Origin of the sequence: Paenibacillus jilunlii, assembly GCF_900102965.1 — a bacterium.
GTDB classification, from domain to species: Bacteria; Bacillota; Bacilli; order Paenibacillales; family Paenibacillaceae; genus Paenibacillus_AQ; species Paenibacillus_AQ jilunlii.
Window position 1 is genome coordinate 225,567 of the sequence record NZ_FNGM01000009.1, and the last position, 42,030, is coordinate 267,596.

The window sequence follows — 42,030 nt, forward strand, 5'->3', positions numbered from 1 at the left end:
TACGATAGCGACTCCCGGATTCAGCCCGGCCAAAGCAAGGATTTTATTTATTCCACCAACTATCCGACTTCCATCGCCTATTCCAAGGATGTGAAGTTCACTCTGATTCTCACCGGAACGTCCGGCCAGGCGCTCGCTTCCAGCAGCAACAAGTACCGGACCGGCCTGGAGGTATCGTTCAAGCTTGATCCGGACAGATTCAAAGACCAGGAGGAGCATACGCTGCCTGTGGATCGCACGCTTACGGTGGACGGTCAAAAGATCAAAGTGCGTCAAGTGCAATATACTCCATTGAATACCTATGTCGATCTGGAGTATGACAAGGCGAACACCAAACGGATTTTCAGCCTGCTTAATCCCGTTCTGATCGCAACAACCGGGAGTCAAACCGATAAATTGGTTTATCCGGGCAGAATCACGGCCGATAATTCCGAGGTGTACAAAGACCACTCGCAGGTAACGCTGGTGTTCAGGTATACCGAACTTAACCAGCCGGACTCCACCACGCTGAAGATTGCCGGTATCTCGGCTCTGGAGCCGGACCGCATGAAATTTGTGGTCGATCTGAACATGCAGCAAGTTATTGAAGCGCCGACAAACGATTTTGAAATTGTCACATCCAAGCAAGAACATAATGCAACAGAGGCAGAGATTCTGCTGCGGCGCAAGGTGACCAACCTGTTTTATTATACCGATTCGCAAGGGGCGGTGCAGACGGAGTACATCGGCGCAGGACTGACCGATAAATTTACCGATGCGAACAGCCAGGTGCATGAAAGAACGAATCGAGAAACAGCACTACACAATTTCGGCGGCACGACGATTTCTAGAGATGGTACGGAAATGGATGAGATGAGTTTATATTTTGACAGTCAAGCTGCAGATTACCCGCAGCCGCTTACAATATCGGTTGAACGCATTTGGAATCCAATCTTGGAGACGCAGAGTATCGAGCTGTTCTCCAAGAAATAGAAGCTTACCGCAGATATCGCAAAAGCGTGTATCCCTTAGAATAGATAATCTCCAGATACTCGGACTCGGAGACACACTCTTCCCTCCTCCCCTTTGTCCCGAAAGATGACAAAGGGGCTCTTTGTCTTGTCCTGATGAACTTAGGAATTACCATAAAGGTGTATAGTAACGGAGGGGAAGTTTGGAACTGTAGGAGCGAACGCGTCCGCCTTTATGTTTGGATTTCTACCGCAATCGCGGTATGAATGAGGAAATCCAAACATAACAGCGGCCGGAAGTCCAAACATTCCCTGGAGTTACGACCAGCACCAAGTATGACAGCTCCTATGTTCATCAGGACTTCATCCAAACAGCAAGAAGCCCCGCCAGCCAACAGGCTTTCGGGGCAACTCCTTTACTTAATACCTTTTTCAGCAGTATAAGCGTTCCACTGCTTCGTCCATTCGGCCTGAATCTTGTCCAGACCCGCCTGTTTGGCCTTCTGCATGAAGGTTTCAAGACCTTTGTCCACATCCGCTACCAGTCCCGCTTCCAGCGGAAACAGATACTGCTTCTCTACCTGCTCCAGAGCGGCTTTTTCTGCCTGATAGGAGGTGTAATCCTCAGCGAATCCCAGGAACAGGTCCGGCTTCTGAATCTTGTCCAGCTCCTCAAAAATCGCCTTTACCCCGTCAAAGCCCTTGTCGAACAACATGAATTCCGGATTTCTCCACGCCCAGCCGTTCATGCCCTCACGGGTGAAGCCATTGGATGTGCTGGTGCCGACCAGTTTGTAATAACCGTCCTCCACCGTGTAGTTCTTGCCTTCAATTCCGTATTGCGTCAACTGGTTATACCGTTTGTCCAGAACCAGCTTCTGATAGAAAGCGAGTGCCCGCTCAGGATTTTTGCTGCTCTTCGGAATCGCAAACCCATTGTGTATAGGATGTACGGGTGTTGCATAACCTGTGGTTTTGCCGAACGGATAGTAGGCCAGCTCCCAATCGGGATGTGTAGTGCTGATCTTCATCTTCATGTCATTGTAGCGCGTCGGGTTATCCCCGAACATGCTGGCTGCTTTGCCGGAAGTAATCGGGTCCTGCATCGTATCCTTAATGTTCAGCACATTCTTGGGAATAAAGCCTTTGTCTGCCCAGCGCTTCATGGTTTTCAGCTCTTCTTTTTGCTCATCGGATCCCCAGTAGGAGTACACTGTAGTTGGTGATTCATACTTCACGCCCATGCCGTACGGCAGAGCGCCAACCATTTTGTTCAGCTCGGTATAAATGTAATGAAGATTGTTGCCGACATCACTGTTCAGGGACATTGGCATCAAATCCGGCTCGTTTTTGGCAATGCCGTCCATGTAGGCTTCATAGCTGGCCAGATCCGTTGGGGCCGGAAGATTATATTTCTTGCGCAGATCCTCACGGTATACAAAACCGTTGGTCACATATTCTTTATAGGTCGCTGGTACCGTGTAGATTTTGCCGTCCACCTTCACATCTTCCCACATGGTTTCAGGAACGAACTTTTGCAGCTCCGGTGCAGCCTTGGGCAGCAGATCATCGATAGCCAGGAACGCGCCGCGTTTGGCATAGGATTGATACTGGGTCCAGTCCGCTGTAAAAATCAGATCAATCGCTTGGCCCGAAGACAGCAGCAGCTTGTATTTCTGATCCCAGTCCGTCCAGCTCGTATAATTGAACTTCACGGTAGCATTCAAATCTTCCTGAGCCATTTTATTGATTTCGTCCTGAATCACCGGCAGATCCTTGGGAGCGTCGCCAAGCATGTAGAACTGCAGCTCCACCTTCTTCGAGGTGTCGATTCCGGTGTCCGCTGCAGCTGCGGCGTTGCCGTCTGTTTTCACAGCACTATTGCTCTCGCCCTCTGGCCCCGCGCTGCCTTTGTTCCCGTTGCTGTTATTGCCGCCGCATCCCGCAAGAAGCGAAAGGGCCAGCGCAGTCGTTGTAAGCGTTACCAGAGTTTTGCTGCCTGTTTTCTTTTTCATATGAACCCTCCTAAAAGTTTTGTAAGCATAGCTCCCTGCATTCACTTCGTAACAAAACTGATCTCATCTTGTAACTCTATGTTAGCCGAATAACAGAAGCGCGGTAATGGTGCTTTCTGCCATACGGTTCTAACCTTTTACAGCCCCGATCGTCAGCCCCTTCACAAAATAGCGCTGGATGAACGGGTACAAAAACAGGATGGGTCCGGTAACAATGATAGCCATCGCCATCTTGGTCGATTCGGTAGGCAAATCGCTGCCCAGGCTTACTCCGGTACCTGCGCCCATATTGGCAATGAAAGCCGCCGAATTGATGACATTGTACAGATGGAACTGCAGCTGGTACTTATGGGGGTCATTGATGAACAGTGAAGATGAGAACCAGTCGTTCCAGTAGGCCAGAGCCAAGAACAAGCCGACCGTGGCGATGCCGGGCATCGACAGCTGGAGCACAATCCTCCAATAGATTTTGAAATCACCGGCCCCGTCGATCTTGGCGGATTCGAACAGCTCCTCAGGAACGGCGGAACGGATGAAGTTCTTCATCAGAATAATCAGGAACGGCGTCATCAGCCCCGGAAAGATCAGCGCCCCGTACGAATCGGTGAGATGCAGATATTTAGTCATCATAATGTACCAGGGCACCAGTCCCCCGCCGAACAGGGTGGTGAAGTAGATGTAGAACGAGAAGGTATTGCGGTATTTGAAATCCTTGCGGGCCAGCACATAACCGGCCATCGTCATAAAAAACAGCCCCAGTGTCGTGCCCGTCACCGTTGTGAACAGCGTAACGCCATAGGCCCGCAGCACCTCATCCGGGAAGGTGAACACCGTTTTGTACCCCTCCAGCGAGAATTGCGCCGGTATCAGATGATACCCGTCCTTAATGATCGAATCATTGGCCGTCAAGGAAGCCGAAATAATCAGCAGGAACGGAACCAGGCAGGCCAGCGAGCCGAGAATGATAACCGTATAGGCAAGCCCCTGCAGCAGCCTTGTATAATGATCGTCTTTGATATGCATGCTTTTTTTCTCCTTCCGTATCGTGTCCGGCAGCTCCTAGAACAAAGCGTAATCATCGTTTATTTTGCGGATAATGTAGTTGACCGTCATGATCAGAATGAAACCGAACAGCGATTGATACAACCCGGCTGCCGTGGCCATTCCGATGTCAAAGGTAACCTTAAGCGAGCGGAAGACATACGTATCCAGAATATCCGTGGTATTATAGAGCACCCCGTTGTTGCCAATCAGCTGGTAAAAGAGGTCAAACTGCCCCTTCATGATACTTCCCAGCGAGAAGAGCAGCAGCACAATAAAGGTTGATTTCAGCATCGGCACCGTGATATACCAGATCCGCTGGAAGATATGCGCACCGTCGATTTTAGCCGCTTCATAATATTCGTCGCTGATGCCCGTAATGGAGGCCAGGTAGATGACCATGCTGTACCCGAGATTTTTCCAGAGATAGAATACGATAATCAGGAAGATCCAGACGACCGGTTTGTTGTAGACATCTACAGGACCCGCTCCGAATTGGGCCAGCAGCGTATTTAAGAAACCGTTATCATAATTGAACACATTGTATACGATAACACTCAGAATCACGAAGGAGACGAAATACGGCAGGAACATGATCGACTGGGTCAGCTTTTTGAACCATTTGACACGCAGCTCACTGAGCAGAATCGCACAGACGATAGCCAGCACGTTCCCCAGCAGAATAAACGCCAGGTTGTAGCCGATGGTATTAAGTGTAAGCTTCACCAGTGTGCCGGACTTCCAGAGAAATTCGAAGTTCTTGAGCCCCACAAAGGGTGCATCGAACATTCCGGAATTGAAATCAAATTGGGTAAACGCGTAATACACGCCAACCATCGGGAAATACGAATTGACCAGAAAAAACAGCAATGTAGGCAGCAGCATCAGAAAAAGAACCCGGTTATGGACCAGCTCATGCAGAAAACCCTTTTTCCTCTTCTTCTCTGTCCTTGCCCCCGTCTCTGACGGCAGCTGCCCCGCCCCCTTAATAGGAAGCTCTATGGCGAGCACTGTTCCGGTCTTGCGTTTACGGTGTCTCAAAGCCTTCACCCTCCTGTTACTTTATATCATTCATTGCGGCGGCATACGCCTTCCTGCCACCGCTTGGACGCCTGAAGCTGTACCCGGAAGCTCCGTCCAATGTATGTTCTGAGTATAGAAGACACCTCTGCAGGGTGAACAGTGCAGCTTGGGGGTATTCCTGCATTATGTGGAGTATCGGCTGGTGCACTTTTCTGACTTTTGTGGAGAAAATAAAGAATGAACCGCAAAAAGCCCCGCAAGCGCTCCTTTTCAGGATAGCTCCGGGGCCTTTTCCCACCTATTTAAACCATCACTTCCTTGCCGCCTGCTCTTGGGCCGCCCTCTCCAACGACGCAAAATACGCAATCTTATGCTCAATCTTTTGCGCAAAGCTCTGAAAAAACTTAATCTTCTCATCAATTTGCAGCTTATGGGCCTGAAGCAGCTTCCGCTGGTCCGGCAGCGCTTCCACCCCTTCCCGGGATAATGCAATGAACTGCTTAATCTCAGCAATCGGCATTCCCGTATCCTTCAGGCAGCAGATCAGTGAGATCAGCTCCAAATCCTCATCATGAAAACAACGGTTACCATGTTCATCCCGTGCTACAACAGGCAGAACTCCCTCCCTTTCATAATAACGCAGTGTATATTGGCTAAGTCCGCTCTTTTGTGCTATGGTTTTGATGCTGTAACCCATGTGTCAGCTCCATTCCGCCGCGTAAGCTCCGGCTAATTGATCTACCTTTAAATTAACACCAATACGATCCTATTAAAAGCCCGCCTGGAAATCTATTGACTTACACCTAACTCTAAGGTCTAAAATTTACAGCGTACCTTACATTTAAGGAGTGAATAATTAATGGTAAAAACAATTAACGTGGGTAACGGCACATTAGAGGTTGCCGAGATTTCATTAGGCTGTATGCGGATTGCCGATTTGTCGGCCAAAGAAGCTGACGTTCATATTCACAGTGCTCTGGAAGCAGGCATTGATTTTTTTGACCATGCGGATATCTATGCCGCCGGCAAGGCCGAAGAAGTGTTTGGCGAGGTTGTCGCCAGCAGTCCAGGTATGCGCGATAAGTTGATGATTCAGACGAAATGCGGCATCCGCCAAGGCTTTTTTGACTTCTCCAAAGAGCATATCGTCTCCTCCGTAGAGAACAGCCTGAAACGCCTGAAGACCGGCTACGTGGATGTGCTTCTGCTGCACCGTCCAGACACCTTAATGGAGCCGGAGGAAGTCGCCGAAGCCTTCGATTACCTGGAACAAAAAGGCATGGTCAAGCACTTCGGTGTCAGCAACCAGAACCCGCTGCAAATTGAGCTGCTCAAAAAAAATGTCAAACAAAAGCTGCTCTTCAATCAGCTGCAGCTGAGCATTATGTTTTCGGGCATGATTGACTCCGGCTTCAATGTGAATATGACGAACTCCGCTTCCGTTGTGCATGACGGCGGCATTCTGGAGTACAGCCGTCTGCATGACATGACCATTCAGCCTTGGTCCCCGTTCCAATACGGCTTCTTTGAAGGCGTATTCCTGGGAAATGACAAGTTCCCGGAAGTGAACCAAGTCATTAACCGGTTGGCTGACGAAAAAGGTGTTGCCGACACGGCCATCGCTATCGCCTGGCTCCTAAGACACCCGGCCAAGATGCAGCCGATTGTAGGCACTACCAACACCAAGCGCCTGCTCGACATTGCCAAAGCTTCGGATATCACGCTCTCCCGGGAAGAGTGGTATGAGATCTACCGGGCAGCGGGCAATAAGCTTCCTTAACGGGCTCACACTCATACTGATAACGATCAGACGTTTATCACACACTGCCTTTTCCTCTTGGGAAAGGCATGTTTTGATAAGCCTACTGCCTTTTACAATGCGATTATAGATGATAGTTGGTGAGAAGATGTTCAAAATAGGAGAATTTTCTAAATTAACACAAATTTCAATTCGAATGCTCCGATACTATGATGAAACAGGACTTTTGAAACCAGCAGAAATCGACAAGTGGACAGGATACCGTATGTATTCGGTCGAGCAAATCCCTATTCTTAATAAAATTGTTTATCTCCGGGATAGTGGATTTAATGTTTCGGAAATTGCGGTAGCCCTTGACAAAATGGATGATAAATCGCTTATAGAGCAGCTTGACTCAAAATATGCGGAAATAGAAGAGATAATTCAAATTAACATCGGGAAGTTAAGGAAAATTGAACTCGCTAAAAAGGAACTTTTGGGGCAGAAAAATGAAATTCACTATAACATCTCCATTAAATCCATTCCGGGTTATCAAGTCCTATCCCTGCGCAGAATCATTCGGGACTATTACGCCGAGGGTGAACTATGGCAAGAGTTATCTGCTTTTGCCGCAGAAAATCAGATACATATTTCCAGCAATACTTTTTCTATTTATCATGATATAGAGTACAAAGAAACTCATGTTGATGTTGAGCTATGCCTTCCAGTAAACAAGCACGGGAAAAGTGCAAATGGTTTTACCTATCGAAATACCAAGCCTATACCCACGATGGCTTGCACTATGGTATATGGCGATTTTTCTAATATAGCAGGAGCATATATAGCTTTTGCTGAATGGCTGCAAAAGAATAGCCAATATAAGATGTCGGGGCAAACGCGGCAAATCGTACACCGTGGCCCGTGGAATGAGAATAATCCAGAACAATACTTGATCGAACTTCAAATACCGTTGGAGATTATATAGGAACGTCTTGCATTTTGCAGGACGTTTTTCTTGTCCTCTTGACTCTCACATGGTGTGAGGGCTTACGCTGTACCTACATCGAATTGAGGAGGATATGATATGAGTAATTTAGAAGTACATTCCATTGGTACGGTTCACAACAACCAGAGCGGTACATACATTACGTTGGAAAAAAACTTCATTCCAGCTTTACAAGCATTAGAGGGTTTTAGCCATATCAATGTACTTTGGTGGTTCAGCGATTATGACGACGAGCATTCACGCTCCGTACTGCAAACCGAGTCACCCTATAAAGGCTCTCCCGAAGTCATGGGGATTTTTGCTACAAGGTCACCTATGCGTCCTAATCCGATAGCGCTGACCGCAGTGGAAATTATCCAAACTGACTTTGAAAAAGGTATAATTCAAGTGTCATTTATGGATGCATATGACAATACTCCCGTTCTTGACATCAAGCCCTACACGCCCAGCCTGGACAGGGTTGAAACCCCAGGTGTTCCGGCATGGTGCAGCAATTGGCCAAAAAGCACCGAAGATTCTGGTTCCTTTAATTGGGCAGAAGTTTTTAATTTTTAAGCCAAAGAGCACGCTCCGGCACAGATAGCCGAAATCTTAGCAGATCGAATTATTCAGGCGGTATAGCATATTGTAATGCTATACCGCCATCCCACATCTTACAAAAGATTCCTATGGCAGCCCAGTTAACTCACGGTTTTACGGGTTTTCATTTTCCTACATCCTGTACGTTTGTTTTACTTGAGATAAGTCCCAGTCTCTCCAATACCGCCTTTGCCGTTCAGGACATAAACCCTTGCATTCCCTTTGCCGGAGCATGTCAGGGTAATCGTACCGTTGGTAACGGTTTTGGCATCGCCAGTCACCGCATCCACATAGGTTCCGTTCGGAATCCCGGTAAAGGTAGCATTTCCCGAAATCGTAACCAAGGCAAAACTGTCAATGCCTTTGGCGCTGTCGGTGTATCTTCTCTTAAATGCCAGGTTCCCTGATACATTCTCTGTAGAATACTGTCCTTTCTGTAAGGCTGGAACCGCTCTTCTGATCAAATTCAGCTGTCTGATATGTTTCGCCAATGGATAATTGAGCGATTCTGCAAGTGTGCCGGTTGCATTCGTATATCTGCCGAAATCCTGGACCGTAACACTGCCTTCGATGTGATCGCCAAAGTAAGCACGGCCTGTTGCGCTGAGCGGTGCGTTTGGACCTACATCGAGGGGTACCCCCTTCTTGAATTCGATTTCTGAGCCATAGAAGATGGCGGGAATTCCCCGGAAGGTGAACATCAGCGCAAGATTCTCAGCCCAGGTGTCCTGTGTACCCGCAAAACGTTGATTCTCCGGAGCCTGGTCTGGTGCATAGTCGTGAGAGTCGACATAGGTTACATTCCAGGTTGCATCATTATAGAATTGGTCACCGCTTCTCATACTGAAGGCTTCCTGTGCTGTCTTGAAAGCCCAGTGCATCGGGAAATCAATCACATCCATACCCGATTTCATCGAATAGTCAGGCGCATGATAGGTATTGCCGTTTAGGAAAGCATTGTTTGAAGTAGGCTGGCCTGCTGTAGTAGAGTTGTCTGCCCACTCCTGTTCAACCGATGCCTTGTTGGAAGCGTAATCATTTGTGTTATCGCCCGGATACGGTTTCGAAGCTTTCCAGGTATAAAATGGCGTCGATATTGCCGGAATCCCGCTGTTCCATACATCTCTGTACCGGGTGGCCACTTCACCAAAGATGAAGAAGTCCGAGCCTCCTCGTGCCTTCCAGGCAGGAATAAAGTATTTATTGTAAATATACCGGCTCACATGCTTCACTGTATCAAGACGGAAAGCGTCAACACCCATATCAATATATTGGTTATAGGAGTCTATCAGATATTGGTCAACTACAGGATTCTCTGTGTTGAGGTCAACGCAGTCTCCGGCAATCTGTCCTGTCTGTACGGTGTAAGATTCCCAGGAAAGGCTTTTCTCCGTATGGTAGATGTTATTGTTCGTCTCCGCTGTCTTCATTAAGGCAATTCTTGCCTGATATTGCTGATCGGGTGTCATGGAATCATAGTTGGACGGCAGCTTATCCGTTATTTTGAGCATGTTGCTGACGGTATCCGGCTTGGTCTCATCTTTCTTGAACATGGGCAACAAATTCTCTTCACCGAAATTACCGGTATGATTGACAACGACATCCTGAATAATTTTCAGCCCTTTGGCATGCGCTGCATTGATTAAATCTTGATAGGAAGCACCCGCAGATTCATACCTTGGGTCTACTTTGGCAAAATTGATCGCGTGGTACCCATGATAATCATAACCGCTCGCATTCTGCACAATAGGAGTAATCCAGATGGCACTGAACCCGAGGGCTTTGATGTAATCCAGCTTTTGAATCAGTCCCTTGAAATCCCCTCTCCAAGCCGGGTCGGAGTCCGGATTATTCGCCTTGGCATCATCCCATGCGTGTACGTTGTTACTTGGATCGCCATCATAGAACCGCGAAGTGATCACGAAATAAATGCTGTCTTCCCGGAAATCCCCCGACTTTCCAATGTTGTAGACAAAGCTTTGTGTGGTTTGATTTCCGGCGCCGTCTATTACAAGAAACTTCAAAGTGGTGGTTTTGGAGATAAGTATGGAAGGTCCCGTCAAGCCGGCCAGTGCGTTGCCTGAAATATAGGCTTTAGAACTTGCAGATGGTTCGGTACCATCATCGGTATAATATGCCTTTGTGGTTGCTGCCTTGTTATCTTTTATGTTAAAGGATACGGTAACCGCAGTATCGGAATGCCCCACAGGCAAATTCGCAGTGATGGTTGGAGCTTGTAAATCGGCATTTAAGTCAATCACATAAGCGAAAGAAGCTACATTTCCTGCTTGACCCAATGAATTCACACCAAAAGCCTTGATGGTCATAGAGGAAGCCACCTGAATTGGCGAGGTATACAAGGCCGATGCTGTCGTAGGTGTTGAACCGTTGGTTGTATAGTAAATTTTATCGCCGCTATGGGTACTGGAAAGCTTCACCGTCTGGGCAGAATCGTATGTTTTCGGCGCAGGAGAGACTGAAATCACTGGAATTTTGGGGAGCTCCGGGTTGACTTCATACCACACGTTATCCGTGTAAAACCAGGACTCCTTCACACTGCGGGACAAATCGCCCGTCTGTTTACCGCTGCCGTCATTAAAAATCAGACTGGCACTGGTTGCTCCGGCAATCGTATAGCTGTACCAGTCATTTCCGTCGGAATTCATCAGAATTCCCGGCCATGCCCCGCTTGTCGGAATGGTTGCAGGACTTAGATTCCAGTAATGGATTCGCAATGAATTCCAGCTTGAAGGTTTCTTCACGTGAACCGTTAACCCGGCTGCGGTTGCTGTGGGTGTCGGTGTTACGGTTGCTGTCGGTGTTACAGTAGCTGTCGGTGTTGCAGTTGCAGTTGCTGTAGGTGTTGCGGTAGCTGTCGGTGTTACTGTGGGTGTGGGTGTTGCCGTTGCTGTAGGTGTTACAGTTGGGGTGGGTGTTGCCGTTGCTGTAGGTGTTGGAGTAATTCCAGCGGAAAGTGTCATGTAATCAATATTAATACTTCCGCTGTCAGTGGAATCATATTTGTATGCAATCGTATTATTCCCTGCCAGTAAGGAGAGTGTTTCAGTTTGGTCACCCCAGGTGTTCCAGTTTGTCAGGCTTGCCAAGGTTGTCTGTTTAACTTTGCTTCCGTTGACGTATATGGAAACTGTCTTCGCACTTCCGCTTGCATTAGCGTAATGGAGAGCGGCATTATAAGTGCCTGCTGCTGAAGCCTGAACGGTAAAAGTTGCAGTTGCTCCAGGAACGTTGTATCCGTCCACAAACCCGGTCCCGGAATATCCGGTATGATCGGTATTTACCTTAGCCCCTCCAGACAAAACCGCGCTTTCAGCTTCATGCTTCCCCTCAACCGGTATAACTACCGTCCAGTTCTTCCCGCCATTACTATCCCAATAATCCGTAGGCGCCGTAATGTGATAGCAATAAATTAGTGTAGCACCTTCTGGCACACTAATGTTTGCAGTAAATGTAGTCCCGCTCTTAGTCATAACCGTGTCCGTAGAATCTGTCCAGTTATTCGCAGTCCAATGCACCGTCACGGCAGCTGCCGTAGAATTCGTATAGGTTACTGTATAATCGGTATTGCTTGCAGATGCCCCGCCGGATAGACCAAACAAGCTAAAACAAAGGGCAAAAATGACTAACCATGAAATATAGGACCTGGTTTTTTTTCTCAACACGGATAAACCTCCTATGAATTTAATAGATGCGCAAACGTTTGCATTAAAGTGAAAAAAAATATGCCGCTACATTTTTTCATCAACCGCCCCCTGTTGGACATATAGAAAAGCACTCATGTACGCGCTTACAAATCAGATTGATAAACAAGCCACGAAGAAATTCAAATTCCGCATACAGTGGACTTTTTCCTTTTCTGATTATAATCCCCATCTTTTTCCTGGTCAATGATAATTTGAACGTTTGTGAAAGCGTATGCATCAAATCTTCAGGCAAAACCCAACCTGCACGCGCCGATCGGGTAAGCTATGAATTTCCGCTTGGAGAATCAGACATGAAAAGCTCTTGAAATCCCATTAATAATAAGGAAGACCCCGATGACTCTTAATATGACTCTGGAGGTTCTATCATCTTTTCTGAAAATAGCCTGACCAAGGGTGCCAATAAATACGTTAATGAGAATCCCCACAATAAGCTCTACGATCCCGATTAACTCCACTATACCCAACTTAACCACTTCCCGATTCAAATTTTGAATACCCTTTAGCCCCTCAATGCCTTAAGTTCTCTGTTCATAAATAAGAGGCCGGCTGCGAGGCCTACAACCCCAATCCCTGCGAATACAACCAGCGGAACCCATTCTGAAGTCATGGGCTGATGGTCAAAAATAACAGCTGATAACGATTGGATTGCCCACGATTCTGGCGTGAACTTGGATAGGATCCGCATGAACCCTGGAGCCATTTCCATGGAGAAAAAGGAACCTCCGAGCATTCCGGTTACCGCTATGATTATTGAAGCGGAAGACGTAAACTGCTTCTGATTCCGCATAAATGGTATAACCATCATAGTAATGCTGGTTAGGGCAAATAAATAAGCAGCGAATAGAATGCCGACCGCAAGCGCATTGTCTGCGATACTAATCTTAAGTAAGTACTTACCGGCTACCAAAATGACTAGGACATGAACAGTTCCAAACAGATAGGTCGCCGTCATCTTTGCAAGCAGATATTTCTTGTAATCAACAGGCGTGCTTAACAGCCTGCTTAAGGTATTGTTTTCTCTTTCATCAATTAAGGTCCGTAAACCCTGAATGACGACGAACCAAATGAACATGACCAGAAAACCGATTAACCTCGCTGTGGCATTGTCATGGGTCTTCTCTCCATTACTTAAAGTCTGATCATCTATCGTTAGATTCGAGGCCTCATGGATGCCCTTAAATACGCTGGCTGCAATGCCTGAGCCATCTGCATTCAGTTCCGTAGAGATCACTTGTGAGTCATGAATAACTTTTTGGAGTGTGCTTACTTCACTGGTAATAATCTCTTCCAGAATTGTCCCGTCGCCGTTTTCATAATTTTGCACAAAATAAATAGATAAATCTTCACCGGATGACAGTTGGCTGCCAAACCCCTGCTTCACTACTAAACCAAAGGGAATATCCTGGTCATCAACCTTTTTTTTGATCGTAGCTTCATCGGAATGGACAATCTTTACCTGCTTATGTCCCTGGATCATATCCATAAGTTGATTCGAATACACACTATGGTCGGCATCAGCTACATATAAGCTTTCCTGACTGCTCCCCTGGGAAAAGGAAAACAAGAAGGTCAGGATTAAGGGAACTGCAATTGTTGCAAATACCGCAGTCCTATTTCGAAACATCAGCTTCAGCTGGTTTTTTACCATGACTATAAATTGCACTTTTATTCCACCTTTTTCCGCTGTATACCATAATGTTAAAGATAATAAATATCAGTCCTATACCTATAAGCTCCAACAAATCAATATACATGCCATCCAGACCTACCCCTTGGCATACCTTTAAATATGAATTTATTGCTTTACCATTAGGGATAATCTCCTGAATGACGCGCAGGCTATCCGGCAATCCGCTTTTAGTGATAAAGCTCCCGCCCAAAAAGCTGAAAATGTACAGCACAGGAGAAGCTAAGCTGGAAACAGTCACATGATCTTTCGCGATAAATCCCCATAGCAGAATAATGCTGCCGATGGCAAAAGCATAAACAATGGTAATAACAAGAAGCTCTAAAGGGTTTCCCCATTTCATCTGAAATACAACCCGGCTAATAATGATCACAACGGTCATTTGGATAACAACAGATAAAATAATCCCGAACAGTTTGCCAAGCACATACTGTATATTCAAGGTAGGTGTGGATTTGATTCGAAACAGGGTGTGGTTCTGCTTCTCGTCCACTATGCTGTGAACCAGCACAAATGCCGTCATTATGGAGAACATAACTACCATTGCGATCGAATAATACTGCATAGCATCTATGGGCACGGCTGCTTTATTGGTTGGCACCTCCGGTATTTTAAGACTGAGCTGCTTATTTCCTGAAATTAGGCTCATAACCTTTTCTATTTTGTCTTTAGGCACACTGTCTTTACTGCTTATGGTCTGGAGAATGGTCCTTTGTTCAACATTCATTGTCTTGACGCTTGCATTGAACCGGTCCAGAATAGTCGCAACTACGTCTTTATCCAAAGGCTTATCGTTGTCGCCCATCAGGACGATATTTGTTTTTTCATTATTCATGGCGGTCTTGGTGAAGGTTTCCGGTACGTATACAAATACTGCAGCCTTACCGTCTTGGAGTAATTGCTTGCCTTGCTTATAGCTGGTGGTTTCTTTCAAATTTATGATCTTTTTCAGGTCCTCTTGCTTGAATACGTTATCCCTTAAGACGTTTCCCAAGGATACGAAATGTGCTCCCTCCGAAGAGCCCTTATCAGCATTATAAAAAGCTACATTAAAGCTTTTGATTTGGGAACTAGAATCACTAAATACCGTACCTAAAATGAGTATTAGAATGGATGGAAACAGAATCAGCTTCAAATAAAATGTTTTATTTTTAGTCAGCAGCCGCAGATCCAATAGAAATAAACGTAATAGCTTTTTCACAATACCACCCCCTCACTACCCCCTTAAGGCCTTACCTGTTATCTGCAGAAAAATACTTTCCAGGTTAACTTCCTCATATTTAAAACTGGTAAGTTTAATTCCTAATTTTTTGATCTCATCCACAATCTCAATCACATTCTTGTCATTCGTGGAAACCAGCATGCTGATTTGATTGCCCTCTATATTAACCTTGGATATACCGGGAATCCGGTTTAACTGTTTAAGTGCGCCTTCACTCGCCTCGCTAAAATTCACTGTCAACGTGTCACACGCCGCCAGGCTTTGCTTTAATTCTTCTTTTGTTCCCAGCGCGATTAAGGAACCGTGGTCAATGATGGCAACGTTCTTGCATAAGTACTCCACTTCCTCCATGTAGTGACTTGTATAAATCACCGTCATTCCTCTGTCTTGATTGAGTTTTTTCACAGTCTCCAGGATATGATTCCGGGATTGAGGATCAATGCCTACTGTGGGTTCATCCAGGATCAGCAGCTTGGGATCATTCATAAGCGCAACTCCTATATTGACCCGGCGTTTCATCCCTCCGGAAAACTCAGCCACATCCTGGTTTTTCTTATCCTGTAATTCGATGATCTCCAATACTTCATTGGTTCTGTTTTTTAGCTTTTTCCCGGAAAGTCCATACAAGCTGCCGAAAAACTCCAGATTCTCCTTGGCGCTTAAAGCTTGGTACAGCGCTAAATCCTGCGGCACAATGCCCATAATTTTTTTAATCTCTATTGGTTTTTCCCTAAGGGACTTGTTATCGATGGTTATACTTCCGCTGGTTGGCGTAAGCACTGTACTTATCATGGATACGGTCGTCGACTTTCCGGCTCCGTTAGGACCTAACAAACCAAAAATCTCACCGCGTTTCACATTTAGCGAAATATTATTAACTACAGTGGTATCATTATATTTTTTAGTCAAATTTGTTAATTCAAGCATCTGTAAAGCACCTCTCGTTCATTTCTTGTTCTGTTCTCATTCTACCCCCTTCTCCAAGTTGAAAATATTTACTATAGTACTCAATCTGAGTATTACTTTAGTTACCAGTTAGGTTATTACTTTAGTCATATGGGGAAGGGCAAATAAAAAATACCGTCCCTGCAATAGTCAGTCTGTAGATCAGACAGATTACTGTAAGAACGGCATACCGGAAGCGAGCTGGCAGCAGTTAAATGTACACTATCAACGCACCAGGTTTATAGCGATTTTTGCAGACATAGTGTTAATTCAGTTCTATTCTTCAGCTCAAGCTTCTCCAGCATTCGTGAGACATAATTTTTGACAGTACCCTCAGTAATAAATAAGTCACTGCTGATCTCTTTATTGCTCTTGCCTTCCATAATGCATTTAGCGACCTCAAGCTCACGTGGCGTAAGCAACTGCAGAATCTGCTCATTCCGCAGGTTCTCTGTTCCTGTATTTTTTACAGAATTCAGCGCATTTACTACTTCCCGTGTAATCTTCGGATTCAACAGGATGTTCCCCTCACAAGCGGTCTTAATTGAAGCAATGATTTCCTGAGAGCCCGAATCTTTTAGAATATACCCGTCCGCCCCATTTTTCAGACCTGTAAAAATATACTCACTGTCATTAAACGTGGTAAGAATGATCACCTTGATCCCGGGGTATTTAGCTTTCACCAATTTTGTCGCTTCAATCCCGTTCATTACCGGCATTTTAATATCCATTAGAATAACTTCAGGGGAAGTGTATGTGAGAAGCTCCAAGGCTTCTTCTCCGTTGGATGCTTCACCGATAACATTGATTTCCTCATGCAGGCTAAGAATCATCTTCAAGCCTTCCCGGACAATTTGCTGATCATCCACTATTATAATATTCACCATGAATGTGCCTCCTTGGTAACTTCAAAACCAACAGTAATTTTGGGAATACTGGCCTCAACAGTAAATCCTGAAGACTCACCCGAGTAAAAAACAACTTTTCCACCTAAGGCTGTGATCCTGTTCTCTATCCCTTGAATCCCTTTCGATTTAATGATCTCTTTGCAGTCTGCTCCATTATTATGAACGAGCAGGGAGATATGATCGGAATATTTATGAATGGCAATGGAAAAGTGTGTGGCCTTCCCATGCTTAATGCCATTGGTGATAGACTCCTGTACGGTTTTGTAAATACAATTTTTGATATCAGAATCCACATATTCAATATCTTGATCCATATTCAGTTCAAATTGAATTTTATTCGTTTCGAGAAAATTGTCGAAGATCTCGTGAAGGGACTGCAACAGTTCTTTAGAAGATCTCTCTTCAGCCAGAAGCACCACCGTTTGCCGGAGATTGACGATGCACTCCTTGGAAAGCTGCTGCGACTTGTGAATGGCCAGTTTTGCCTTATCTTTCTCCACATCCACGATTGTACTGGCATATTCAAGATTCATATTTAAGGCTATCAGATAGTGCCCCAGTGAATCATGAAGTTCTTGGGCAATCCTCGTTCTTTCCTGGGAGATGGTCAGCTCTTGAATCTTGTTCGAGTACTCCTGCAGTGTCGTATTGGCAATTTGCAGTTCCTGATTTAGCTCCTGGGTTCTTGCTTTTTCAATTAAAACATTCCTGAACAGGTATACAATGGAAATTATAATTAAATATGAAGATAAAATATCCCTGAGGGTAGTATGATCTGCTATCAACGAGGCTGTAAAAATAGAAAAATGCAGGCATAATATATACACAGGAATTTTGTGTGTGCTCACAATAATTTCGACAAGTAAAATAATAATGTAGATTTGTGTGCCTATACAGTAAACCTTAAACAATAAAAAACCAGCCAATATATTGCTTAGGATAAAAGATACGTACCACAGAGCCTTAGTCTGGACCTGAAACTTGACTCTGGTGAAATCATTCACTAGCAATAGTACAGCAATAAGGGAAAGAAACAGAATGGATTGTGTGTCCGCCGGATACTCTTGAAGGATAGTAGTAATTATCGAAAACAGAGAAAACCCCTTGAACATTTTTTGCACAACCATTCTATTGCCGGCCGTATACAGGTCTTTCATGATCGATACCCTCTTGTAAAGTTGGAATTTTAACCATAACTGGCTTTATCTATCCTACAACAAAAAGGTAAAAAAAACATAAGAAAGCTAAAAAAAAGGCAAGAACTCCGAATTTTTATTCACGACTCCTTCTCCTGCCAATATAATCCCACAAAATATCGCAATACATGATGCCGAAAAACAGTCCCGCTTTTATTCTATAATGAATGCGTAGCGCTACAAAATAAAATGCAAGCGGTTCCAAAAAAATAATTAGACAAGGAGATTACCATGAGGAAAAAAAGTTTATTTATCTTCCCCTTTGCGATATTGCTTTCATTATTGCTGACAGGCATCTCTAGTGCTGAGGTAACCTCTAATTATGTTAACCCGCTTATGGGGGGTGCCGATCCTACTATTGCCAGAGCTGCAGACGGCTATTACTATTCAGCTTTTTCTGGCGATAATAACATCACATTAAAAAGGCATGAAACCATTCTCGGAGTATCCACTGCAAAAAGCAAAATAGTCTGGAAGAAGCCGAGTAATTTTGGGTTTGTGTGGGGTCCATACGTATATAGACTGGATGGCAAATGGTATCTTTATTTCTCTTCAGGTCCAGAGGAGAGCTTCGGATATGGACATCCAAGCTCCTACGTCCTGGAGAACTCATCCCCCGATCCTTTTGAAGGCACCTGGGAGCTCAAGGGGGAATCCGCTAATGCGGACAAAGATGGGCAGGTTACGGTCAAGAAGGGACTTCTGAATACGCAGGGCTATGGTTTGGCCTGCGGCGTTATATCCATTAAAGGCGAAACATACTTCACCTATACAAAATACTACTATTACCCTGATCCTAAAGATCCTGCAAAGACGAAATTTGACGAGAGCCCTACGATTGTCAAAATGAAGAACCCGTGGACATTGGAAGGTACAGAAGCTACTGTGGCAAGGCCGCAATATGACTGGGAAAAGCATCACGACAATATCAATGAAGGTGCTGCTGTAGTTGAAAGAAACGGCAAGATCTATTTTGCCTATTCTGCAAGCAGCTTTATGAATGATAACTATTCTGTAGGTGTATCCGTAGCTGATGCAGCATCTGATGTGATGAAAGCCGAATCATGGAAGAAACATCCTGAGCCTGTAATGAAAAGATCGGATGAAAACAGCTCATATGGCCCGGGATCCCCATTGTTCCTTAAGTCTGAGGATAATTCAGAGGATTGGATCATGTACCATGGAATACCAACCCACGGACAAGGCGGCGGAAACAGAGGAATAAGAGCTCAGCGTATACATTGGGACGATAATGACTTCATCAATCTAGGAATCCCTTCCAATCCCGGCACGGTCCTGAACAGACCCTCAGGAGAGGAAAAAAGCGAAATTTATGAAGCCGAGGATGCCAAGCTGTCAGGAGTTTCCAAAGTCGTTGGGAAAAGTGCTTTTGCTTCGGGCGCCCTATATGAAAAATACAATAACAGCAGCGCCAATGACTATGTGGAGTTTACAGTAAACACGAATGCTGCAGGAACCTACTCACTGGATTTCAGATACAACAACAATACGGCAAATGCTATTAACATGAAATTAGGAGTCAACCAAGAGGCAGCCCGGGATATTTCATTTGCATCCAATGCCGGATTTGATGCAAACTTCGATATTCAATCAGCTTATAATATTAACCTTAATGCCGGAAGCAACAAGATCCGTCTTTCGGGCAAGAGCACTTTGGCCCTGGACGCCATGATTATCAAAAAAAGCACATTGTATGAAGCAGAAAATGCCGAGTTGTCGGGAAATGCAAAGGTAGATACTGACCATCCGGGTTACAGCGGAACCGGTTTTGCCGGAGGATTATGGATTTCAAATTCTGCGGTCACCTTCAAGGTAAATGCTGCCAATGCAGGCAGCTATTCGGTTAATCTGGGCTACAGCCTAGGGTTTAATGATGACAGGACCCTGAGTATGTATGTAAACGGGCAAAAAATGAAGCAGGTAGATTTCTTTAGCTTAAAGAGCTGGAACAGCTGGGCCGACCGCTATGACAATGTTTTCCTTAAACAAGGTGAAAATACCATCATGTATAAATATGATGGTGGCGACACCGGCAACGTCAATCTTGACTATATAACAGTTACTGAAGCAACTACCTGGCATTATGGAGCAGAAGATGCAACAATCACAGGCTTGAATGATGCTGCAGTCGTCTACGCAAAAGACGGCAATATGGGGACCGGTTATGTAACCGGGCTATCCAAAGCGAACTCATCCGTGGAGTTTGCTGTAAATGTTGAGAATGCGGCGTCTTATGATGTGAAGCTGAGATATGCCAAAGAAGCTGCAGGTAAAACCTTAGGTTTATATTTGAATGGCACTAAGATTAAAAACGTCACCCTCCCTCCTACTGGCGGACTTACTGTCTGGAAGGAACAGCTTGAGACGTTAAACCTGAAGGCGGGTAAAAACACGATCACTTATAAAAATGAAACAGACAACTCCGGCATTATAAATATGGACAGTATTCATCTTAATAAGCGGACTCCCTGGAGGTATCAGGCAGAAGATGCAACCAGAGCAGGCAGCCTGAAGATTGCCAGAGATCATTTATGGTATGAAGGCAACGGCTTTATAGGCGGCTTTGAGCAAACAGGCGATGCGCTCAAGTTAGAAGTAAATGTCCCCAATACGGCTGCCTATACATCAACATTGCGGTATTCCGGCGCACAGAGCTCGAATATAACAATGACGATGTATATTAACGGGCAGAGAATCAAACAAGTGTCCTTGCCTCCGACAGCGAACTGGGATACCTGGAATAACAGTACGGAGTCAGTGAACTTGAAAGCCGGAAAAAATGTAATTGAATTCATCCGTGAACAAGGAGATACCGGAAGATTCAATATCGACAGTCTTACCATTGATAAGACCAGCGGCGGATTTATGAGTTCAACTGCCAAGAAAATCATTCCCGAAAAGATGGTCAAAATTCAGCCAAAGCACAGCGGAAAAGCATTGGATGTGGACAGAGTTTCAAGTGATCCGCTGGCGGTAATTAACCAATGGTCCAACGGGGACGGCAATAATCAGCTGTGGAGATTCCTGGATCTCGGTACAGGATATTACCAGATCCAGTCGGTTCAAAGCGGACATGTCCTCGACATTCTTCCCGGTTCAGCCATACAGCAGCTCTGTCAGAATACAAGAGCTTCCGGATCCATACCGGATACTCAGCAGTGGAAGCTGGTAAAAGACGGTGATTACTATAAAATAGTTAACAAAAGTAATAATAAAGTAATCACTGTAGAAGGAGCTTCCAGGAATGACGGTGCAACAGTGAGGTTAGCTGATGACCAGGCGAAAGATAATCAACGCATGAAAATTGAAATCCGCAACCTCAGCAATAGTGAAATCAGCGCATTGACCGAGCTGGGAGGTCGCTATGATATCACTTTTAACGCCGATGGCGGAAGTCCGGCACAGACGGTTGTTCAGGCTGTGTACGGCGAACCGTTGGTTGCTCCGGCTGTAACGAAGGAAGGCTATGAGCTGGAGGGCTGGTACAACGATGCTGCGAAATGGGATTTTGCAGCCCAGACGGTGCCTGGTGCATTGACACTGACTGCGAAGTGGACTCTTAAGGCTCCGGAGGTGAAGATTGTCAGTGAAGGCTCGCTGCGTGCAGGGTCAGCCGGAATACTCCGCGCTGCCGGAACAGGGGCAGGAACACTGTCCTACACCTGGTATGTAGACAAGGGAGAAGGCTTCGGCGAACCAGTCGGATCGGGCGATATGCTGACGCTTCCGGATTTGTCGGAAGCGATGAGCGGCTACCGGTACAAGGCCGTCGTGACTGGAGAAGGCGGCTTAACCGGAGAGCAGGAATACATCCTGAGGGTCCTTCCAGCCGATGCGGAATGGATCGCACCTGCCTTCGCGCTGGATCTGCCGCCTGCGCTGGAAACTGTTGAGGGTGACCCTTTAACGCTTCTGGTTGATACGACAGGAGACATTGAGTCTATCGGGTGGGAAGTGAAGCGGACCGGCGGCAGTGATTGGCTGCCGATCCCAAGTGTTACCGGTGCGGTATACCGCTTCACCCCGGGAATAGAACAGGACGGGACGGAGTACCGCGTGGTGCTGACCGGCAAAGCGGAGGTGAACCCGGTCCGTATCACCGGAACGGAGCTTAGACTCAAGGTGTATCCGGCACATGAACTCCCGTCGGTCCAATCATTCAAGGCGACCGTGAATCCGGTAGTGGAGGGGGATCCCGTTACCTTTACCGTTGTGGCCAACTCGGTTTATGGGGATTTGAGCTATCGCTGGCTGAAGAATGGCCTTGCACTGGACAGTCCACATGGCAGCAGCCTGACTGTTGAAAAGGCCGGAGCTTCTGATGCCGGGGCATATAAGGTAGAGGTGACCAATACCCGTATTATTGGGAACCGTCCTTATGTGGATGCGGTCAATACAGAGACTATTGAGCTGACAGTCAACGGTCAACCGGTAACGCCAACGGATCCTCCGGTAACGCCGACGGATCCTCCGGTGACGCCGACAAGCCCCCCGTTATCAACGGTCAGGCCTACGGCAACACCACAGCCGACCGCAATGCCACTGCCTTCGGCTGCAGTCATTTCAACCGCCCAGCTGAGCAGTCCTGCGGTCAACGGGGTGGTTACAGTGCAGGTAGGGCAAGCCACTGCGATTGAGCTTCCGGTGAAGGCCGGCGAGCTGCTGGGAACAAATTCACTGCGTTTGCAGGGAGACGGAATAGAGCTTGTACTGGCGCCGGAGCTGCTGAAGCAGCTGGCCGGAGCCGTACCTGCTGCAGAGAGCAGCGGTGCAAAAATCCTGCTGAAGGCAAAGCTGAAGGCGCTGGAAGAAGTGAAGCTGAAGACAGAAGCCGGCGTAGCGCTGAAAGGTAAGCTGATAGATTATGATCTGAGTCTGTCCGGGGCAGATGGAACGGTCCATCGGCTTGAGAATTATCCGGTTCCAGCAGGTCTGAGCTGGCCGGCTGAAGGACTCAATCCGAAGCTGCTTGGTCTGTATCGTGTGAAAAGTGACGGTACACTCACATACCTGGGCGGAGCAGCTGAAGACGGCGGGTTGAAGGCGCTTCTTGACGGCAGCGGCATGTACGCGCTGCTGGAGTATTCCAAGCAATTCAGCGATGTTCCAGCCACGCACTGGGCATTTGAAGCCTTGCGTGAGCTGTCTGCAAAGCATCTGATCCAAGGCATATCCGAGCAGGCTTATCAGCCGGGGCGGAATATTACCAGGGCTGAATTCGTGCAGCTGGTGGCGAGCACGCTGCAGTTGAACGGCAGCGGCACCACTTCCTTTGCCGATGTTCCTGAAGGCGCCTGGTATCAGCAGGCACTCTCCGGCATGGTGCAGGCCGGTCTGATTACCGGCCGGACTCCGGAAGCCTTCCAGCCGGCTGCGGAGATCAGCCGTGAAGAGATGACTGTCATTCTGATGCGGGCGTACCGGCTCAAGCATGGTGCAATTCCGGCCGCTCCGGTCAGCCCTTCCCTTAAGGATGCTGTGAGCATCTCCGACTGGGCAGCGGAACAAGTAGCTGCAGCGGCTGCGCTCGGCTTCGTGAAAGGACGGACTGACGGTACCTTCGCTCCCAAAGCCCCCGCCACCCGTGCAGAGGCTGCGCAGATTCTGATGAATTATTTGAGATAAGCATTGCGTAGAAACGGATAATACCGGTTCTGCAAGGCATAAACAAGGCGCTCCCCCCCTGGATTAGTGTAAGGGGGGAGCGCTTTTTCCCCTTACCCCGCCTCTGATTTCCTATGCAGCAATTTCCAAATCAAATATACTTGCGCTCACCGTCAACACTGTTGGCAACTCCATAACTGTCGCACAGCATCGCAGTCCAGTGACTGAAAAAGCAGCCTTTGAGGAAAACCCGGCAGAAAACTAAAAGTGAAATAACCAGTCGCCGGATATCCACCGGTGACTGGTTATTTCTTTTCCTTAAACCTAGTACAGCGTCCTGCCAGTTCTTCCCCCTCCTGTGTTCCACTCCTGATCGGGGGATGGAATGAAGAGGAACTTTTGAGATGTTGTACTTGATGGTGTCTGTGTTTCTGGCATAATTCACTTCGCAGCACTTTGGATCAAGTCCGTAAGGGTGTCAATTTCCTGCCGGTCACGTGTCGCTCCCAAGATGATCCAGCCGGTACAATGGCCACGGGGTCCGACGTAGACCACTTCGCCGTCTATCGTTTTTTGCTTCATGGAATTGGGTCTGGTCTTACATGGCTCCAGAGCATACATGCAGTCCTCAATGGCCCTTTTGGCTATCAGTGAACGGGGATAGCATTGCAGGGAACGAATCACATAGGCTGCGGCATCGTTTCCTGTGTTCACCAGCATCTCGGCCGTCAGTTCCTGGCGGTCGCCTGCGGCAGCGCAATAGTCGCGGACCTGCGGCAGATCGGACAGCCCCTCCACCGGCTCAGGAACGTATTGATAACAGCGGATCGGGTTCAGCCTGGTCTCAGCATCGTAGACAGCAAACGGGTCCGTTTCCGGAGGAGCAGAGTCGCGGAGCAGCAGTTTTTTTGCCGTAACCGGCAGGATATAACTTCCGCCTCCCGACATAAAGGCACCCGACAGCTGGATATGGTAACCGTCATCTACAGGCTGTGCTGTATCTGTTAAATTCCGCACCGTATCTTCCCGGAACAGCACAGCTGCCCCGTAATTCGTTACGATCCGGATTGTTTTTTCATAAACAGGCAACGCTCCATATCCTCTCACTGGAACGTTACCCTCCAAGCAGATCTGCTGCTCATCCCAGACCAGGCGTATCGATTCCAGCAATGCAGGGGAATAAGAACCCGTCCCGTGGACCGTTCTCACCTCATCCGGGGTGCCAAAAATTTCAGGTCCGATAGCAGCCACAGCCGCATAGAAGCCTGAATCCCAGCCTGAATGCTCATTGTCGGACAGGTCCACGTGTTCCGGATGCAGCAGATGCCGCTCATCACGCTCCCAGCTGATCTTTTCAGACTCCAGCCAGATTTCCCCAATGTCCATCCCCCGTTCAAGAATCACAGTAAAGACAAGCCTGCCATTGGATACGGTCAACAGATGCAGCTGTGAGTCCAAGCGGTCTGTAACAAGCTTCAGGGTGACAAAGCCGCCTCCCGGCAGCGCATGCGGAGTATCCTGCATTTGCGTCAGCATCAAAACGTTGATTTGCTTATTGCTCATACCGGCTGTCTCCCCATCCGGTGTGACCGGCTGCGCCGATATGGCTCATCAGAAAAATGGGCTCAAGCTGCTCAAAGCTGGTGATGGCAAGATGGGAGCGGGCAAGCAGTTTCCCATTCCCAATGCCGACAACGCGCATGCCTGCCCGGAGCGCCCCCTCTACACCGGCCGCCGCATCTTCAAATACAAAACATGCCGCCGGTGCTACACCGAGCAGCCTGGCTGCTTGCAGGAACACCTCCGGGTCCGGCTTCGCCCTGACAATGCTGTTCCCGTCTACCACTGCGTCAAACAGCGGCCCGATGTTTACTTTGTCTATAATGAGAGGAGCATTTTGGCTGGCCGATGCAATCCCCGTTTTGATTCCGCGTGAGCGCAATAGGCCAAGAAAGCTTCCCACACCGGGCAATACATCAGCAGGTGTGAGCGTTGCGAGGAGCTCCTTGTACCACTCATTTTTCCGCGAGGCGAGCGCCTCCCTCCGTTCCGGCGATACATCCGTTAACCCTCCGCACCGCAGCAGAAGATCAAGAGACTCCATGCGGCTGACACCCTTCAGCTGCTCATTCTCGCTTTCGCTGAAAGCGAACCCCAACTCCCCGGCAAGGCGTTTCCAGGCTTTGTAGTGGAATTTTGCGGTATCGACAATGACGCCATCCAGATCAAAGATAGCTGCCTCAAATGGTTGTGCCCGCAACCGCTTCCCCCCCGTTCAGCTTCTGTACTTCATAAGCACCTGAATTAACCGTTATCCGGTAGTGCTCCCCCCGCCAAACGATCTGGAAGCTCAGCTCCTCCCAGCCTTCAGGCAGACGGGGCTGCAGCTTTATGGTGCCGCTCCACATCGCACTCGCCAAACCGGCAAATCCGTAAACGATGAGCTGCCACAGACCGCCGCAATTGGCGATGTGAATCCCCTCAGCGGCACCCTTTTTCTCCGGAGAAAAGTCGATAGCCATCACCCGCTGCAGAAAAGCTTCCGCTTCCTCCTTATGGTTCAGCCAGGATGCCACAATGCCGTGAACTGCCACGGACAAGGAGGAATCATGAGTCGTAATCGGCTCATAATACGCATAAGCTGCCTTCAGCTGTTCCCGGGGGAATTCCTGTGGAAACAGCAGCATTAATTCCAGAACATCCGCCTGCTTTAACGCCTTGGAGCGATAATTGCGCTCTTGGGAAATGAAATGTCCAAATGGCCTGGACCGGTCTGTCCAGAGACTTTCGAATTCCACATCGGCATAGTGGGCGAAATCGTCGGACTGCGGAACAATTTCCATCCGGCTGTCGTAAGGCAGCCTCAGCTTCTCCGCCGTGTGCCGGAAGAGCTCCCGTTCATCCGGACGCAGGCCCAGCCGCTCTGCCGCAGCCGCATAGCTATCCGGCTTACCGCTTTGCAGGCTGTCCAGACAAGCAACAGTTTGCTCCAGACTGAATTTGACCATGCGGTTGGTAAAGGCATTGTTGCGGGTGAACGGCAAATATTCATCCGGTCCCATAACGCCGAGCAGCTCGCCATACCCCTCCCGGTTCCAATCCACGCGGTCACACCAATAGCGGGCCGTTTCAACCAGAATATCAATGCCGTAGCGCTCCAGAAATTCTTCGTCACCTGTAGCATTTACGTAGTGGTACAGGGCATAAACTACATCCGCCGTTATATGAATTTCGTGATCAGCGTACTGCCAATTCGCACATTGCTCTTCCCCGCTCAACGAGGACTCCCAGGCATACCGTGCTCCCCGGTATCCATAATTCCGGGCATTGCGTCTGGCTCCTTCAAGCGTATTGTAGCGGAAAAGAAGCAGATTGCGGGCAGCCTGCGGGTTGGTGTGCAGGAAGAAGGGCAGCAGGTTGATCTCCGTATCCCAGAAATACCTGCCAAAATAGGCCTCGCCGGCATAACCCTTGGCGCAGATTGCCACCCTCGCATCCTGTTCCGCATTGGAGCGGATCAGATGGTAGAGGGAAGCGCGGACGTTTACCTGCGCCGCATCATCACCCTTGATGCGGATATCGGCATGCTGCCACTTGCTCTTCCACTTGGCAGCATGCCGGTTATACAGCTGCTCCCAGCCCAAATTGCGGGCGTGGCTGAGATGCGCAAGCGCCCTGTCGCGGACCGTTCCCTCCTCCATGTCCCGATCCGTTGTCACTGTAGTCAGCTTGCTAAGCGTTAACCGGTCCCCGGCCCGCAGTCTGCACTCCCCTCGAAGCGCAGCCATCATCCGGGTATTTTCTGCATGCCAGGTTACCGCTTCAGAGACTTCCAGCGCAGACAGCATGAAGATTTGATTGCCCTCCTCCGTTATAGTCTCAAGTGACAGGCTGCCCTCTGAGTCCGCAGAGGGAACAATCCGGGCATAGTGATTCATTCCGTTGGTGCGCACATCCGCCCGGAGGGTGGCCTTCACCTCCAGGCTGCCTTCGCCTGACAACACCTCAAGCTGTACCTGCTGAATGCAAAGATGGGTATCCGCCATACTGAGGTATCGGATGAATGTACAATGAATTTTCATGCCCTCTGCTGTTTCCCATACAACTGAACGATGAAGACTTCCATCCCGCAGGTCCAGCCAGCGTTGGTAGCCGCTGATCCGGCACAGATCCATATCCAGACGCTCGCCGGCAGACAAAAATTCAACCCCCAGATAATATGGGAGATTGACAATCTCCTCCTTCAGCAGCGGATGCCGGCCGACTATGCCCGGGATGAAGGTTCCCTGCTTGGACTTGGGATGCCGTGGCTTCTCAAGCGTTACATTATCGGGAAAACGCAAATATTCTTCGTCCTGGGGTGCATCGCTGCACCCCTCCTCGAAGCTTCCACGGACATGCATGTAGCCATTTCCTTGGGTAAAGAGTCCTTCATAATGCTTGTGCAGTCCAGGGTCATATCCGTTTTCTTTCAGGCACCACAGGTTTTCCTCTTTCATCTGCAACCCCTCTGTTTCTCCGGTGTTTTTCCCTATTGTCATCTTCCGGCTCATCATCCCTTCACCGCTCCCGCTGCAAGTCCGGATACAACTTGCTTCTGCAGCAGGATATAGACCAGGATACTAGGTATGATAACGACCATCGTAGCAGCAAACATGACGCCGTAATCACTGGCAAACTGGCTTTTGAAATAGTAGAGCGCAAGCGGCAGTGTACGGCTCTGATTGCCTGTCGTCAGAATTATAGCGAATTGAAATTCATTCCAGCAGAGCAGAAACTGCATCACACCCGCCGTGCCGAAACCCGGCTTTGATATGGGCAATATTATTCTGAAGAACGTCTGGATGAAGCTGGCACCGTCCAGATAAGCCGATTCCTCCATTTCCTTGGGAATCGTCAGGAAATAGCTTGATAGAATATAGAGCGAGACCGGCAAGCCAAAGCCGGCATATACGATAATAAGTCCAACCACCTTGTCGTAAAGCCCCAATGTGTTAACCGTCAAATACAGCGGCTGCAGCATGGCGGCGCCCGGAATCAGCAGTGAAAGGGAGAATGCTCCCATCAGCAGGTTCTTGAAGCGGAATTGAAAGCGGGCCAGCACATAACCCGCCATACCGAGCAGCAGTAAATTTAATAATGTTCCGAAGATGCCCACGATCACACTGTTGATGTAAAACCGGGAAAGCGGCGCAATCTTGAAGGCCATGACGTAATTGGAAAAGCGGAAGCTCTTCGGCCAGCCGAGCGAATTGTTCAAAATCTCTGCATTTGTTTTGAATGAAGCCATCAGCACCCACAGAAACGGACCAAGAGACAGCAATATAATCAGGAGCACAAACGCATACTTAAGCACAACCAAACCTTTTCTCAATATTCTCACCCCAGTCGCTCCATTCAGTTTTGGGAGCTGCCTATTCTGAACAGATTTCGGCACAGCAGGACAAAGACCAAGCCAAAGCCGATTAGGAAGACACCCACCGAATTGGAATAACCGAAGTTGTTCTCCATGAGTGCGGTCTTGTAAATATAAATGGGCAGATTCATGGTTTCATTGCCGGGGCCGCCGCCCGTCGTCATCATAATGATATCCATCTTCTGCAGCATACTTGTTCCGGCGAGAATCACGCAGGTCCCGATAATATTGCGCAGCATAGGAAGGATGATATAAAAATTGATCTTCAGCTCGCTGGCCCCATCGATACGCGCCGATTCAAACAGGCTTTCTGGAATCGCCGCAATCTCGGCCAGAATTAGTATAGTGACGACAGCCGCATAGGGCAGCCAGGTCATTGTCACTGAGAAGAAGGCGGTTGTGTAATCCATAAACCAGTTCTGAGCGTAATCCGCATTTCCGAACAAGCGGACAATGCTGTTCACCGCACCAAAATCTGGATTGAGCATGCACAAAAACAACATACCCACGGCTGCGCCCGAGATGATATTGGGAAACATGTAAACCGTCCGCGCAAACTTCCAGTAGAATTCCTTCATATTGAGAATAATTGCGAACACGGTACCGATGGCGACATGGATCGTGGACTGGAGCAAAACCCAGACACCCGTATTCAAAAAACTTTTACGAAAATCGGAATCATCCGTAAACAATTGAATATAGTTGGCCAGTCCGATAAAAACCGGTTTTCGTCCGGACGACCATTCCGTAAAGGATGTACCGAACAGAATGACAATCGATACGGCATAGACAATAATAAATAGTACAACTGTCGGCAACAGAAACAGCGTAATATATCCTTTATTTTTCCTAACCATCCATATGGTCCTCCCTAATCAAATTCTCCCGGAAAGCAGACCTGCCGGAAAATCCGATCATAGCTCATACTCCTGCTTATCAGCTTGCCGATTATTTATGTTTGGCTGCAATTTTTGTCAGCTCTTTGGCAATCTCCTCTGCTGTAGATTGACCGAATACCAGCTTCGGATAAAGGCTTTTCCAGGCGTCGGTTATGTTGGGATAGACAATAGAGTCAAAGGATTGATAATGAACCTGCGTCTGTTGGGCCAATTTTATGGATTCAACAAAAAGCGGATATTTCTGCTTCAGTGCATCCGAAGGCTGAATCTCATTGGATACCGGCATCACATTCCCATATTCAAGGGCAATGGTCTGTCCTTCTATCCCCGTCTTGAAGCGAATAAATTTCTCTGCGGCGTCGCGTGTTTCCGGTGTTTTGGCTCCGATCATATAGCCAACCTCATAGGTGGAGATCAGGCTATTGTTCGGATAAGCTGCGACACCCACCTTTTTATCGAAGTCTGCACTGGATTTGGTCGGGTCGCTAAAGTCTCCAATCATCCAGGGACCGTTGGCGATCATGGCCGCCTTGTTCTGGGAGAAAGCGTTCGCTGCATTGGCGTAACCGGCACCCAGCGCATCCTTGGTCGTGTACTTCTCCAGCATCGTCTTCATCATGTTGAGCGCCTGAATCATTTCGGGCGTATTAAAGTCGGTGGGATGCAGCGTATTCATGAAGGTATTGCCTGCTTCCCCGTTCGTGCCCACAAGGGCAGCCAGAATCAGGTTGGTCGTCCAGGCATTCTCCCCTGTCATCAATGCAAGCGGAACGAAGCCTGCCGCTTTGAGCTTCTCGTTGTTGCTCATGAATTCATCCCAGGTTTGCGCCGGCTGGATTCCCGCCTTTTCAAACATTTCCTTGTTGTAGAAGTAACCGATATTCTGCTTCTGATCGCTTATGGACCACACCTTTCCATCCCGGGTATTGGCAGCGAGCGCCGCTTCTCCAACCGCTGCTTTCCATTCCGGGTCCTTGTCCAGATAGTCATTGAAAGGGGTTACAAGATTGCCTTTAATCAGGATGTCATTAATTCCGTTCTTGCCCATGACGACATCCGGAACATCCCCGGAGACGGCCAGAATCTTTAACTTGTCCTCATAAGCGGAGTCACTAGGAATTTCTTCAACCACAACCTCCACTTCTTTGCCATACTTGGCATTAAACTGCTTGATCTGTTCTTCCTCCAGCTTGGCTGACGCATGAGTACCCACCCGGAAGGTGAGATAGGAAATTTTCACCGGTGCCTTGGCAGCGGGAGTATCGCTTGCCTGACCCGAGGCGGTTGGTGCAACAGTTGCGGCCGCCCCGCTGTTCTCTGAAGAATTCTGTGATCCGCAGGCCGAAATGGACAGGGCCAGAATCAGAGTGCTTGCTAAAGTGAAGCTTGTTTTGAACAATGGCTTTCTCAAGTCAAATCCCCCTTTAAATGATGACAGCCTGCTGCAGAGGCTTAAGCCTTACAGCCTATTGTGGCTTAGGTACAGCCCTAATTGTAGAGCAAGGAATACGGGGAATGAATTCGTATTTCGGCATGATCTTTTCTGATATCTTGAGCAAATAGAGCCAAAGCAACCATACAGATGAAGGGGTGTTAGAATTCTTCCGATTTCTTTAACTCTTTGTTGTTTTCTTTACCACATGGCCGGAAATGGCTGTATTTCGTTCTGTTCAGCTATTCGCCACAAATAAAAGACTGTATAATAACTTTACTATAGTATCATCAACCAAGGAGCAGACAGCATGTCCAGTGAACAGATCATGCGACGACTCAGCCTTCGCCCAATTCGTGGATTACTCTCCCGCATTCCGGTAAGGAACAAAATTGTGATTACAATTCTTCTTCTGATTCTTTTGCCGATGACGTTCGCCGGCTGCTATTTCTATTGGAATATCTCCCAGATTCTGACGAGGAATGCCAACGATAATCTGTCTCTTCTGATCCGCCAGGCCAATGACAATATCGAGAAATCCTTTCAGATTATTGATAATACCTCCCTGCATTTCTTAGCCAATAAAACGATAAGGACCTGGTCAATCGAGGATGTGTCCCTGGGAGACGACTACTACAAAAAGTTTCTCAACAAAAGTGAAATGGAAGAGGACCTGAAATATAGCCTTATGTTCAACAACGCTTGGAATATCAGCCTGCTGTCAACGGCTTATGTTTTTTTTGATTCAGATAACTATATTTCCGTTCTAAAATCACAGTCCAACATTGAACAGATTAACAAGAACAATCTTGCTGTCTATCATTCGGTTAATGGCCTGGTTCGGGGCAAGGAAATTGTCACGCCAAGCTACGAGGACCGTACCCTCTACTTCACACGAATTGTATCCAATATCAACCTTCCCCAGCAGCGACTTGTGCTGATTTTTGGCACGGAGGAGGCAGATTTAGCGGACAAATATTCCGGGCTGCTCACCTTTCCGGGTGCTATGGCCTACATCATTGATAACCGGGGAGCCATCTATTCCAGTACTGATAAGCAAGAGCTGGGTTCTATCGTGTCTCCCGCCGTCTTCGCGCTGAAAGACAATGCCGAAGTAAGCGAAGTCAAGCTAAACCATCAAAGCTACCTGACCGTTTCCCGCAGCATCGGCACAACCGGGCTTACTTTCATTGCAGGCATCCCTAAAAAGCAAGTCCTCTCCAAGTTGTCCGAGAGCATGCGTAATTACATTTGGATCATCGCTCTGATTGCTTTCGTATCCCTCGCAGCAGGCGTTCTGTTATCTCTTCGCTTTACCCGGGTTATCCGTGATCTGCTGCGGAGTATCCATAAGGTAAAGAAAGGTGATTACAACACAAGGATGCCGGCCTACAAAGATGTGGAGCTCAACCAGCTCAGTACCACCTTCAACAGAATGACGGAAGAAATCAATTATCTCATCAAAGAAGTCTATGAGAAGCACCTGCTGATTAAAGAATCGGAGATCAAATTTTTACAAGCCCAGATCAATCCCCATTTTCTGTTCAACACGTTAATTACTATTGGCTACAAAGCCAAATTGTCCAAAGATGAGACCGTTTACAAAATGGTAACGTCCCTTACGGAACTGCTGCAGGCAAGTATTTATTCCAATAGTCTCGCCAAGGTCCCGATTCGCCAGGAACTGGATGTTATCCAATTTTATCTTTATCTGCAGAAAGAAAGGTTTGAGGATAAAATTGAGTATACGATTCATATTGAGGACGAGGCCATACTGGACCTGCTGCTTCCCAGACTGAGTGTAGAGCCTTTGGTGGAAAATGCTGTCGTTCACGGTGTGGAAAAAAAGCTGGGCAAAGGAATCATTCACATCCGAATTTACCGCATAGACGATTCGATCTATTTTGAGATCACGGACAATGGCAATGGATTTGAGGTTGTTCCCCGGAATTGGAGTAATTTCGAAAGCATCACCATGCGCAAGCAAGGCCACAACAATATTGGCCTGATCAACACGCAAAAACGGGTCAAGCTGATCTACGGCGAGCCTTATGGAATTGATGTCGAAAGCGAATTTGGGGCAGGAGCCAAAGTTACCCTTCACATACCTGCAGATCAGGGGGAACTATCGCATGTATAATGTCATGATCGTTGATGATGAGCCTGTTATCAAAAAAGGGCTGCAGTGTTTTATTGATTGGGAGACTCTCCAATGTGAAGTAATTTGTGAAGCATCCAATGGACTGGAAGCCGTGGAGATGCTCGGCCATTATGACATCGATATTATTGTAACCGATATCCGCATGCCGGGGATGGACGGTCTTGCTTTATCGGACTATGTACACCAAAACTTTCCGCAGATCAAGGTCATCATCCTTACAGCCTTCGCTGACTTTTCCTATGCCCAAACAGCCATTCAGTATGAAGTAGTCGATTTTGTGGTCAAAACCAATCCCTCAGAGAAGATTCCCGGGGCCATTATAAAAGCAACGCGGCTGCTGGAAAAGGAATATGAGCAGAAGCAGAAATTGAGACAGCTAGAGAGCAAGATCAATGACAATCTTTCCGAAATCAGTGAAAAATTTCTGAAGGAGGCCGCCCACGGCTTGATCAGCGATGAAGCAAGTTTGTTCAGCCGCTCAAGAGAGCTTGGTTTGCAATTGGAGAACTATTTCGGGGTTTATCTGGAGGTTGAGGAAACGCTGGGCTTCCCTCTAACGAATGAATATCACCGGTTCTTGGCTTCCATTCGCCAATTTCTTGCGCTAGCCTTCGAGAAGCGCCCTACTTATATAATGGCAATGGAAAAAAACACCCTGCTGACCATTGTCTCTATGGGCGACGGCAATGCAGCAGTCTCCACACAAGCCTTGCTCACAATTTGCAATGAAATTCTCGCCATGGCAGAAAACTTTAGACAATACCATCTCAATATCGGCATCAGTCTCATGCACCGGGATGTGCAGACGCTGTCCATGGCTTACCGCGAGGCGAGAGAAGCACTGCAAGGCAGCTTTTATAGCGATAATTATGTGGCCGTTTATATGCCTCATGCCAACCAGACACTCACTCCCGGAGCTCCTCCCCATCATACAGCAGAGAAAATTATTGAATATCTGCAACAAGGACAAAATGATCTGGCACTCAATCAACTGGATCGGTTACTTGAGAGTTACAAGAACATCAAAGAGCCGATTGAGAATGTAAAGGTGGCTAGTCTGCTTATCGGTTCTTACTGTTTCCGTTTCTTGAGCGCCAGCCAACCCTTCGCACCCGAATTGGATGAAAACCAATCCAGGGTTTATAAACAGATCCAGGAGAGCAAAAGCATTCAGCTGTTGGCAGACATCCTAAAGCGTTTGATTGGGAGCTGCTCAAGGGCAGTGGCGTTTAACGACAAACAGACCAATTACATCGTTATAGAATGCCAGAAATATATAAGAGAGCATTACAACCAGAACCTGAGCCTGCAGATTATTGCGGACCATATCCATATCAACAGCAGCTACCTCAGCCGCCTTTACAAAAAAGTAACCAATGAGTCCATCATCGACGCGATCAACAAGTACCGGATTGAAATAGCCAAGAAATTACTCAGGAATCCGGCGAGTAAAGTATTTGAAGTCGCAGAAGCAGTCGGTATTGAGACACCAGCTTATTTCACCCACGTGTTCTCCAAATACACAGGGATGAGTCCGAAGGAATACAAGCTGAATTATTTACAGACTGAATTGGGATAAAAGATTCCTGGTCTGTTTCACTGCGCATTCACCACATTAACGATGTTCATCTTATCCATTTTCCGGGTCGGTGAGATGGCCGCAACAAACGTCGTGAGGACCGCTGCTGCAATCGTGATCGACAAAACCATAATTGGCGGCTGCCAAAGCTCACCCCAGTTGGAGGTAATCATCAGCCCATAGAAGAAGCGATGCAAAAGCAATCCCAAAACACCGCCCATCAAACTGCCTGATATCGCATAAGCGGCGGCTTCGGCCATGACCATCCTTTTTAACTGCTTGCTTGACATGCCTACCGCACGCATCACGCCATAGTTACCCATTCGGCTGGAAACGCTGGCGTTTACCGTATTCAGGATGTTAATCAGCGCGACCAGTGCAATCACCAGCAAGAACCCGTACACAAATACCGCCATGGCGTAATAGGCCGCGCGGGTTTCGCGGTTGCCTTGCTGTTCGTCAAGCAGCCGCATTTGCGGCGTGATTAGGCTTCTGGCCTGCCCGGAAATATCTTCATCGACTTGCATGTCGATAATGGTGTAATCCGAGATACCGGTCAGCGCGGTAAAGGTGGCTTCGGAGCTAATGATGATCCATCCGCCTTTCTTTGCCACAAACGGTGTATCGGAGAGGATCCCGGCAATGTGAACTTCAGAAGATCCCCCGGGCAGTCTAAGGTTAAGGGTATCGCCTACCTTCCATTTCAAATCCTCCGAATACGTGACGAATACCCCGTTGCCGTTCTGCACCTGATCTATTGTTCCGGAAATCAGCTTGTCTGCCGCCCATTTAAATTGCGATTCGTCATATGAAATCAGCGTGGCCGTATTGTCGCCCTGTTGATAAGTTGCCGGAATATCATGGAGAACCATCCGTCCATATATATTCCTGATATGCGGAAGCGCCTTTGCTTCCTCCATTATCGAACGGTCAAGCAAGACGGAATCCTTCACACCCATAATGGAGATATCAGGCGCGTAAGGCTTCAACGGCCTTAAGGCATGGCCCATGAAGGTAATCAGGACCGTGAAGCACAAGAACAGGATGATGCTTAGCGCAAAAGAACCCGATATCAGCACCATGCTCTTTTTATTGGAAAACGCATGCTGGAGCCCCATAGCTTTATCCACGCGAAACCATTTGGTGTTAGCCGCTCTGTTCATGGGTTGATGATTCACATGATTGATATTTCCGGTTACGGCCGCTTGCGGAGATACCTTTGCCGCCTTTTTGGCAGGCGACCTCGAAGCGAGCATGACCACCAAAAACCCGATTACCGTACCGGCAGCGATAGCGGGCCAGCTGATTTGAAACACTGGCATTGCCGGCAAGTACTTAACATTCAAGGAATTCAGGGATAAAACCGCCGCCCACATCATACCGCACCCGGCCAATAGTCCAATCGGAATCCCTTTTAGGCAATACCGCAAACCCTCCCGCCGGATATACCGTTTGATCTGCTTTTTCGTGGCGCCAAGACAGCGCAAAAGGCCGAAGAATTGCGTCCGTTCCAGCACGCTCATGTTAAAACTGCTGGCGATCATAAACGTAGCAGCCATCGTAATCAGGAGAAAAAGAATTCCCGCCGTAAGGTAGAGATCGATCATCGAACTGTCGTTGCTTTGTCCCAGCAAACCAAGCAGGAGAAGGTTCGTGGAGACCTGTTTACCGGTCAGGCCATACTCCGCTTTGATGTTGGATAACGCCCGGTTAATGTTCACGCTGCTTTTAAACTGAATATAATAATATTCTTTTTTTTCGGACGGAAGCGTACGAATTCCCTCCGTTGACAGATACAGGCCGTGGGAGTCCGTGCCTTTCAAACTGGAAAAATCGTTGTACGTCCCGGTAATCTTATATTCCCGCTTCAGCCCATCGCTCAAAGCAATTTCAATGGTATCCCCAATGGACAGACCGAATTGCTCTAGTGCCGGCCGGTCAAGCAAAGCTTCACGTTCGGAAGCCGGATACGTTCCCCCGCTCACGACCAGGTTCATCTGTTCAGCGATATCCTGTTCGCCGCCTTGAATACGTAGTTTTTTCCCTTGAAAAACCGTATCCTCCGCCATCCCGACCCAACCCGCCACTTTCACATCGCTGCGACCTGCGATTTGCCCGGCGGTGCTGTCCGTTATCCCCGCAATCACGGCATGGTAATTCCCTTTTTGCCGGATATTCTCGTTGATTTGGGCTTTCACGCTCATATCGGCCATCCCGAATACGGCCACGACCAGCATCACGGATATGGCAATGCAAACCACAGTGAGCCGGTTTTTCTTGCTATGGACTTTGGCATATTCCGAAACCAGACCCAGATAGCTTTTCATTCGGCGTACACCCCAAGATGAGTAAGCACACCGTCCGACACCTGCAGCACCCGGTCCGCCGTCGAAGCCATACTCCGGTTATGCGTAATCATGATAATCGTCTGCTGGTAGCGTTTGGATGCCGTTTTTAGCAGGGAAATAACCTCGTTGCTGTTTTGGCTGTCCAAATTACCGGTAGGTTCGTCCGCAAGGATAAGCATGGGGCGGGTAATCAAGGCGCGGCCGATCGCCACGCGCTGCTGCTGACCGCCGGATAACTGGCGGGGCAGATGATTGCGCCGGTCCGTCAAGGACAGAACGGCCAGGATTTCTTCCACATACGCTTGATCCGGCTTCTTATAATCGAGCAGCAAAGGGAAAGTGATATTCTGCTCCACATTAAGCTCCGGGATCAGATTGAACGCCTGAAAAATAAAACCGATATTCCTGCGGCGGAATATGGTCAGTTTCTCGTCCTTCATGCGAAAAATATCGTTCCCGTCTATCCATACCTTGCCGGACGTGGGCGTATCCAGGGCCCCTATCATGTTCAGCAGCGTACTTTTTCCGGAACCGGACTCCCCGATAACCGCGGCAAACTCGCCTTTGGGTATGGTAAAACTTACATTTTTCAAGGCGTTAACGGCCGTTTCACCGCTTCCATAGGTTTTACATACGGAATTCACTTCCAACAAATTCAAAGTCCCTCACTCCTTTCTATCACGGAGTTTACTACCTGCGGCTTACGCTCACATGAATTCCGGCTTACAGTTTCGTAAGGTTGAGAAAACTCAGCACAAAGGTGCTGCCATTCTCTAAGGCACTCTCCACCGTGATATTGCCGTCATGCGCTTCAACAATGGCTTTGGTCAGCGGAAGGCCCAGGCCAACGCCTTGCGTATCTTTCGAAAAGCGGCTCCGATAAAACCGCTTGAAAATATGATATATATCTTCCGTATGGATACCGCTTCCATTATCCTTGACCGTGATTTGCGTAACCGCAGGCAACTCGTTCCACTCGATGGCGATATGACCGCCTGCTTCCGTATGGTCCAGCGCGTTTTTCACCACATTGCTTACGGCTTCCACGATCCAGCCCCGGTCACAAACCAGCTCGGCCTGCGGCGGTCCCGACAGGGTCATGCGTTTCCGCTCCAGATTGACGCGCGTTTCAAAATGCAGCCAGAGGTCGTTCATCATATCGGCGATATTTTCGGGTAACTTCTCGATCATGATCGAACCGGCATCCCATTTTGTAATCTTCAGAAGGCTTTGAACCAGCGTTTCGATCCTGTCAATTTCCCGTTCCGACTTGACCGCAAATTCCCGCATGGCGGCTGGGTCCTCGCTATCGTCCTGCAAAAGTCCGTTGTAGATATTGAGGGCGGCAAGAGGCGTTTTTAACTGGTGGGAAATATCCGATATCGTGTCTTTCAGAAACTCCTTCGTTTTCTGTTCCTTGGCAGCATGCGTGTCAAGCGTCGTAGCCAGCGTGTTCACCGCGTGAAATAGCTTATAAAGGCTTCCCTCGCTGTCACATTCGATACGGGCATGGGTATTGCCCGTCATGAAATGGGAAATTTGAGAGATGGCCTCCTTCATTATGCGATCCTGTCTTCTAAAATACAAAAAACAGCTCCCCAATACACCGGCGGCGATCAGAAGCGAGAGCAAGAAAAGGCCCAGACGCAAAGAGCCGCTGGACGGCCAGATCAAAAGCTGGGACAATCCCATAAACGAAACAAAGATACAAGACAGTGAGATAAACAGCTTTTTAATATCCTGGTTGGTAAAAACGTGCATCGTCCCACCTCAATTCGTCACCTTCCACTTATATCCCATGCCTCTGACCGTCAACAAAATTTGCGGATGATTGGGATCTTCTTCGATCTTCATGCGCAGCCTGCGGATATAAACCGCCAGCGTATTGTCGTCCACATAACTTCCCGGCCCATCCCACAGCTTGTCCAAGATCATTTCTTTGGAAAGAACCTGATTCGGATGATTCATCAGCAAGCAAAGCAGCCTATACTCTGCGGTCGTCAACGGTAGGACCTTCTCGTCTTTATAAGCTTCTCCCTGCAACAGCAACACCTTGATACCATTCGACGCCATTTCTGCATCGGCCACGCCAAAATCGTTTGCCCTCCGCAGCACGGCATTGATTCTCGACACAAGCACCCCCAGCTTAAACGGCTTGGTAATATAATCATCGCCGCCCATATCCAGTCCCATGACCATATTCACTTCCTCATCAGAAGCCGTCAGGAAGACGATCGGAACTTTTGAAACCTGCCGCACCTTCCGGCAAACCTCAAAACCGGAGCCATCCGGCAAGGATACATCCAAAATCAGCAAATCATAGATTCCGTCCGTAAAAAGAACTTCCGCTTCCCTTACCGTCCGGGCAATATCCAACTCAAACCCTTGCTTGTTCAGCGAATACGAAAGCCCGTCAATCAGGCTCAAATCATCCTCCAGCAGCAGGATTTTGTTCACTATTTTCACTTCCCCTTGGGTATCTTAGGTCTATTATGATTCGAAATGGTGGGAGAATTCAAGGAGATCATTGAAGCCATCACAAGTTGCTTATCCAAATTAAAAATGCCCCAAACTCAACTGGAGTTACGGAGCATTACGGATATCTATTCGTATACAGTGCCTTGAGCTTCATGAATTTCGTCAAGAAGCTCCGATCCGTGTGAAGGAACATCAAGAAGCTCACCGCTTATCCTATGGCAATACTTACTGAGCGACTCCCTGGAGTTTATTTATGTCGATGCATTAGGGCAGCGCATTAAGCCTGGCTACATTACGAAGCACTTTCATGTCCCGGTGGAGAGACATGAAATACAAATCTAAGGTGTCTTCAGCTCAAGTTATGAACGGGGCACTTAAATTCAAATAAAAAAGTCCACTAGAGGATGTCTCTAATGAACTCTTTTAGCTAATACCGGCGAGAGGACTCGAACCTCCACGGTTTCCCACTCGATTTTGAGTCGAGCGCGTCTGCCATTCCGCCACGCCGGCACATACAAATATGAATTAGTGCTAAACAAAAAAATGGAGGCGCCACCCAGACTCGAACTGGGGATAAAGCTTTTGCAGAGCTTTGCCTTACCACTTGGCTATGGCGCCATAAAAATGGAGCGGACGACGGGAATCGAACCCGCGACCCTCGCCTTGGCAAGGCGATGCTCTACCGCTGAGCCACGTCCGCATATAATGGCTGGGGATATAGGAATCGAACCTATGAATGACGGAGTCAAAGTCCGTTGCCTTACCGCTTGGCTAATCCCCAATATTCATTTGTAAAGTAATGGGGCGGCTGATGGGTCTCGAACCCACGAATGCCGGAACCACAATCCGGTGCGTTAACCCCTTCGCCACAGCCGCCATATGAAACTGTTACATCCTAAGTAAACCAATAATTCTAAAAGAAATGGGGCGGCTGATGGGTCTCGAACCCACGAATGCCGGAACCACAATCCGGTGCGTTAACCCCTTCGCCACAGCCGCCATATGAAACTGTTACATCCTAAGTAAACCAATAATTCTAAAAGAAATGGGGCGGCCGATGGGTCTCGAACCCACGAATGCCGGAACCACAATCCGGTGCGTTAACCCCTTCGCCACGGCCGCCATATTATGCTTTTAAAATTGTGTGGCAGGGGCAGCAGGAATTGAACCCACACCAACGGTTTTGGAGACCGTTGTTCTACCTTTAAACTATGCCCCTAAAAAATGGTGGAGGCTGATGGATTCGAACCACCGAACACGTACGTGAGCAGATTTACAGTCTGATGCGTTTGGCCACTTCGCTAAGCCTCCACAATGGTGCCGGCGAGAAGACTTGAACTCCCAACCTACTGATTACAAGTCAGTTGCTCTACCAATTGAGCTACACCGGCATATTAAGTTGTAAGAAAAATGGTGGCGCGGGACGGAATCGAACCGCCGACACAAGGATTTTCAGTCCTTTGCTCTACCGACTGAGCTACCGAGCCATATAAGTTATATCAAGTGAATGGCGGAACCGACGGGATTCGAACCCGCGATCTCCTGCGTGACAGGCAGGCATGTTAGGCCAACTACACCACGGTTCCAAAGTATTGCGGGGGCAGGATTTGAACCTGCGGCCTTCGGGTTATGAGCCCGACGAGCTACCGGGCTGCTCCACCCCGCGTCAGTATTAAGACTTATTCTTTTGAAAGGATACTATGGTGGAGGCTGAGGGGTTCGAACCCCCGACCCTCTGCTTGTAAGGCAGATGCTCTCCCAGCTGAGCTAAGCCTCCTTAAATCAACAAAACTTATTGTACCAAATCACTATAATAAAAATCAAGTAATAATGGTGACCCGTATGGGATTCGAACCCATGTTACCTCCGTGAAAGGGAGGTGTCTTAACCCCTTGACCAACGGGCCATATCTTTATGCTCCAACGAACCACTGAGGGTTCTCATCCCTATTCAGGGAAGTAATGCTACGGAGAGAGAGGGATTCGAACCCTCGAGACGCTTGTGGCGCCTACACGATTTCCAATCGTGCTCCTTCGGCCAAACTCGGACACCTCTCC

27 protein-coding genes and 16 tRNA genes (1 of these 43 cut by a window edge) are annotated in these 42,030 nt (G+C 48.0%); 7 read left to right on the forward strand and 36 right to left on the reverse strand.

Translation table 11 applies throughout. The features are described 5' to 3' along the window. Nucleotides 1-972, forward strand: partial view of a DUF4179 domain-containing protein gene (locus BLQ82_RS16975; protein WP_062521797.1) — the 3' portion only. Its footprint begins 552 nt before the window's first position; only the last 972 of its 1,524 coding nucleotides appear in the window; its start codon lies beyond the left edge, outside the window; it ends in the stop codon at nucleotides 970-972. A 394-nt stretch (nucleotides 973-1,366) separates the two neighbouring features. On the opposite strand, the gene BLQ82_RS16980 is transcribed toward BLQ82_RS16975, so the two are convergent. From BLQ82_RS16980 to BLQ82_RS16995, 4 genes are all read right to left on the reverse strand, one after another. Continuing rightward, nucleotides 1,367-2,965 carry an extracellular solute-binding protein gene (locus tag BLQ82_RS16980; protein WP_062521799.1) on the reverse strand — a complete coding sequence of 533 codons (1,599 nt, stop codon included), beginning with the start codon at nucleotides 2,963-2,965 and terminating at the stop codon, nucleotides 1,367-1,369. A gap of 129 nt (nucleotides 2,966-3,094) precedes the next feature. Further along, a complete protein-coding gene (locus BLQ82_RS16985) occupies nucleotides 3,095-3,988 on the reverse strand; it encodes a carbohydrate ABC transporter permease (protein WP_039789274.1) in 894 nt (297 codons plus the stop codon). Nucleotides 3,989-4,024: 36 nt separating this feature from the next. Next, entirely contained in the window at nucleotides 4,025-4,891 is an 867-nt protein-coding gene (locus BLQ82_RS16990) for an ABC transporter permease (RefSeq protein ID WP_233476448.1), read from the reverse strand. Nucleotides 4,892-5,339: 448 nt separating this feature from the next. After that, on the reverse strand, nucleotides 5,340-5,726 hold the full coding sequence (locus BLQ82_RS16995) for a MerR family transcriptional regulator (protein WP_062521803.1): 387 nt from the start codon (nucleotides 5,724-5,726) through the stop codon (nucleotides 5,340-5,342). A 162-nt stretch (nucleotides 5,727-5,888) separates the two neighbouring features. Between BLQ82_RS16995 and BLQ82_RS17000 the strand changes: the two genes are divergently transcribed. The 3 genes from BLQ82_RS17000 (at nucleotide 5,889) to tsaA (ending at nucleotide 8,328) form a co-directional block, all read left to right on the forward strand. Next, on the forward strand, nucleotides 5,889-6,809 hold the full coding sequence (locus BLQ82_RS17000; protein WP_062521806.1) for an aldo/keto reductase: 921 nt from the start codon (nucleotides 5,889-5,891) through the stop codon (nucleotides 6,807-6,809). Nucleotides 6,810-6,936: 127 nt separating this feature from the next. Beyond that, complete coding sequence (locus BLQ82_RS17005; RefSeq protein WP_062521847.1) at nucleotides 6,937-7,752, forward strand: MerR family transcriptional regulator; 816 nt, start codon at nucleotides 6,937-6,939, stop codon at nucleotides 7,750-7,752. Nucleotides 7,753-7,851: 99 nt separating this feature from the next. Then, nucleotides 7,852-8,328, forward strand: a complete 477-nt coding sequence (gene tsaA / locus BLQ82_RS17010) for a tRNA (N6-threonylcarbamoyladenosine(37)-N6)-methyltransferase TrmO (RefSeq protein WP_062521808.1) — start codon at nucleotides 7,852-7,854, stop codon at nucleotides 8,326-8,328. A gap of 176 nt (nucleotides 8,329-8,504) precedes the next feature. Here the strand turns inward: tsaA and BLQ82_RS17015 are convergent, their stop codons facing one another. The 6 genes from BLQ82_RS17015 to BLQ82_RS17045 form a co-directional block, all read right to left on the reverse strand. Next, complete coding sequence (locus BLQ82_RS17015) at nucleotides 8,505-12,035, reverse strand: alpha-amylase family glycosyl hydrolase (protein ID WP_062521810.1); 3,531 nt, start codon at nucleotides 12,033-12,035, stop codon at nucleotides 8,505-8,507. Between the two features lie 541 nt (nucleotides 12,036-12,576). Continuing rightward, on the reverse strand, nucleotides 12,577-13,740 hold the full coding sequence (locus BLQ82_RS17025; RefSeq protein WP_062521812.1) for an ABC transporter permease: 1,164 nt from the start codon (nucleotides 13,738-13,740) through the stop codon (nucleotides 12,577-12,579). After that, on the reverse strand, nucleotides 13,688-14,965 hold the full coding sequence (locus BLQ82_RS17030) for an ABC transporter permease (protein ID WP_062521814.1): 1,278 nt from the start codon (nucleotides 14,963-14,965) through the stop codon (nucleotides 13,688-13,690). Before BLQ82_RS17030 ends, BLQ82_RS17025 begins: the two co-directional genes overlap by 53 nt. A gap of 15 nt (nucleotides 14,966-14,980) precedes the next feature. Continuing rightward, a complete protein-coding gene (locus tag BLQ82_RS17035) occupies nucleotides 14,981-15,913 on the reverse strand; it encodes an ABC transporter ATP-binding protein (RefSeq protein WP_062521816.1) in 933 nt (310 codons plus the stop codon). Between the two features lie 257 nt (nucleotides 15,914-16,170). Beyond that, the gene (locus BLQ82_RS17040) at nucleotides 16,171-16,815 is read right to left on the reverse strand and encodes a response regulator (protein ID WP_208810797.1); all 645 of its coding nucleotides are present in this window, start codon (nucleotides 16,813-16,815) and stop codon (nucleotides 16,171-16,173) included. Then, the gene (locus BLQ82_RS17045; protein ID WP_062521820.1) at nucleotides 16,812-17,996 is read right to left on the reverse strand and encodes a sensor histidine kinase; all 1,185 of its coding nucleotides are present in this window, start codon (nucleotides 17,994-17,996) and stop codon (nucleotides 16,812-16,814) included. The genes BLQ82_RS17040 and BLQ82_RS17045 overlap by 4 nt, the downstream gene beginning before the upstream one ends. 270 nt (nucleotides 17,997-18,266) lie before the next feature. Between BLQ82_RS17045 and BLQ82_RS31085 the strand changes: the two genes are divergently transcribed. Next, nucleotides 18,267-23,681: a CBM35 domain-containing protein gene (locus tag BLQ82_RS31085; protein ID WP_082722585.1), complete on the forward strand. Its 5,415-nt coding sequence runs from the start codon at nucleotides 18,267-18,269 to the stop codon at nucleotides 23,679-23,681. 420 nt (nucleotides 23,682-24,101) lie between these two features. Here the strand turns inward: BLQ82_RS31085 and BLQ82_RS17075 are convergent, their stop codons facing one another. From BLQ82_RS17075 to BLQ82_RS17100, 6 genes are all read right to left on the reverse strand, one after another. After that, on the reverse strand, nucleotides 24,102-25,223 hold the full coding sequence (locus tag BLQ82_RS17075) for a DUF4432 family protein (protein ID WP_208810712.1): 1,122 nt from the start codon (nucleotides 25,221-25,223) through the stop codon (nucleotides 24,102-24,104). Continuing rightward, the gene (pgmB, locus tag BLQ82_RS17080; RefSeq protein WP_062521822.1) at nucleotides 25,213-25,920 is read right to left on the reverse strand and encodes a beta-phosphoglucomutase; all 708 of its coding nucleotides are present in this window, start codon (nucleotides 25,918-25,920) and stop codon (nucleotides 25,213-25,215) included. Before pgmB ends, BLQ82_RS17075 begins: the two co-directional genes overlap by 11 nt. After that, entirely contained in the window at nucleotides 25,901-28,159 is a 2,259-nt protein-coding gene (locus BLQ82_RS17085) for a glycoside hydrolase family 65 protein (protein WP_062521850.1), read from the reverse strand. The genes pgmB and BLQ82_RS17085 overlap by 20 nt, the downstream gene beginning before the upstream one ends. A 53-nt stretch (nucleotides 28,160-28,212) precedes the next feature. After that, nucleotides 28,213-29,043 (reverse strand): carbohydrate ABC transporter permease, encoded by an 831-nt coding sequence (locus BLQ82_RS17090; protein ID WP_208810714.1) that lies wholly within the window; start codon nucleotides 29,041-29,043, stop codon nucleotides 28,213-28,215. Nucleotides 29,044-29,057: 14 nt separating this feature from the next. Next, the gene (locus BLQ82_RS17095) at nucleotides 29,058-29,933 is read right to left on the reverse strand and encodes a carbohydrate ABC transporter permease (RefSeq protein ID WP_062521824.1); all 876 of its coding nucleotides are present in this window, start codon (nucleotides 29,931-29,933) and stop codon (nucleotides 29,058-29,060) included. Nucleotides 29,934-30,024: 91 nt separating this feature from the next. Next, nucleotides 30,025-31,386 (reverse strand): ABC transporter substrate-binding protein, encoded by a 1,362-nt coding sequence (locus BLQ82_RS17100; protein ID WP_062521827.1) that lies wholly within the window; start codon nucleotides 31,384-31,386, stop codon nucleotides 30,025-30,027. A gap of 415 nt (nucleotides 31,387-31,801) precedes the next feature. Between BLQ82_RS17100 and BLQ82_RS17105 the strand changes: the two genes are divergently transcribed. Both BLQ82_RS17105 and BLQ82_RS17110 read left to right on the forward strand, forming a co-directional pair. Beyond that, the gene (locus BLQ82_RS17105) at nucleotides 31,802-33,547 is read left to right on the forward strand and encodes a sensor histidine kinase (protein ID WP_208810716.1); all 1,746 of its coding nucleotides are present in this window, start codon (nucleotides 31,802-31,804) and stop codon (nucleotides 33,545-33,547) included. Further along, nucleotides 33,540-35,147 carry a response regulator gene (locus BLQ82_RS17110; RefSeq protein WP_062521830.1) on the forward strand — a complete coding sequence of 536 codons (1,608 nt, stop codon included), beginning with the start codon at nucleotides 33,540-33,542 and terminating at the stop codon, nucleotides 35,145-35,147. The genes BLQ82_RS17105 and BLQ82_RS17110 overlap by 8 nt, the downstream gene beginning before the upstream one ends. Before the next feature lie 17 nt (nucleotides 35,148-35,164). Here BLQ82_RS17110 and BLQ82_RS17115 read toward each other — a convergent pair whose 3' ends face one another. From BLQ82_RS17115 to BLQ82_RS17210, 20 genes are all read right to left on the reverse strand, one after another. Beyond that, on the reverse strand, nucleotides 35,165-37,474 hold the full coding sequence (locus BLQ82_RS17115) for an ABC transporter permease (RefSeq protein WP_062521832.1): 2,310 nt from the start codon (nucleotides 37,472-37,474) through the stop codon (nucleotides 35,165-35,167). After that, entirely contained in the window at nucleotides 37,471-38,154 is a 684-nt protein-coding gene (locus BLQ82_RS17120) for an ABC transporter ATP-binding protein (RefSeq protein WP_062521834.1), read from the reverse strand. The genes BLQ82_RS17115 and BLQ82_RS17120 overlap by 4 nt, the downstream gene beginning before the upstream one ends. A gap of 64 nt (nucleotides 38,155-38,218) precedes the next feature. After that, a complete protein-coding gene (locus tag BLQ82_RS17125) occupies nucleotides 38,219-39,256 on the reverse strand; it encodes a sensor histidine kinase (RefSeq protein WP_062521835.1) in 1,038 nt (345 codons plus the stop codon). Between the two features lie 9 nt (nucleotides 39,257-39,265). After that, entirely contained in the window at nucleotides 39,266-39,952 is a 687-nt protein-coding gene (locus BLQ82_RS17130) for a response regulator transcription factor (RefSeq protein WP_062521837.1), read from the reverse strand. Between the two features lie 452 nt (nucleotides 39,953-40,404). Next, a tRNA-Leu gene (locus BLQ82_RS17135) sits at nucleotides 40,405-40,483 on the reverse strand. A 34-nt stretch (nucleotides 40,484-40,517) separates the two neighbouring features. Continuing rightward, a tRNA-Cys gene (locus BLQ82_RS17140) sits at nucleotides 40,518-40,591 on the reverse strand. Between the two features lie 7 nt (nucleotides 40,592-40,598). Then, nucleotides 40,599-40,673, reverse strand: a tRNA-Gly gene (locus tag BLQ82_RS17145). 6 nt (nucleotides 40,674-40,679) lie between these two features. Continuing rightward, nucleotides 40,680-40,754: transfer RNA gene (locus BLQ82_RS17150), tRNA-Gln, on the reverse strand. A 19-nt stretch (nucleotides 40,755-40,773) separates the two neighbouring features. After that, nucleotides 40,774-40,849, reverse strand: a tRNA-His gene (locus BLQ82_RS17155). Between the two features lie 47 nt (nucleotides 40,850-40,896). After that, nucleotides 40,897-40,972, reverse strand: a tRNA-His gene (locus BLQ82_RS17160). A gap of 47 nt (nucleotides 40,973-41,019) precedes the next feature. After that, nucleotides 41,020-41,095, reverse strand: a tRNA-His gene (locus BLQ82_RS17165). A 23-nt stretch (nucleotides 41,096-41,118) separates the two neighbouring features. Next, nucleotides 41,119-41,192 (reverse strand) — tRNA-Trp (locus BLQ82_RS17170). Nucleotides 41,193-41,198: 6 nt separating this feature from the next. Continuing rightward, nucleotides 41,199-41,284: transfer RNA gene (locus tag BLQ82_RS17175), tRNA-Tyr, on the reverse strand. A 4-nt stretch (nucleotides 41,285-41,288) separates the two neighbouring features. After that, nucleotides 41,289-41,364 (reverse strand) — tRNA-Thr (locus BLQ82_RS17180). Nucleotides 41,365-41,384: 20 nt separating this feature from the next. Next, a tRNA-Phe gene (locus BLQ82_RS17185) sits at nucleotides 41,385-41,460 on the reverse strand. 21 nt (nucleotides 41,461-41,481) lie between these two features. After that, nucleotides 41,482-41,559 (reverse strand) — tRNA-Asp (locus BLQ82_RS17190). Between the two features lie 6 nt (nucleotides 41,560-41,565). After that, nucleotides 41,566-41,639: transfer RNA gene (locus BLQ82_RS17195), tRNA-Met, on the reverse strand. Between the two features lie 35 nt (nucleotides 41,640-41,674). Beyond that, nucleotides 41,675-41,750, reverse strand: a tRNA-Val gene (locus BLQ82_RS17200). A 54-nt stretch (nucleotides 41,751-41,804) separates the two neighbouring features. Further along, nucleotides 41,805-41,879, reverse strand: a tRNA-Glu gene (locus BLQ82_RS17205). 61 nt (nucleotides 41,880-41,940) lie between these two features. Continuing rightward, a tRNA-Ser gene (locus BLQ82_RS17210) sits at nucleotides 41,941-42,030 on the reverse strand.

What these genes read in the sequence shown, in the direction of transcription:
- BLQ82_RS16980 (WP_062521799.1), bottom strand. Translation starts at nt 2,965, where the DNA reads ATGAAAAAGAAAACAGGCAGCAAAACTCTGGTAACGCTTACAACGACT.
- BLQ82_RS16985 (WP_039789274.1), bottom strand. Translation starts at nt 3,988, where the DNA reads ATGCATATCAAAGACGATCATTATACAAGGCTGCTGCAGGGGCTTGCC.
- BLQ82_RS16990 (WP_233476448.1), bottom strand. Translation starts at nt 4,891, where the DNA reads ATGCTGCTGCCTACATTGCTGTTTTTTCTGGTCAATTCGTATTTCCCG.
- BLQ82_RS16995 (WP_062521803.1), bottom strand. Translation starts at nt 5,726, where the DNA reads ATGGGTTACAGCATCAAAACCATAGCACAAAAGAGCGGACTTAGCCAA.
- BLQ82_RS17000 (WP_062521806.1), top strand. Translation starts at nt 5,889, where the DNA reads ATGGTAAAAACAATTAACGTGGGTAACGGCACATTAGAGGTTGCCGAG.
- BLQ82_RS17005 (WP_062521847.1), top strand. Translation starts at nt 6,937, where the DNA reads ATGTTCAAAATAGGAGAATTTTCTAAATTAACACAAATTTCAATTCGA.
- tsaA (WP_062521808.1), top strand. Translation starts at nt 7,852, where the DNA reads ATGAGTAATTTAGAAGTACATTCCATTGGTACGGTTCACAACAACCAG.
- BLQ82_RS17035 (WP_062521816.1), bottom strand. Translation starts at nt 15,913, where the DNA reads ATGCTTGAATTAACAAATTTGACTAAAAAATATAATGATACCACTGTA.
- BLQ82_RS17045 (WP_062521820.1), bottom strand. Translation starts at nt 17,996, where the DNA reads ATGAAAGACCTGTATACGGCCGGCAATAGAATGGTTGTGCAAAAAATG.
- BLQ82_RS31085 (WP_082722585.1), top strand. Translation starts at nt 18,267, where the DNA reads ATGAGGAAAAAAAGTTTATTTATCTTCCCCTTTGCGATATTGCTTTCA.
- BLQ82_RS17075 (WP_208810712.1), bottom strand. Translation starts at nt 25,223, where the DNA reads ATGAGCAATAAGCAAATCAACGTTTTGATGCTGACGCAAATGCAGGAT.
- BLQ82_RS17085 (WP_062521850.1), bottom strand. Translation starts at nt 28,159, where the DNA reads ATGAAAGAGGAAAACCTGTGGTGCCTGAAAGAAAACGGATATGACCCT.
- BLQ82_RS17095 (WP_062521824.1), bottom strand. Translation starts at nt 29,933, where the DNA reads ATGGTTAGGAAAAATAAAGGATATATTACGCTGTTTCTGTTGCCGACA.
- BLQ82_RS17110 (WP_062521830.1), top strand. Translation starts at nt 33,540, where the DNA reads ATGTATAATGTCATGATCGTTGATGATGAGCCTGTTATCAAAAAAGGG.
- BLQ82_RS17115 (WP_062521832.1), bottom strand. Translation starts at nt 37,474, where the DNA reads ATGAAAAGCTATCTGGGTCTGGTTTCGGAATATGCCAAAGTCCATAGC.
- BLQ82_RS17125 (WP_062521835.1), bottom strand. Translation starts at nt 39,256, where the DNA reads ATGCACGTTTTTACCAACCAGGATATTAAAAAGCTGTTTATCTCACTG.